This is a genomic window from Pseudoalteromonas sp. XMcav11-Q, from assembly GCF_040104525.1.
In the GTDB taxonomy this organism is placed as follows: Bacteria; Pseudomonadota; Gammaproteobacteria; order Enterobacterales; family Alteromonadaceae; genus Pseudoalteromonas.
On the sequence record NZ_JBECOX010000005.1, the window covers coordinates 288,358 to 346,028 of the forward strand.

The 57,671-nt window shown below is 45.5% G+C and carries 32 protein-coding genes (2 of these 32 only partly in view); 26 read left to right on the forward strand and 6 right to left on the reverse strand.

Features of this window, described 5'->3' with window-relative positions:
- On the reverse strand, positions 1–1,843 hold the 5' portion of the coding sequence (locus tag ABMY45_RS10710; protein WP_349288865.1) for a DUF5916 domain-containing protein. 416 nt of this gene lie to the left of the window's left edge; only the first 1,843 of its 2,259 coding nucleotides appear in the window; the start codon lies at positions 1,841–1,843; its stop codon lies off the left edge, out of view.
- A 168-nt stretch (positions 1,844–2,011) separates the two neighbouring features.
- Here ABMY45_RS10710 and ABMY45_RS10715 point away from each other — a divergent pair, with 168 nt between their 5' ends.
- A complete protein-coding gene (locus ABMY45_RS10715) occupies positions 2,012–4,000 on the forward strand; it encodes a winged helix-turn-helix domain-containing protein (RefSeq protein WP_349288866.1) in 1,989 nt (662 codons plus the stop codon).
- Between the two features lie 9 nt (positions 4,001–4,009).
- Here ABMY45_RS10715 and ABMY45_RS10720 read toward each other — a convergent pair whose 3' ends face one another.
- Positions 4,010–5,083, reverse strand: coding sequence for a DUF6136 family protein (locus ABMY45_RS10720; RefSeq protein WP_349288867.1), 1,074 nt, complete (start codon positions 5,081–5,083; stop codon positions 4,010–4,012).
- A 1-nt stretch (position 5,084) separates the two neighbouring features.
- Complete coding sequence (locus tag ABMY45_RS10725) at positions 5,085–5,678, reverse strand: ATP-binding cassette domain-containing protein (RefSeq protein WP_349288868.1); 594 nt, start codon at positions 5,676–5,678, stop codon at positions 5,085–5,087.
- A 280-nt stretch (positions 5,679–5,958) separates the two neighbouring features.
- Here ABMY45_RS10725 and ABMY45_RS10730 point away from each other — a divergent pair, with 280 nt between their 5' ends.
- From ABMY45_RS10730 to ABMY45_RS10810, 17 genes are all read left to right on the forward strand, one after another.
- Positions 5,959–6,618, forward strand: coding sequence for a hypothetical protein (locus ABMY45_RS10730; protein WP_349288869.1), 660 nt, complete (start codon positions 5,959–5,961; stop codon positions 6,616–6,618).
- A 650-nt stretch (positions 6,619–7,268) separates the two neighbouring features.
- Positions 7,269–8,888: an aromatic amino acid ammonia-lyase gene (locus ABMY45_RS10735; RefSeq protein WP_010606259.1), complete on the forward strand. Its 1,620-nt coding sequence runs from the start codon at positions 7,269–7,271 to the stop codon at positions 8,886–8,888.
- A 137-nt stretch (positions 8,889–9,025) separates the two neighbouring features.
- Complete coding sequence (locus ABMY45_RS10740) at positions 9,026–9,319, forward strand: phosphopantetheine-binding protein (RefSeq protein ID WP_010369398.1); 294 nt, start codon at positions 9,026–9,028, stop codon at positions 9,317–9,319.
- 34 nt (positions 9,320–9,353) lie between these two features.
- Positions 9,354–10,850, forward strand: coding sequence for an AMP-binding protein (locus ABMY45_RS10745; protein ID WP_349288870.1), 1,497 nt, complete (start codon positions 9,354–9,356; stop codon positions 10,848–10,850).
- The gene (locus ABMY45_RS10750; RefSeq protein ID WP_349288871.1) at positions 10,843–13,026 is read left to right on the forward strand and encodes a beta-ketoacyl-[acyl-carrier-protein] synthase family protein; all 2,184 of its coding nucleotides are present in this window, start codon (positions 10,843–10,845) and stop codon (positions 13,024–13,026) included. Before ABMY45_RS10745 ends, ABMY45_RS10750 begins: the two co-directional genes overlap by 8 nt.
- A gap of 1 nt (position 13,027) precedes the next feature.
- On the forward strand, positions 13,028–13,795 hold the full coding sequence (locus tag ABMY45_RS10755) for an ABC transporter ATP-binding protein (protein ID WP_010369407.1): 768 nt from the start codon (positions 13,028–13,030) through the stop codon (positions 13,793–13,795).
- Complete coding sequence (locus ABMY45_RS10760) at positions 13,788–14,903, forward strand: ABC transporter permease (RefSeq protein WP_010369409.1); 1,116 nt, start codon at positions 13,788–13,790, stop codon at positions 14,901–14,903. Before ABMY45_RS10755 ends, ABMY45_RS10760 begins: the two co-directional genes overlap by 8 nt.
- Positions 14,900–15,298, forward strand: a complete 399-nt coding sequence (fabZ, locus tag ABMY45_RS10765; protein WP_010369411.1) for a 3-hydroxyacyl-ACP dehydratase FabZ — start codon at positions 14,900–14,902, stop codon at positions 15,296–15,298. The genes ABMY45_RS10760 and fabZ overlap by 4 nt, the downstream gene beginning before the upstream one ends.
- Positions 15,299–15,309: 11 nt before the next feature.
- Positions 15,310–16,041 carry an SDR family oxidoreductase gene (locus ABMY45_RS10770; protein ID WP_010606256.1) on the forward strand — a complete coding sequence of 244 codons (732 nt, stop codon included), beginning with the start codon at positions 15,310–15,312 and terminating at the stop codon, positions 16,039–16,041.
- Complete coding sequence (locus ABMY45_RS10775) at positions 16,038–16,745, forward strand: hypothetical protein (protein ID WP_349288872.1); 708 nt, start codon at positions 16,038–16,040, stop codon at positions 16,743–16,745. Before ABMY45_RS10770 ends, ABMY45_RS10775 begins: the two co-directional genes overlap by 4 nt.
- Positions 16,742–17,497 carry an alpha/beta fold hydrolase gene (locus ABMY45_RS10780; protein ID WP_102056427.1) on the forward strand — a complete coding sequence of 252 codons (756 nt, stop codon included), beginning with the start codon at positions 16,742–16,744 and terminating at the stop codon, positions 17,495–17,497. Before ABMY45_RS10775 ends, ABMY45_RS10780 begins: the two co-directional genes overlap by 4 nt.
- 23 nt (positions 17,498–17,520) lie before the next feature.
- On the forward strand, positions 17,521–22,074 hold the full coding sequence (locus ABMY45_RS10785; RefSeq protein ID WP_349288873.1) for an amino acid adenylation domain-containing protein: 4,554 nt from the start codon (positions 17,521–17,523) through the stop codon (positions 22,072–22,074).
- Positions 22,075–22,077: 3 nt separating this feature from the next.
- Positions 22,078–29,937: an amino acid adenylation domain-containing protein gene (locus ABMY45_RS10790; protein WP_349288874.1), complete on the forward strand. Its 7,860-nt coding sequence runs from the start codon at positions 22,078–22,080 to the stop codon at positions 29,935–29,937.
- 2 nt (positions 29,938–29,939) lie between these two features.
- Entirely contained in the window at positions 29,940–39,752 is a 9,813-nt protein-coding gene (locus ABMY45_RS10795; RefSeq protein ID WP_349288875.1) for an amino acid adenylation domain-containing protein, read from the forward strand.
- A 128-nt stretch (positions 39,753–39,880) separates the two neighbouring features.
- The gene (locus ABMY45_RS10800; RefSeq protein WP_349288876.1) at positions 39,881–41,119 is read left to right on the forward strand and encodes an NAD(P)/FAD-dependent oxidoreductase; all 1,239 of its coding nucleotides are present in this window, start codon (positions 39,881–39,883) and stop codon (positions 41,117–41,119) included.
- 191 nt (positions 41,120–41,310) lie between these two features.
- A complete protein-coding gene (locus ABMY45_RS10805) occupies positions 41,311–42,363 on the forward strand; it encodes a hypothetical protein (RefSeq protein WP_102056422.1) in 1,053 nt (350 codons plus the stop codon).
- Between the two features lie 75 nt (positions 42,364–42,438).
- A complete protein-coding gene (locus tag ABMY45_RS10810) occupies positions 42,439–43,509 on the forward strand; it encodes a hypothetical protein (protein ID WP_349288877.1) in 1,071 nt (356 codons plus the stop codon).
- 75 nt (positions 43,510–43,584) lie between these two features.
- Here ABMY45_RS10810 and ABMY45_RS10815 read toward each other — a convergent pair whose 3' ends face one another.
- Both ABMY45_RS10815 and ABMY45_RS10820 read right to left on the reverse strand, forming a co-directional pair.
- Entirely contained in the window at positions 43,585–44,820 is a 1,236-nt protein-coding gene (locus ABMY45_RS10815; RefSeq protein ID WP_211868343.1) for an MFS transporter, read from the reverse strand.
- Positions 44,821–44,989: 169 nt separating this feature from the next.
- Positions 44,990–45,505 carry an acyloxyacyl hydrolase gene (locus tag ABMY45_RS10820; protein WP_045961557.1) on the reverse strand — a complete coding sequence of 172 codons (516 nt, stop codon included), beginning with the start codon at positions 45,503–45,505 and terminating at the stop codon, positions 44,990–44,992.
- A 180-nt stretch (positions 45,506–45,685) separates the two neighbouring features.
- Here ABMY45_RS10820 and ABMY45_RS10825 point away from each other — a divergent pair, with 180 nt between their 5' ends.
- From ABMY45_RS10825 to ABMY45_RS10860, 8 genes are all read left to right on the forward strand, one after another.
- Positions 45,686–46,432, forward strand: a complete 747-nt coding sequence (locus tag ABMY45_RS10825; RefSeq protein ID WP_010604072.1) for a transporter substrate-binding domain-containing protein — start codon at positions 45,686–45,688, stop codon at positions 46,430–46,432.
- 78 nt (positions 46,433–46,510) lie between these two features.
- Entirely contained in the window at positions 46,511–48,868 is a 2,358-nt protein-coding gene (ygjK, locus tag ABMY45_RS10830) for an alpha-glucosidase (protein ID WP_349288878.1), read from the forward strand.
- A gap of 78 nt (positions 48,869–48,946) precedes the next feature.
- Positions 48,947–50,149 carry an iron-containing alcohol dehydrogenase gene (locus ABMY45_RS10835; protein WP_349288879.1) on the forward strand — a complete coding sequence of 401 codons (1,203 nt, stop codon included), beginning with the start codon at positions 48,947–48,949 and terminating at the stop codon, positions 50,147–50,149.
- Positions 50,150–50,358: 209 nt separating this feature from the next.
- Positions 50,359–50,829 carry a sigma-70 family RNA polymerase sigma factor gene (locus ABMY45_RS10840; RefSeq protein WP_010604075.1) on the forward strand — a complete coding sequence of 157 codons (471 nt, stop codon included), beginning with the start codon at positions 50,359–50,361 and terminating at the stop codon, positions 50,827–50,829.
- 10 nt (positions 50,830–50,839) lie between these two features.
- Positions 50,840–51,805 (forward strand): FecR domain-containing protein, encoded by a 966-nt coding sequence (locus tag ABMY45_RS10845; RefSeq protein WP_174168499.1) that lies wholly within the window; start codon positions 50,840–50,842, stop codon positions 51,803–51,805.
- A gap of 84 nt (positions 51,806–51,889) precedes the next feature.
- Positions 51,890–54,619: a TonB-dependent receptor plug domain-containing protein gene (locus ABMY45_RS10850; protein ID WP_349288880.1), complete on the forward strand. Its 2,730-nt coding sequence runs from the start codon at positions 51,890–51,892 to the stop codon at positions 54,617–54,619.
- Between the two features lie 67 nt (positions 54,620–54,686).
- Positions 54,687–55,277: a biliverdin-producing heme oxygenase gene (locus tag ABMY45_RS10855; RefSeq protein ID WP_010604078.1), complete on the forward strand. Its 591-nt coding sequence runs from the start codon at positions 54,687–54,689 to the stop codon at positions 55,275–55,277.
- A complete protein-coding gene (locus tag ABMY45_RS10860; protein ID WP_010604079.1) occupies positions 55,274–55,663 on the forward strand; it encodes a YbaN family protein in 390 nt (129 codons plus the stop codon). The genes ABMY45_RS10855 and ABMY45_RS10860 overlap by 4 nt, the downstream gene beginning before the upstream one ends.
- Before the next feature lie 15 nt (positions 55,664–55,678).
- On the opposite strand, the gene ABMY45_RS10865 is transcribed toward ABMY45_RS10860, so the two are convergent.
- Positions 55,679–57,671 carry the 3' portion of a methyl-accepting chemotaxis protein gene (locus tag ABMY45_RS10865; RefSeq protein WP_010604080.1) on the reverse strand. It continues 32 nt past the right edge of the window, so only the last 1,993 of its 2,025 coding nucleotides appear in the window; the start codon falls outside the window, past its right edge; the stop codon is at positions 55,679–55,681.

Consider the following 57,671-nt stretch of genomic DNA (forward strand, 5'->3'; position numbering starts at 1 on the left):
CACCGCTTCTAAAGAAATTACTCAACTTAAGGTTCCAGTTGTAGTGTGGCATCCACGTCAAATCCACGGCGTATTGCTGTGCAGAGCCTGATATTCCTTCTTGGTCAAGCTCTATACTCGCAGCCCAAGAAAAATCCCCCACATAAGGGCTTTGATAAAAGACCCGAGACTCCACACGGCTTGGCATCTCAAACACCTCAGTGCCTCGCCCTAAGTTGTCTTGTTTACCGCTAGTGTAATAATCTAGCCCGAGGTTGAGCTGACCACCATTTGCCAACAAAAACTGCGCTAAATATGCTTGTCTGGCCGCTAAACCTGTTCCAGCATTATTTTGCTCATGCCTCAGTGTGAGTGACTGCTTAAACCTGGTAAACCAGCTGTCTTTTGGGTGCATCGAGTATTCACCATAAAGCTCGCTCACCTGCCAGTCATTGCGTTTCATATAGCCGAGATCACGGTTATCAAATTCGTCATCCACAGCAAAGTAGCGCGCAGCGAACTTCGTCTGTAAAGAAAGTTGATACTCCGCGTCTAGCGATATACCTTGACCTGTAACACGTTGCTTTTGTGTTTCTACCTCTGTTTGCAATAGCGCGCCTTTGAAAGACCAAGTATCACTACGATACTGGCCATCAACGGCATAACTCATGGCATCGCGTTCAAGAAATGGTCGTTCTGTTTTGGTCGCAAGCACACCGGCCTGCCAATCTTGCGTGCGATAATTAGCTCTTGTTGCAAAAAACAGCTTACCAATATCGTCCGAAAAGTCCGACTCAGACACAGCAAAAGTACCAAATTGTACCGACTTTCCTTTATGCACAAATCGTAGTGCCGCATCTATGGGGGTGATTGCGCGTGTACCATCATCACTTGATGCCCCTATCCGACGAGTATGAATAAGCTTAGTGCTTTCAAGTGCAGCAACGTCAAAAAGGCTGATATCTTGGGTGAAAAATGGACGTTTATCGGTGCGAAGCGTTTCCACGGCTGAATAATTCACGTCAACATCATCGATATCCACCTGACCAAAGTCAGGATTCACGGCAAGACTCACCTTCTGATGATGAGAAGGCTTGTAAAACAAATCAAAGCCAACATCGGACTGGTGCTGGCGCTCGGAAGGTGAAGTGCTTAGCGGTGCAAATTGAGCCTGATGCGCAAAGTAAGGCACAAATGCCAATTGAGAATGCGCGGGGATCTGTGCTGCGATCTTTGGCATGGTCAGGAAGAAATCACTATTTGCTGTTGTATCCTCATGGTTTGCATAGATAAAATTACTTTTAAGTTCATACAACTGTACCGAAACCCCAATCTTTGTAAGCCCCTGCTCATCTCCTGGCTGAAACGACACTGTATGCCAAGGGATCAATAATTCCGTGGTCCAATACGTATCGTCAATGTGATTGGCATAGTGCCAGTCCCCATCCCAATCGTAATCCACGTTTAAGCTTGGGGTTACAACACCATCTTGCGAGCCGCCACCTAATGTCACCGAAAATTGATATGCACTACTACCGTCGCCTGAAAAGTCCACAACTACCCGATTGAAGTCAGCTTGCATAAAGCGGTCATGGATATTGAATTGTCGCTTGCGCTCGGCTTTATTCTGGAAGTTTTTAATACCAATATAAACACCGTCGGCGGTTGCAAAAGCTTTTGCGGTAATTTTGTCATTGGCAGATGCCAAAGTTACAGGCACAACCTGAACAAATTGTTCAAACTGTGTAGCTGAACCCCACTGCGCTTCATTCAACTTACCATCAACCACGATAGGTTCCGCAAGTGCAGCTCCTGCCATCATGGGATAACTTAAACCGAGCCAAAATTTATTGCTTTTATTCATACATACTTTCCTCAGAGTTATGCCTGCTATTGCAACAAACTTTGCCGTAAAAAGTTCTTAACTTTTTCTGAAGAAAGCTGACTTAACCTTTATAAACATTGACTTAATCTTAAGAAACGCTAACGTTATGGGAACAATTGGTTTTAATTATTGAAATTGGTACTCAGCGTGCAGGCACAGGAAGTAGAGATGGTTTGTTTTGGACATTGGCAGTTTGATCTCCAGCAAGATTGCCTAACACATAGGCAAAGCCAAGAAACCGTAAAACTTGAGCCACAAATGGCAAGGTTACTCGCGCTTTTTATTGAGCATCATAACGAAGTGCTAGAGAAATATTGGCTTACCGAACAGCTGTGGCAACATGCGGTTGTCGAACCTAATAGTCTTTATCAGCTTCTGACTAAACTGCGAAAAGTGCTCGGGGACGACCCTAAAAACCCAATTTACATCAAAACCATCCCAAAGCGGGGCTATCGCTTTATCGCGCCACTAGAAAAGCATGAAATAGCACCTCGTCATACGGCAAAACCAGTCAACGTAATCGCCAAGTCCCGTATTTTATCACTCAGTGCCGTCGCAATGGCGGTTCTATGCTTTGGCGCGATCGCCTTTTTTAATCAAACACCGACTGAAAAAACACCATCACGCTACGAAACCTCTAGCCTTAGTCATGAGCTTGGCCTTGAATTTGACGTTGATGCCCACCAAAGCCAAGATCTCATCGCCTATGTGAAAGATTTTACCCACCTTATTATTGCCAACAAACAAGGCTTTCAATTAAATGAACACAGCTTTGATTCGCGGATCAGTTTTCCAAGTTGGAGCCCCGACTCAGATAAGCTGGCATTCTGGCAATATCAAGGTAGTGGCTGTCAACTTCATGTTATGACTGCCGCAGGGCAATTTTTCCACAGTTCTCAAATTCTTCCGTGCCAAGTTGGTACTAAACCCGTTTGGAAAAATGACAAAGAGCTCATCCTAACGTTCGGCCAATATAATGCCAAAGCAGCACACCTTTACCGGCTTGAGTCCCATCAAATGGTTAAGCTGCCACTTGCTTTGGCAGCCAACGAGCGGTTAAAAATGGCCCTTCGAGCATGGCAAGATAAAACCTATTATTTAGTTCAAGATAAACAAGGGTTCGCAAGACTACAAACGCTCGATGGCACGGTACATCTAAAGTGGTCAGCTCCAGTCACTTCAGTTGCGTTTGATGTTTATCATCAAGCTGTGATTGCGAGCCAATATGGCAGCCTATCGCGACACTTTAGAGACGGTGACAGTCAAGCCATCAAAGAAACGGAAATTGGCTTATACACAAGCTTCTCAAGCGATAATCGCGGCGATATATTCGCGGCATTGGAGAGTTTTCAAGTTAATATCAAAGACCGAGATGATCTCCCCTTATTTTCAAGCTCAAGCATCGACTATCTACCACTGACCAACAGCTTGGGGGAAACGGCGTTTATGTCGAGGCGCAGCGGCGTATGCGAGGTGTATCTATATCACGATGATAAAATCAATCAGCTTTCCTTTCATCAGGGGCATGAATACGTTGGTTTTTTAGTATGGAGTCCAGAGCTGAGCTATTTGGCCTCAAACCGTGATAACGATTTAGTGATATACGACCGAAAACGCCCACTCACCCAGTTCAATTCACAGCTGAGTCTGCCCGTCAAAAGCATGGGCTGGATAGATGAGCAAACACTATGGGCTTATGACGGCAAAACATTAAACCAATACAGCTTGTCTGGGGCGCTTATCAGCAGTCATGATAGTACAGCTGACTTTGTCTTTTATCACCCCGAAAGACAAACCTGGTTTGTGCTACAACAAAACCTACTGCTTGAGTACGAGACGCTCTTCGAAAGCGACTCAGAGGCGTTAAATAAATATGCGTTAAGTCAAAAACAAACCAATCAATTTAGTAACTTAAGAATTCGCGGCAACGACATCTATTGGCAATCCGCTTGGTCAAAAGAGGACTACATTTGGCAACTCACCTTGATGCCAGAGCAAAACCCTACGCTTAAAAAAGTCGGCCACTTGATTTGGCACTACGATATCGACGCGCTTGGGGATCTACTCATAGCAAAGATGGAAAGTGTAGAAGGCGATATCAAGAAACTGACTCGCCTACCTGAAGCTGCTAACTAACGATTATCATTACAAAAGCACATACACGGTATAGCTCAGCACTAAGGTGCTGAGCCAAGTCATAGCTAAATGCTGTGGACTTTTTAATGCACTTAACACTAAAAGTGGTAGAAAGACATAAGGTAATAGGCTCACCGCACTCAGTCCTAATAGCATATAGACAGGCACTGAAAAACAGACGGCAGCCGTCAGCACAATAATCCAGATACTCTGCTTTGCCGATTGCAGCTTATCTATACTCAACCAATATGCAGTGCGGTCGTAGACTTCAGGTTTGAGATCAATGGCAAGGCTCGACCACCATAATAGATTTAACGTCACCAGACCTGGAACGTAATTTGCCATCAGATCGGGGCGCTCTGCGCTTAAGATCGCGCCAAACCATAGCACCAACACACTCATCACAATGCGCCAAAGCAACACAAAATAGTGGTTGTAAGCAAAGCTCAGCCAAAATGTCGTCAACCCTTTAACCATTACCGATAACGTCACTTTACGCGGTAGCAAAGCAGCACAGCCAAACACTATTAGGTTTACAGCAATCAAATACCAAGTAATTTCGACAACAGCAAAACTGATAATAGCTGTTATCAATAATCCAATACTGGTCCCCAAAGGACGATAAATAAAACAAAGAGCAACGAAGAATTGCGTCACCGCAAAAAACAGTAAATGCCATGCTTGTGTGATTTTCTCAATTCCAATCGAGTAGCAAAGAATTAGCGTCATCAATAATAAGGGGTGAACAACCAGTACGGACAATCCATCCGCCACTTTTTGATGGATGGTACGATGCAGGATCGTGTGGTGGTAACTTCGGTGCGCTTTGTCCAAAACCGCATCTCGAAACACAAATAGAATAAAGCTTTGCGCCGCAAGTAATCCCCACGCAATTTGTACCTGTGCAACGGGATTATCACTTTCTACAATTTTACCTATACCCATAAATAGTATTGCGATAAAACCTAGCAGATAAACTTGAAACAATGCAGCTATCATCAAGCCAAATTGCTGAAGTTGCTGGCCTATCGCTTGCAGCGATAAGGAAAGTGATGCTTTTCTGTAACGATAGTAATAAAGCATATTAACTACCCTGTTTTGGTGCTAAGGGAATAGAGTGAAATCCAACTTGTAAAAAAGGTTCAGGCTCATGACTTGTCATCAGCACCATGCCAGCGTAGTTTTGCGCGAGCTCAACGATATATTCGCAGCCTGCCGCGTCCAAAGCTGCAGTAGGCTCATCGAGCAATAAATAAGGGGTATTACGCATCAAGGCATTAATAAGCTGAAGCTTCTTTTTGTTACCAGAGGAGAGATCCGCGTAGCGCGTCATTAAAAAGCCTTCAAACTGAAAGTCGTTTACAAGCTGCGAAGGAAAATCACATTGCCATGCGGTTGATGTGAGAGTTAATAACTCTTTTGCACGCAAAAAAGCAGGAAATGGAATGTTGTCTGACGCAAGTGCAACAAGTGTTTGGCGTTTATCGATTTTCTTGTCTTGTAATAGAATGTCGCCATTGAACGCATCATCAAGCCCAGCAATCATGCACAGTAAGGTGGTTTTCCCTACGCCATTCGGCGCCGCTAAACAAATTCTATTATGCTCAAACTCTTGTGAGTAATTGTCAAACAGTACCTCTTTGGAGAAGCTTTTACTTAGAGATTTTATCGTTATCATCTTGCTCTACACTATAAATCCAAATAGGGATTTATATTTATGTTTAAAAATGTAGTTGTCATAAAACTTAACTTATTACAAAAGCCAATATTTATCACCTAGTTAGAAAGTAAAATGACATATATTACGTACCTTATTTTGTAACAAAGCCTTACACTCTACATTTTTTAACATCTTATAAACATCATTAAGTAACCTTTCATTTTTCCATCCTATACTCTTGCTCCGAAATCGCTTGAATAACGACCTATGTTCAAAATATTGATAAAGGAGATCAACTATGAACTTTCGTATCCTAACTGCAGCCACCCTATCCCTATTAGCGGTAGCATGTTCGTCTGAAGATATCGAGACCGCCAACTTCGGTTCTGACATCTATAAAAACCAATATAACTTGGTTAATGCCACCGATTATGAAATTGCATTTCACCTTGCTAACACTGAGCTAGACGGTGATGAACGAAATGTCGCTGACGATAAATATCGCGTCAAAGTACTAGCTTCCGGTTCAGAACCCGTACGCATAACACACGAACATAACACCAACCGTGAAATCAGTTTTTATGCTGAGTCAGTCAACAAGCTTGGCATGATAGAACAAGAAAAAATTAAGGTAAGTAATGACCGAGATTATCACTTTGTTGTAATGCAGGATGGCAACGATACCTTAGATATAAAGGTGGTTAGAAAGTCTAAAGATGATCACGATAATAAATTTACCGTACGAGTATTAGCTTCCAAAACAATGACATTAAATATTAACGGTTCAGACGTTGAATTTGATAAAGGAGAAGTCAGTAGCTGGTATCAAGTGGATGACTGTAATCAAGATATTATGATGGGTGATGAGGTTATAAGTCTTTGCAATGCATCACTAGACCGCTCTTACTTACTCGTCGTCGGTGAAACTGGATTAATGAGCACCGTTTTAGAATACTAACTAATTAGTGTTTTTGAGGCTGCCGATATTCCGGCAACCTCAACGGTTAGCCGTCTAGATTTATATTTATAACGCATTTTTTATTCACAAAAAATTCAACTTTCTGCCGAAATAAGTCAATTCTATTCATTTTCAGATCCGACCATACAAAATAGTGACATTTGTCATAAGTCAGTTTTATTAAACTTTCCACGTGCAATAAAAATAGAGTTTTAGCTTTAAAAATCAATTAATTCTTTATATCTCATAGAGATAAAAAATAGCTATTAACAACTCCATATTGCAATCATTTTATAACATTTCAATTATGTTAACGTTAGATTTATTTAACATTAAAATGTCAAATTTTTCGTGTTGACACCCTGAAAACTCGGGCTTAACCTAGCCGCCGTTCTTAAAACACAACAATCAAAAAATCACATTTAATATTTTTTATTTACAAATAAAATAATCTTGTAACAAAGATAGCGACAATAGTATCGCGACAAAGCCGACCAAGTTAGCGGATTGGCACACACGGGACGTTGGTTAAGTAGTACTCGCCTCTAACAAGTATGATTGGGTTTTCTAAACAATTTCCCGCCATACAAAAATATAAGCATTGTGAAAATCACAATCGGATTCATTATTTTAGTCAGAGTAGGAAAGTCATGAACCAGTACAACACAGAAAAGGAAGCAATTCAGGTCGAGAAAAAGCTCGGTAGTATTGTTTTCATCTCGCAAGATCAATCACTTTCTCTGGAGTCAGTGCAAGATTACGCAGCTCAGCCCTTATCCAAAGTAAAATTGGACGAATTGGCACTAAAAGCTAGAATCGAGCAAAACCGTCAATACCTGGACAATAAATTAGCAAATCAAGAAGATATATACGGCGTGACGACTGGTTTTGGTAACTCAGCAAGTAACCGTATTTCGACTTCTCTCTCTGAAGAATTACAACAAAACCTCATTGCTTATCATGGCTGTGGAGTTGGTGATTACCTTTCAGAGTCTGATTGTGCCGCGACTTTATTGATCCGCATGAACTGTAATGCCAAAGGCTTTTCAGGCGTTAGTTGGGAATTGCTGGCGCAAATGGAAACCTTTCTAAACAACCGCATCATCCCAGCTATCCCTTCTATGGGTTCAGTGGGTGCGAGTGGCGACTTAACACCACTTTCTTATGTCGGTGCCGCACTTGGTGGTAAGCGTAAGGTGTACTATCAAGGACAACTACGTGAAACCGCTGAAGTGTTAGAAGAGCTAAACATTGCGCCATACAAGCTAAAGCCGAAAGAAGGTTTAGCTATCATGAATGGTACTTCGGTTATGTCTGCCATCGCCACGAATGCGCTAAAAGACATCCGCCGCGGCATTGATTTAAGCTGTAAACTGATCGCGCTTTATGTCGAACTTATCGAAGGTCGTGCATCGCCATTCCATAAACGCGTACACGAACTTAAACCACACCGCGGACAGCAGATCTGCGCAGAGAAAATTCTAGAACGCTTAACTAACGTCGATCAGCGTTTAGGTCGCAGAAACCGCACCGATGACAACATTGAGTTTGGCAAGCAAGAAACGTTCAGGTTACAAGATAGCTATTCAATTCGCTGCTCTCCGCAGGTGTTAGGTCCATTAATTGATGCTGAGATGTGGGCATCACAGATCCTAACGACTGAAATCAACTCTGTGAACGATAACCCACTATTTGATGATGAGAACGACCTTATCCTCAACGCGGGTCACTTCTACGGTGGTCACGTTGCAGCGGTGTGCGATACCCTCAAGCCACTCGTTGCAAACATGGGCGCCTTACTAGAGCGTGAATTAGGCATTTTGGTTGACGACCGTCTTAACGGTGGAATTTCTAACAACTTGGTTGCGCGTGAAGATCTTGGCGACAAAGCTTGGGTACACCACGGTTTCAAAGCAATGCAAATTACCTCTTCTTCTCTTGTTGCAGAAGCACTGAAAAATGCAGGCCCTATGTCAGTATTTTCACGCACAACAGAAGCACTAAACCAAGACATCGTCAGCATGGGCACCATCGCCGCACGTGACCTTCGTCGTATTACAGATCTTATCAAGCCAGTTATTGCTATTCAGGCAATGGCGATCCGCCAGGCATTTTATGTTGATGGGAAAGATGCAAAAGCAGAGAAACTCAACGCACTTTCTCGCGAGTTTTTCGACGAAATTAGCAGCAACTTCCAACCAGTCATTGAAGATAGGCCGATGGATGTCGAAATCAACAATATGGTTAACGCCCTATTTAATGAGCAGTAACCCTCTCTAAGTCATTTTTGAGATGACGATAACGCTATAGCTGGCAGCTTCACTGCAGCCAGCTAGGGCTTGTTGTTGCTCAAAAACCGCTAATGAGACGTAAACTACACACCAGAGAAACTAAAAAGGATATAAAAATGAGTAGCTTAGAATCAATAACACAATTTATTAAACAAGACATCATTGTAGACAATTTAGAAGTGGTAGATAGCATTGATGAAATCGAAGATGATGCTCAACTTATCGGTGACGGTCTAGATCTAGACAGCATCGAGGTGCTCGATCTTGTGGTATCTATCGAGAAAAAATACAACCTTAAGTTCAAAGATTACCCAGAACAAACCATTCAAGAAAAAATGAAAAACGTCAGTACCTTAGCTAGCTTTGTTCACGAACAAGTTGAAGCACAAACAACAGCTGAAGCTTGTTGATCTGACCGTAACCATTTTCGCTTGGAAGGACACCATGCAAACATACAGTGCCATTCGTTCAACACTCATGCAACTGATTGAAGCTGAGTTAGAAGTAGATAAAGAACAACTAGACGTACTAAGTGACGACGCCAATTTAATTGAGGCGCCACTGTTTCTCGACTCGGTCGACCTTATGCAGTTATCTGCTGCATGTAAAAAAGCGTTCCAATTAAAAGACTTGGGCGAATTGAGCACTGTAACTTTGGCGACACTAACACGTCAAATAGCGTTAAACTTAACGCAACAAAAACAAGCAGCACCCTTGGAGACTTGGGCAGATCAAGTCACCTCTCTCAAAGAGACCGATTTACTAGCACTGATACAGCGTAGTCTAGAGTGTGAGATCATCGGTCAGGCTCGCCTTATCAAAGACAGCACGCCCTGCGATATCATTGTGAGCACTATGGTGTTATTAGCGCACAATATCACTCCGGTATTAAGTGCGAATGCGGCCTCGAACGCCAATGCGTTTAGCTGGCGAGAACTCCCGCTTGCCAATCAAGAGGTAGAAGTTCCGTTTCGTTCCATAACGGCATTTTTACAACAGCATAGCGATAAGACAATTGGCTTTGAAACGTCAGGCAGCACAGGCAAGCCACAAACTTGGCATAAATCCATCGCCTCACTCCATGCAGAAGCCCTCACCTTTGCTGACACTTTCTCGTTTGACGCAGTAGATTATTTCTGTGCCTGCGTTGATATCCGCCACATGTTCGGTTTTATTTGGGCATTTATGCTCCCTCTGCAACTTGGCAAACCGGTGTGTTACGAACTTGGTTCTACACCGGACTTACAACCAGTAAGAGATAAACAGGTAGGTGTGATCTTAACGCCAACTATGTTTGACTTTGTGGCCGATCAGTTAAGTCAAAACCACTGTTACTTAATAAGCTCAGGTGCACCATTCAAAGGTGAGAAAGAGCAAAAGCTTGCCGACCTTATTTCTTCCCTATCACTTTCAATACAAGCTTTTGAGGTACTAGGCAGCACTGAAACCGGCGGTATCGGCTATCGTCCATTAGGCAACAACGAAACACACTTTACTAAGTTCACTGCGGTCGACATTTATCAAAATGCCGAGCGTAAAACCATGTTGAGATCGCCGTTTTTAGTGGCTAATTGTGAAGAGTTTGAGCTCAAAGATAAGCTGATTTTCAGCAATGAAAACCAATTCACACACGGTGGGCGCGCAGACCAAATATTTAAGTATGCAGGTAAACGCTACTCGCTACAAAGTATAGAAAAAATCCTCCAAGAACGCTTTGCGGGACTTCGCCATCGCGTGTTTTTTATCGAGGACAATAACAATAATAAAGGGGGCGAGCTGGTCGCCTTTGTCGAAGGACTATCTTGCATCCCTACACTTCAGGACATCAGAAGTTGGTTTAAAGATTTACCCACGCCGCAGGTTCATTTTTTGGCGCAATTTCCAGAAAACGAGCTCGGCAAAATCACCCTCTCGGCACTACAGGAATGCGTACATGAATAATAAACAACAAACTTTCATTACTGGTTATGGTGTGCTCTGCGCAGCGGGCGAGAATCGCCAAGCGCTGCTAACTAGCATCAAGGAAAACCGCACTGGTATTGACCGCATTAATCGTTTCGACACACAGGGACTAACACACAATGTTGGGGCGCTCGCTATCAACTACGAGAACCACAGCGCAGAACATTTTGATATGGATCTGGCGAGCCAATACGCTATCCATGCCGTTACAGAAGCACTTGAGCATGCAAATTTAGCCTTAACTCAGATGGACAACACCCGTGTGGCATTTATTCTCGGTAATGCAAACTGCGGTATGTTTTCATTGATGGAGAGCCTTAAAGGTCAGCACCAACTGGGGTTTAAGTTTTATCCACCACATCAAATTGCAACCGATGTCAGCCGCCACTTCGGTATTCAGGGCCCTGTAATGACTTTCACCTCGGCCTGTACCGCAAGTAGCAGTGCCATTGCTTTTGCTAAACAACTTATCGAAAACGACCAAGCAGATGTCGTCATTGCTGGCGGTGCGGATGCCCTGAGCGAGCTGGTTTACGGCGGCTTTCAGTCGGTACAGTCCTTGAGTCCTGAACCTTGTGCTCCGTACAGCGAAAAAATGGGATTAAGTTTAGGTGAAGGCGCAGGCTTTTTAGTCTTTGAATCGCAAACACATGCCAATCAGCGTAACGCAACGCTGCGATATCAGTTGCTCGCGACAGGGTCGAGCTTAGATGCTCACCACGCTACAGCGCCTAACCCCGAGGGCGATGGTGTACGCCGCGCTTTTACGCAGACATTGTCCTATGCGCCCGTTGCAGCAAGTGCTATTGAATATATCAACAGCCACGGGACTGGTACGCCAGCAAATGATGGCGCAGAACTAAAAGGGATCCAATCAGCCATTGGTGAACAGGCCATGCGCGACGTCTCGGTTTCAAGTAGTAAATCTTACTTTGGTCATACCCTTGGTGCCGCTGGTGCCGTAGAACTTATTTCAACTTTGGTCAGCCAGGATGAAGGACTTCTACCAGCAACACTGGGTGTCGACTCAATAAGGTCGTGTTGCCAAGCGTATCAATTAGTCACCAATCAGGCGAAATCTCAGGTTGTTGATGTTTTTGCGGTGACTAACTCAGCGTTTGGTGGTCACAACACCAGCATGCTACTCAGTAAACACCAGAAAACGTCGATTAACACGGCGACAAAACCGGTGTATCTACTTGCCGCCACCAGCCTGTCTGATACTGAAGTGTACAATGCTAGACAAAATAGTACCGACCACTTTGCTGAATTTAACTTAAAACAGCAGTTCCCAGCACTTTTCCAGCGCCGTACACCGTGTGTTGCACAATTTGCCTTGGGTGCCTGTCAATTTACCTTACAAGACAGCGATCTCGATCTAGCGCAATTACCACTGCCAGAATTCGCAGCCTACTATGCTAATCCCATTGGCTCGCTGGAAACCTTAGATAAAAACCTCGCATCATTTCAAGATGGCATTGCAGAGCTAAAAAGTACGCACTTCCCCAATACCGTCGTCAATGCCACATTAGGGCAACTGGCGCTCGGCTTTGGCTTTAAAAACTCGGCCACTTGTGTGAGTGATTTAGGCAATGACTTTTTACATGCGCTTTGGAGCGCAGCACTTGATATGCGTGAAGGTCGAAGTCGATATGCGATGGTATGTAGCTCGCAAGACGATACTGCACTCTCGCAGCAAGTCTGGGCTGCACATCAATTCCAAGCAGATATCGGTCATTTTTCCAGCGCAGCACTCTTGGCAACCAGCGAGGTGTTACCGGCAGGCTACCGACCTCTCGCAGAAATTATTGATTTCATTCAAATCAATGATGCGCAGCAGCATCAAGCACTAGACAGATTATTGGCAAGCCATGCTAGGAAGCTGAGCCAAGTGGGCAATGTCGTGTTAAGTACTTATCACGATGAAGCGTTTGCCACCATTGCAGCAAGCTTGGACAGCCATTTACCACAGGCCCAACTTATAAAATATCAGCCACAAACCACGCCTCTACACAGTACAGAATTAGCAGTGCGTGCGCTAATGCATGCACTCAACACCCCAGCTGGTGATACCGAGTTAGATCAAACCCTACTCCTAAGCGTTAATCTCGCGGGAAGTATGACGGGATGTATTTTACGAACAGTAAGGAAATAAGATGACGACCGTGATCGAAGTGAAGAACTTAAGGAAGGTCTACAAAAGAACACGAAAAGTTGCCGTCGATGACGTCTCTTTTAGCGTTAGCGAAGGCGAATGTTTTGGACTCCTTGGGCCCAATGGCGCCGGAAAAACCACGACGTTGGAAATACTTCAGGGCTTGCGTAGTGCAACGTCAGGTGAAGTGACGTTATTCGGTCTTAATTGGAAGCAACACGAAACCAAACTTCGCAGCCTTATGGGTGGCGTGATGCAACACAATAACCTCTACGAAAAACTCAAAGTAAAAGAGTGCGTCGAGCTATTTGCCAGCTTTTACCCAAGCTACACGCCAATTGATACGCTGCTTGAGCGCTTCAATTTAAGCGAGAAAAAGGACGCTTGGCTAAGCGAACTCAGCGGTGGACAAAAGCAACGCGTATTTTTGGCGATGGCAGTGGTTGGCCAGCCCAAGTTGGTGTTTTTAGATGAGCCAACTACGGGACTTGACCCCACGAGTCGCCAGGAGTTTTGGCACATCATTAAAGATCTCAAAGAAGCTGGTACCTGTGTGATGTTAACGACGCACTACATGGATGAGGCAGAGTTCTTATGCGACAACTTAGCCATCATTAATTCAGGTCAAATCATAGAGTCAGGCGCGCCAAGCGACATTATTAATCGCACCTTTGAGACTCCGGTGATTAAAGAACCCAGAAAAGCCACACTCAACGACGTATTTTTGAAACTCACAGGTTCCACGATGGAGAGGGAAAGTTATGCCTGAGTTAAGTCAAACTAAGTTATATCCATTTTGGCAATTAATGATGGTCAATATTCGACCTTTTTTCCGTGATAAAGCGGTATTGCTATGGACATTCGGTTTACCTATTTTTATCGCCCTATTGTTGATCCAAGCCTTCTCCGGTGGACCAAAAATGTCTCCTATGAATGTGGTGGTGATGCATGGCGAGCAAATTGAACAGAAATGGCTTAAAGCGATGGAGGAAGATCCACTCGTTACCGTTACCCGCCTCTCACAAACCGATTCAATTGTGCTGGAAGACAGCTTTGCTTCTGCTCAGCTGGCGGAAGTGATCAGCTCACCAGGCTCAGTGCTACGTAAGCTGCAAAATGAGGTGAGCCCTGAAGTTTATCTTGCCCCCAATGCAATGTTTTCTACTCATAACTCCGATGAGTCGTTAATGGCACGTAACTATCTATTGCGTCTTAAAGCGCAAGCTAACGGCGAAGAGATGCGAAGCAATGTCATTAGCGTCAAAGGTTATCGTTACACTGACTGGTTGATCCCGGGGATCATCGTGTTACAAGTCCTTGGTTTAGCACTGGTGTCGATTGCCAACAGTTTAGTGTCGGACAGACAAAACGGCTTTTTTAAACGTCTACGCCTTTCTCCTTTCAAACGCCGTGATTACATCATTGGGATCGTGCTCGCACGCTTATTCTTGCTGGTGTTCCAAATGCTGATTCTGTTCGTCGCATTTCACTTTTTATTTGGTTACACGCTGCAAGGAAACGTGCTGGATATCATTGCAGTAATGGCACTCGGTTCATTTTGTATCTGTATGCTCGGCGTGTTAGTCGGCGCCCGTAGCCAACGGGTTGAAGTCTCATCAGGGATAGCTAACTTACTTTACTTTCCGTTGATGTTTTTATCGGGCATCTATTTCGACACCGCTAACTTCCCCACTCTACTGCGAGAAATAGTTTCGTTACTGCCAACCACTGCGTTTTTGGATGCACTGCGCTTAGTCGCAAACCAAGGCGTTGAACTGGCTGCGGTAAGTCGTCAACTGATTATTTTAGGCGTCACCAGCGTGGTGTTTTTCCTCATCGTTTACTTCTGCTTTGACTGGGGAGATGAAAAATCATGATCACCGATAACTTGCCGCACAAGGCACCATTTAAGTTTGCAGACAAGATAATCGAACATTCACCGGGAGAGATGATTGTTGGACTAAAGTTTGTCTCGCATAACGAACCAGGCCTCCAAGGACATTTTCCGGATGAGCCTATTTTCCCGGGTGTGTTAATCATTGAGACCATGGCGCAGATCAGCGGCTTGTGCTGCAACAACACGCACAAAGGAGGCATGCTGTCTTCCATAGAAAAAGCCAAATTTAGTCGCCCTGTTCGCCCCGGCGAAATCATTAAAGTAACGGCAAAACTAGAAACTGAATTTGGTGCGATGGCGCGCTTTAAAGCACAAGCACACGTTGAAGATGAGTTGGTTGCAAAAGCTGAACTCACGATTGTTTACACGGATTAAGGAACTTGGTTGTGTTTACTGGAAAGACAGTAGTAGTGACTGGCGTATCCAAAGGGATAGGCAAAGGCATCGCACTCGCCTTTTTGCAAGGTGGTGCTCGAGTATACGGTATTTGTCGCACACAAACCCCCATCGCGGAGTTACACAAACCTGAGTATCAAGCTCGTTTCACTCAACAAAGCGGCAATATTACCGACAGCGAGTTCGTCAACTCCGCTATTCGCCAAGCGATAAGCGACACGGGTCGGGTTGATGTGTTAGTGAATAACGCTGGGATCACGAATGATAGCTTGTTCTCTCAGATGTCGTACGACGCTTTTCATAACGTGTTAGATATCAACTTCAAGGGTACATTGCTGTGTTGCCAAGCGGTGTTACCAGTCATGACTAAGCAAGGTGCAGGCAAGATCATCAACATGGTGTCGCAAAGTGGAATAAGCGGACGTGAAGGCCAAGCCAACTACGCGACCTCAAAAGGCGCAATTATTGGCCTCACTCGGACTATTGCACGGCAATATGGTCACTGTGGTGTTTACTGTAACGCACTCGCTCCGACGTTTATTGCAACTGATATGATTGATGATATCCCCGCAAGCATTATCAACCCAGTGCTTAAGCATACCGCACTAGGTCGTGTTGGGAGCGTCAAAGAGATTGCTGATGCCACGCTATATCTCGCTTCTAGCGCCTCTAACTACCAAACTGGAAATGTGCTTCGTTTGGATGGAGGGCTTGCGGTATGAATGCTCAAGCATTTATTTTACTTTATCCAACAAGTGAGTTTGATAGCCACTTCGTTACCCATTTGCTGTCGCAAAAACATCCGTTACTCCTTATCAATGCAAGTGCTGAGGTGCTCGAGCATAATCCAGAAGCGAGCCATATCCACCTCAACGCTCCCCTCTCGGAGTTAAATACCAATACATTACTAGATTGGTTTGAACTCTATAATAATCAGCAAGAAGTGATGGTACTGCATTGTGCCAATCGCCTTGATGAAAGCAATCTACTCGAAGACATTGCCGTTGGCGAGCAAGTGATTGCGCGTCTAGAAAGCGTATTTTCGGTCCTCAGAGTCATTGCGGACAACCTCAGAGTAAGTGGTGGAAACCTCGTCTTTTTAACTCAATCAGACACCTTAAATTACGAATTAGAAGCCACCGCCAGTGTCTGTAACCACGCTCATAATGCGTTGATGATGACGCTCGCGCGCGAGTATCAAGGTAGCAAGCTGGCAGTTAACAGTTTTGTGTTACCGCTACTGGCTACCGATAGCAAAGCCGCAAGAATCCAAAAGCGCAACCTAAAAGGAGGCGTATTGGGTGCACGACCTGCGGTATACAGCTATCAAGACTTGGTGGAATACCTAGTCAACTTTATGAAAACCAACACCATGCTCACCGGTCAATCCATCGCATTCACACCAACGCTGGAGCTCAAGCTATGATGCCGGTTGACTTATACTGTTTCCATCACGCAGGTGGCTCTTCTTTGTTTTTTAGGGAATGGGCCAAACATTTACCTGCGCATTGGCAACTCCACGGCATCGACTTACCGGGCCGTGGTACTAAAGCAGGCATGCAATCTTTACGGGACTGGGATGAGGCACTTAGTCACCTAAGTAGTAGCACGCAACTTCAGCCGCGTAGTGAGCGGTTGTGCGTGTTTTTTGGTCACAGTCTTGGCGGGATGGTGGCTTATAAGCTTGCCGATCATCTTGCTAAACACGCACTGACAACACCGGATTTACTCTGTCTATCTGGATGCCGCGCGCCAAGTATTCCCTCGGCTACCCAGTACTCAAAATTGACTGACTCGGACTTGCTCACGACTTTATATCATCTCGACATGCTGCCTAAACATCGTTTAACGAAGGACGTAGAAGCGGTTGTGGCCGCCATGTTTAAAGACGACTTTATGTTAGCCGAGCAACCCGTCAGTACTGACATTACGTTAACGATGCCGGTCGAACTGATCCTCGCCACACAAGATCACTTGGTTAAGCCTGAGTCACACCAAGCTTGGTCTGAGTACTGCGAGAACTATTTTCAATACCATCATGTCGATGGCGGTCATATGTATTTACAGCAACGCCCAACGCTGGCGTGTGAGGTGATTGTCGCCGCAGTAGCGCGACACCTAGCACGCTTGCAGCAAACAAAATACCAAAAAGCAAACTGGCAAAAGCCGTTGTGTTAAGGCGAAAAAACAAGGATCACGCAATGAACTCACAGTCCAATTCCGCCAATTTCAAGTCACTGACAACGAGGCAACTTCACGTATGGCAAGCCCAACAGCTTGATTTGGCAAATCCAGTATATAACATCGCTTGCGCGGTACAATTTACCGGCGGGCTCACAGCCGAGGCACTAGAGCAAGCCTTGGTGTTGCTATTTGCAAGGCACCCAGTTTTATCGAGTCGTATTGATGAGGCTCAAGGCGAACCACAACTCGAATTATTAGCCTGTGCCCCTAAGTTATTAGCCGTGCCTGATGAGATTGCCGCTTTTAGTGACTCTGTCACCGCCAAAACCTTAATTGAGCAAGCCATCGATATCACTAAAGAGACCTTTCAATTCTACGCTTGTAGCTCAGAAACTCGGTTGCTATTGACCATCAAAGGACATCATATCAACTGTGACCAGTGGGCATTGCAAGTACTAATGAGCGATTTACTCGCATGTGTAGAAGCGGTGCTTGATAACTCTGAACTTGATCTCGCCCCCCTTGATTATCAAGTGATGTTTGAAGAAAAGCCTGAGCGTGCAGCAACTTCACAACAGAGCGAACTCTATCCTATCGATTTTTACCAGAGTAATACTGAGGCACTAGCGCACCATTATGACGGCATCGCGTTTCGTGAAGAAAACCCAGAGGCACTCAAACAAGTAAAACAGGTGGCCTCTCAAGCTGGTGTTACGAGTTTTAGCGTCGTGCTTGCCAGCGTCTTTTTGACTTTATTTCATACCACAGGGCAAACCGATTTGACCATAGGGATCCCGATGGCTCGCCGCACCCGTAAAACACGCGCGATCTTAGGTCATTACTCAGACGTTGAAACGGTTTCTATTTGCGATATTGAGCAGTACACAGGTGCATCGCTTATCAGTGAAGTCAGTAACCAGCTCACCCAATTACTGCTTTCAGGAAATAATAATAAAGACGCTGCAAAGCATATTAATGTCACCTGTAACTACTTAGCCAAGCTAAAAAGCAATGGTATTCGTCCAGGGATCACCCCGTTGATGATTGGTCGCCAAGGGTATGAACTTGCTTTGGGCACAGCGGGAGATACCATTATCAAAGGGGTATCCATTGAGCCTGGTGTTTCACAATTTGATATCGAATTTACGCATTTTGAAACCGAAGGTGGCCTTTGTCGTAAAGTAGTCGCCGCTAAGTCTGTCTTTTCTCGCGTGGCAATGACACGGATCACCGATATTCAGGCGCGCTTTATTGAATTACTTACCCACTCTAGCGATCTTAATATCGCCGAGCTGCCTGTACTGGATGAAGAAGAGCAAAAGCTGATCTTGGCGCGCAGCAATCAAGATAATGAAACGTTCTTTTCCGACACCACTTTAAATCACTGGTTTGAACAAGCGGTAAGTAAGCACCCAGATCAAATCGCGCTACAAACCCAAACACAATCTATCGATTATAAAACCCTTAACGCCAGAGCCAACGCCCTTGCCTTGCATTTACGGGAGCAATATCAGTCTCAGTATCAACAACCCCTCACTGCCGATACGTTAATTGCGCTGTACATGCAGCCTTCTATCGAGATGCTGATTGCAATTCTTGCTGTCACTAAAGCGGGTGCGGCTTATGTGCCGCTGTCTCCCGACCATGCCAGCGAGCGAACAACCTTTATTCTAAGTGATACCAACCCAAGCCTGTTGATTGTCGACGAGCAAGAGTATGCCGCCGCAAAAGACAAATGCCGTTTAGCGGAGGTGGCTTGCCCATTAGTTACACCACTCAATGCCCAGCAACAAAGCGACACAGCCCCTGTCATCAGCCAATCACCGCAGGACTTGGTATACATCATTTATACCTCAGGTACGACTGGCCAACCAAAAGGCGTGATGCAAACTCATGAAAACGTCGCTCGATTGTTCACGGCGACGGAGCAAGATTATGGCTTTGACCATCACGATACTTGGGTGCTTTACCATGCCTATACTTTTGACTTTAGTGTATGGGAAATGTGGGGCGCCCTACTTTATGGCGGTAAACTCTGTATTCCTGACAACAGCCTGATCCGCGATTTTGAGGCCTTTGCAGACTACTGTTCAGACAATCAAGTGACTGTGCTTAATCAGACTCCTGCCGCATTCTATGAATTTAGTGCAGCGGCACTAAGCGCAAAATTGAATTTTGACAAACTGAGGTATGTGATTTTCGGTGGTGACAAACTCAACCCCGAAATGCTCAACCCTTGGTGGAACTGCTACGGCGATGAACAGCCGCTATTGGTCAACATGTATGGGATCACTGAAACCACGGTGCATGTCACCTATAAAGCACTCACGCAACAATCAAGTTCTAAAGCCTCTCATATCGGTAGACCCATATTAGATATGAAAGCGTACGTACTAAATTCCAAATTGCAGTTGGTCGAACCCGGTGCCTGCGGTGAGTTATATATTGGCGGTGCAGGTCTTGCTCGTGGTTATTTAAACCGCGAAGCGCTCAGTCAAGAACGCTTTATTAGCAGCCCGTACGCAAGCGAACAAGATATTCAACAAGGACGAGCCAGACTGTATAAAACCGGTGACTTGGCAAGACGCCTGCCGGATGGTGAGTTGGAGTATATCGGTCGTAACGATAATCAGGTGAAGATCCGTGGCTACCGTATTGAACTGGGTGAAATCGAAAGCGTGATCAACCAATTGCCAGAAGTTGCCCAAGCGGTGGTTATCGACCGTACCCTACAAAGGGTTCCCTACCTAGCCGCTTATATCAAGTTTAAGCCACAACATTACGGCCAAACTGCCCAAGTGAAAGCCCATGTGAGTCAAGCGCTACCCAGTTATATGCAGCCAAAAACGTGGACTGAGCTTGCGGAAATACCTTTGACTGGCAACGGTAAATTAGACCGTAAAGCGTTGCCAGAGCCTGAACTGGTAAGCCAAAGCGAATATGTGGCGCCGCAAGACGAAACGGAAGCGCAACTGTGTGAAGCATTTAAAACTTTGCTTGGTGTTGAGCAAGTGAGCACCAAAGATGATTTCTTTGCTATCGGTGGTGATTCTATTCTCACGATTCAACTCGTTGCTTTGCTCAGAAAGCAAGGCATTGAACTGCAAGTAAAAGATATCTTTGATTGTCCAACTGCAGCGGCGTTAAGTCAGCGTATTGCTAGCGTACAAGCGAATCAACGAGAGATAACACAGGAGCAAGGCCTGCTGAGCGGACGCTTTGATCTACTGCCAATTCAACAATGGTTTTTCAATAAAGCACTACCGGAGGAGAATCATTGGAATCAGGCATTTGCAATCAGGATCCCAAGCGGCCTTAGCCAAATTCAATTACAAGAGGCGCTACACAGTTTAAGTGATCAACATGATATGTTGCGCACAACCTTTATGGAATTTGAAGGCCATATTACGCAAGAATATAACGATGTGAGTACCATGGCGCCACTCAACGTCCTTAACGGCAAGTCACACGATGTACAAGCAGAACTCAACGCGCGACAAAGCCAGTTCGATATTTGTAATGGCCCACTTTGGCAAGTTACACATATCGAAGCGTTTTGCGAAGACTACGACCTGCTTCACTTTGCACTTCACCACTTAATCATCGATGCGGTTTCTTGGCGGATCATCGCGCAAGATCTGCAAACCCTTTTAGCACAAGGAGAGTTGCTGAGTAAACGTACCAGCTATCGACAGTGGGTAGAAATGATGCAAGCGTACCCGGCAGCACACCCGCAGGAAATGGCATTTTGGCAGCGTTTAGCAACCAACTTGCCAAGCTATCCGCCAAGCATGGCTGCAACACCGTCAACCGCTTGGTTAGAGCTAGACGCGCACACCACGGCCCGCTTAATACGTGACGCGAATGCAGGCTTCAATACGCAAGGTGAAGAGTTACTACTGGCTGCTTTGTGCCAAGCATTGAGTAAAACCTTTAAGCAAACTCAGCATGCTATCACGTTGGAAAGTCATGGTCGTGAAATGTGGCGTGATGATGCTGATATCAACCAAACAATTGGCTGGTTCACTTGTTTGTACCCGCTACGCCTGACTCAACAAGCGACACTAAGCGACACCATTATTGATGCCAAAGAAGCGCTACGCCAGATCCCGAATAAAGGTCTTGGTTTTGGTAGTGCACAACTGCAAGACACCAGCTTAACGTTGCCAAGTATCAGCTTTAACTACTTGGGCCAAATGGGTGGGCAAAGCGATGCGCTTTGGCAAATAGACAACCAACTGCAAACCGAGACAAGTTCTGCACAAAACGGCTCGGATCTGATCCTCGATATCAATGCGCTGGTTCAGGGCGAGCAACTTAGGATCAAAGTGGATTCATTACTAGATGGCAATCTTACCGATGCCTTCGCTACTCACTTAACACAAGCGCTGCATGATGTATTGGATACAGCGCTCGAGGCGAAAAAGCGCGGCGGTGTAAGCACCCCTAGCGACTTTGGCGCGGGCTCGCTTTCTCAGGAGCAACTAGCTGCACTGCAATCCCAGTTAAGTGAAACACAACTAGAACAAACCACGACTCAGTCTGAAAAAACACAAGAATTAGAGATTTAAACCATGTTGAATTTATGCCAATCACTTGCAAAGGATAACATTGCGCTTTGGGCCAATGGAGACAAACTTAAAATTGTCCATGGTGAGCAAGGACTCAGCCAACAATGGGTTGATTACCTCAAAGCAAATAAAGCCGCATTATTAGATTACCTTGTATCGCAGCAAGTTTTTTCCGAACAAGACTTTGAACAGTTACTAGCGACTGAGCATAAAAAGGCATCTGAGATCCGTGCCATCTTTGATGCTAACAGTATGCAAAAAGGTTTTGTTTATCATCACCTTGCCCAACCAAATGACGATGCTTACCGCGTTCAGTTAGTCATCGATTACCATCAAGCACTCGATGTCGATGCTTACCAACAGGCTTGGATCTTGGCATCAATGCGTTACCCTGCGCTACGTACCGCGTTCAACTGGGAAAATGAAATCATCCAAGTGATCAAAGGAGGGGCCGGATTTACCCCAAATCACTTCAGTTTTCACGACTTCAGCACGTTAGACCACATTGAACAACAGACACGTATCGATAAGCTCATTCACGACGACCGTAATACGCCTTTCGATTTGACTCAGCCGGGATTAATGCGTTTTGCTATTGTTAAACGCGCCGATGCACATTACACCCTAATTAAAGCAGAACACCACAGCATCAGCGATGGTTGGAGCTTTCCGGTGATGCTGCAAACCGTGCATCAAAACTACGCCAAACTAACCAAAGGCGAGCCGGTCATTGTTGAAGAAGAAACGGCTTACCTACAAACACAAGCACGCTATCAGCAAAATCAAAAATCTAGCGATAGCTATTGGCAAACCCAAAAAGCACAATTTGGTGAGCCCAATGATATCAACCGCTTATTGAGTAAAAATATTGACCAATCTGGCTCGTCACAGATCCAAAAAGCAGCGGCGAGCGAATTAAAGCTCTCTTCAGAGCGCCATCAACAGCTCAAAGCATTTGCTAAACAACACGGACTAACGCTGAACGTCTTAATGCAATTTGCTTGGCATAAAGTACTGCAATATTACTGCGACGCTGAGCAAACCATAGTAGGCACAACGGTCTCGGGTCGTGAACTACCCATTGACGGGATCCATGCCAGTGTTGGTTTATATATCAATACTCTACCTCTTTCCCTTGATTGGCAAGAAACGGCCAGTATTCGCACCCAGCTTACAGCGCTGAAAGAAAAAATTGCAGAACTTAACGGCAACAGCAGTGTTTCACTGTCGCAACTACAAGAGCCGAATACTCGCCTGTTCAACAGTCTATTTGTATTTGAAAACTATCCGACGCCAGCGGGACAAGACGTACTCGAATGGTCGTTCGATAAGATGATTGAAAAAGTAGACTATCCGCTCACCATCAGCATTGTTGAACAACAAGATATCTTGCTACTTAAGTTGAGCTTCTGCGAAACCATGCTGGCACCAAGCAAAGCACAGCGATTGCTCACCCAAATGACATTGGTGTTAGATGCCATTATTGCTGATGAGAACCAGCCGCATAGCCAAATTTCTTTGTTAAGTAATGATGAGCGAGCACCAATGGTTGAGGTAGATGAGCATGCGGATTATTTGCACTCTACTATCCATGAATTGGTTGCTCAGCAAGTACAAAAAACGCCAACTCGAATAGCGCTGGTTGAAGGCGAAATGCAGCTGACCTATCAAGAATTAGAACAAAGCGCGAATAATCTTGCCGCCTACATTAAAGATCATGTGGACGTTGGCAGCCATCGCTTTGTTGGGCTTTTCTGTGAACGCTCTATTGCAATGGTAATCGCAAAACTGGCTATCCTAAAAGCGGGTTGTGCTTATGTACCGCTTAACCCTGATTATCCAGATCAGCGCATAGAGTATATGCTCAACGACACGCAACTTGGTTTGATTTTAACACAAAGCGAGCTGCGCCCGCGTATCGAAACACTCGTTGTAAGTTGTGATGCAGAGCCGCAAATTACCTGCTTAGATAGCTTGTCTTTGTCTGATGCAGCGCCCGTACTATCAGGCGCACATGCGCAAACCGAAGCCTATGTGATCTATACATCCGGTACGACAGGTGAGCCAAAAGGCGTGGTCGTTCCACACCGTGGCGTTGTTTCTTTGGTACAAGATACTGATTTAATAAACACGTCAGAAAACGACGTGTTTATTCACCTATCTAATCCAAATTTTGACGCCGCAACGTTTGAAATTTGGACACCACTGATAAACGGCTGCAAATTGGTTGTAGCAAGTGCGCAACAAGGCGCGGATCCTGACAGCCTATCAAGGTTAATTAAACAACACGGTGTTAGTGTACTTTGGCTAACGCGCACACTGTTTGATTCGCTGTATTTACAACAATCTGATATTTATGACGATGTCCGCTGCGTACTAACAGGCGGTGAGGCAGTCACTCCAAGCATAGTTAAACGCATTCTCGCCAGAGATACGCGACCAGAGTTGGTGATAAACGCATATGGCCCAACTGAAAGCACGACATTTACCACTTTCTATCCATGTGCCAATATTGATGGCCCGGTGCCCATCGGCCAAGCCATTAATCATCGCCAAGTATTATTGCTTGATAAACATCTTAATCCAGTGCCATACGGCGCGACAGGCGAGATATTTATAGCGGGTGCCGGACTTGCCTGTGGCTACCTTAATAAACCAGAAATGAGTGCTGCGCGCTTTATCGATAACCCGTTTGCAAGCGCAAAGGCCAAACAACTCGGGCTAGATAAACTGTATAAAACGGGAGACTTAGGACGTTGGTCCGAGTCTGGCATACTAGAGTTTTTAGGTCGTAACGATCACCAAGTGAAGATCCGCGGGTTCAGGATTGAGCTTGCTGAAATAGAAGCTCAACTCAACGAATTGGCGCAAGTGAAAGTCGCCGCTGTGGTGGTATTCGAACAAGCGGGCAACAAGCAACTTGCCGCATACGTGGTGCCAGAGCACGGCGAGTTAGACCCAAACGCAGTAAAACAGGAACTGGCTCAGGTTTTACCTAGCTATATGATCCCAAGCTACTTTGAAGTGATGTCGGCGTTACCGTTTAACAACAATGGTAAGCTGGATCACAAGCAATTGCCTATTCCAACCGTTGTGGATGAAGACAACTATCAAGCCCCGAGCAGCGAATTAGAAAAACAATTGTGTGGTATTTGGCAGTCAGTATTGGGCCTAGAACAAGTGGGCGTTAATGATGACTTTTTCAAAGTCGGTGGCGATTCTATTGTCAGTATTCAACTTGTGTCTGCGCTGCGTAAAGCTGGTTTTAACCTTCAGGTTAAAGACATCATTGACGCCCCAAGCGTGGCAGCGCAGGCCTATTTAATTCAACACGTTAGCACTGAAACCATTGAACTTATCACGGAGCAAGGTAGGTTAAGTGGTGAGTTTGCACTACTGCCTATCCAACAGTGGTTTTTCGATTTAGGGCTACCAAATCCACACCATTGGAACCAAGCATTTACCCTTAACTTACCTGAACACATTGAACACCCGGGGCTGACTCAAGCTATTCAAGCGCTGAGCGAGCATCATGACATGCTACGTTGTCACTTTGTTCAGACCAGCAACGGGGTAAAACAAGCGTACCAAGCGGCAATAGAGCTTGAAGTCCCATTACTTGATGCAACGGCTCTGAGTAAAGACGCGTTATTTAACGAATTGACCAAACTACAAAGCCAATTTGATTTATTCAATGGCCCCCTGTGGCAGGCAGCGTTGGTGAAAACGGCCGAGGGCAGTCAGGTATTCTTTGCCTTCCATCATGCCATTATTGATGTGGTATCGTGGCGGGTGTTAAGCCAAGACTTACAAACCCTATTAAATGGTGAAGCACTAACAGACAAGCTTACCAGCTATCGTCAGTGGGTGGATGCCATTGCCACCTACCCTTCGGCTCACCCTGAGCAAGCGTACTATTGGCAGCAGGTACAAAAAGGCTTTACTAGCCAACCCACTTACTCAGCACAATCACAATACAGCATCACGTTTGAGCAAGAAACGACCGCTAAATTGCTACGAGATGCCAATCTTGGTTTGAATACTGACATTAACGACTTGCTTTTGGCGGCACTCAATATTGCCCTACACAGCACTTTTGACAGTACCGTTAATCATATTCAACTTGAAGGTCATGGTCGTGAAAATATAGATCCGCGCTTGGATGTGTCGCAAACTTTAGGCTGGTTTACCAGTATGTATCCTGTGCGCCTTGAACACCACGACGACGTTATTGCAACCATCGCAAACACCAAAGAAATGCTGTGCCACATTCCGGACAAAGGCGTGGGCTATGGCGCTTTTGTGCAAGCAGACAAAGTCAGCGCAATTCGCCCTCAGGTGAGCTTTAACTACCTAGGTCAATTGAATCAGCAACAACAGCAAAGCCGAGACTGGCAGCTGGATGATACTCAAGCAGGCTATGTGATGACTGCGGCAAACGCTCAGGCTGACAATGCACTGCTACTCAACATCAATGGCGCAGTTCGCGGTGACAAGCTTCACTTTGATGTGGTTTCGAGGTTGAACCAATCACAGTCGCTGGCATTTGTTGAGCACTTTGAAATGGCGCTTCATCAGGTCATTAATGCAAGCTGCGAACTAGCCGTACAAACACCGCAGCAAACCCCTAGCGATTTGGGGTTAAGCGACTTGTCTTATGGGCATTATCAAGCGCTGAGCAAGCACTATAATATCGAAGCACTTTACCCAGCAAATAGCTTGCAACAAGGCTTTATCTATCATGCTGTTAACTTCCCAACGGATGATGCCTACCGAGTGCAATTGGTCATGGATATTGAACAAGCGCTAGAGGTTGAACACTTTATTCATGCCTGGCGTTTAGCGTCGCTTCGCTTCCCTATTCTACGCACCGCTTTTGATTGGCAAGAATGTCTACTCCAAGTGGTGTGTCGCGACGCCAGTATTGATGACAGTCACTTCACCATAGTAGATCTATCATCCCTTGACGAGCACGGCCAACAGCAAGCCATCAGCAAAGCGCAAGCCGAAGATCGACAAGTTCCGTTTGACCTAAGTCAACCGGGGCTAATTCGCTTCACCTTATTTAAGCGCAGTGAAAACCTCTACACACTTATCAAAACCGAGCACCATGCCATTAATGATGGCTGGAGTGGACCGTTAATGCTGCAAGCTGTCGCGGGATATTATCGCCAGCTTTGTGCTGGGAAAACACCAGAGGTGCAAGCGCAGCAAACCTATTTAGAAGCGCAAGCTTATTACCTTAAAAATGCCAAGCAAACTCAGGCTTACTGGCAGCAGCAACAAGCCGAATTTAACACCGCAAACGATATTAACTTGTTGCTTGGTGGTCAGTATGACTTGTCGCAAAGTCGAATCGTTGAGCAAGTGCAATCGGTACAATTTAGCCTTCAAGGCGAGGCGTTTAGGTCGCTACAACATACTTGTCAACAAGCTGGAGTAACCCTCAACGTTGCATTGCAATTTGCTTGGCATAAGTTACTGCAAACCTATTCTGGTGATAGCCAAACGATTGTTGGTAGCACAGTTTCCGGTCGTGAAATTCCAGTCAATGGGATTGAACAAGCGGTCGGTTTGTTCATCAACACCTTACCTTTAGTGGTGAATTGGCATGCAGAAGCAAGCTGTAATAACATCCTCAAAGCCATTCAAAAAGGCGTAGCTGCACTCAATAGCCACAGCGACATGAGCTTGTCAAAACTGCAACGTGATGGTCAACGCTTGTTCCATACCCTATTTGTATTTGAAAACTACCCGACTCCAGAAAATACCGGCAGTTGGAAGTTCAGAGAATCAATAGAAAAAGGCGACTATCCGCTTTCTGTGGTGGCCCAAAGCGAACAAGACCGCTTAGACTTTGTGATGCATTACAACGGAGAATGGCTTAGTACCGCGCGGGCAGAGTGGATCCTTGACCAAGTACAAGCTATTTTGGTTCAGCTTGGGGAGCGACTGACACAAAGCCATCAAAGCATTAGCTTGGTCAATAACCAAATGCAGACAACGCTTAGCCAATGGCACAACAACGCCGAGTCGTTTGCCACCGACAAAGATCTGGCAAGCTTAGTAGAGCAGCATGCCACTAACACCCCTGAGCAGACGGCCATGTTAACCAGCAGCGGTGAAACGCTGTCTTATGCCGAAGTGAACGGTAAAGCCAATGCCCTTGCACAGCAAATCATCGCTCAGCACCCCAAAACCCAAGCTGGCCTATTGCCTGCCGATACCCCTATCGCCCTCTACTTTTCTCGCAGTAGCGAGATGCTTATTGCTATTTTGGCCGTGCTCAAAGCCGGTGGTGCCTATGTGCCTGTTTCACCAGATTATCCAGAAGCTCGGGTTGAATTTATTTTAACCGACACCAACACCGACTTAGTGCTAACCCAGGAAAGCCACTTGCCATCACTTAACCCTGTGCTTGAAAAAGCGGCGGCGCTCGGCGTGAAGGCGCTCGGCGTAAACACCCGTGCGCTGGCGGTGGAGCACGAGAACCCAGTGCGCCCAACCGCGTTGGCTAACTTGGCTTATATCATCTACACCTCAGGAACAACCGGGCAACCAAAAGGCGTGATGCTCACTCAGCACAATGTGCTTTACTATCTTCACGCCATAACCCGCCAGTTAGGTGACAAGTATCGTAATATCGACTTTTCTTCTAACTACTGTTTTGACCTGTCGGTGACGACCACCTTATGCCCGCTCCTTGCTGGACAAACGGTATGTGTCTATGAAGGCGATATTCTTGATGCCGCCGCTTTTAGAGCTCACCTAAATGCCGCGAACGTTGGCTTTGTGAAAACCACACCGAGTCTTGCCATGGCGCTATTGCCTGGCAGCGATGCACAAGTTGATGCCCTAATGCTCGGTGGTGAAGCGCTGACTGAGCAGGCCATTGATGCGTTAAGCGGCCATGTGAACGCTATTTTCGATGAATATGGCCCAACGGAAGCCACAGTCGGTGCGATGCTCGCGCAGGCCTATCCTCGCCTTCATCAAGGCATAGGTAAAGCCTACCCTAACGTTAATCTTCATGTGTTGTCTGAGTCGCTGCAGCCCATGCCCATTGGTGCGCCGGGTGAGTTATATATTTCAGGCCTTGGGGTTGCCCGGGGTTACTTAAACCGCCCTGAACTCAATGCTGAGCGCTTTATTGATAATCCATTTAGTCACGACCCCGCCCATAGCAAGCTGTACAAAACCGGTGACCTTGCCCGCTTCCTAGACAACGGCGACTTGGTGTATCTCGGTCGTAACGATGAGCAGGTGAAAATTCGTGGTTATCGTGTCGAACTAGGCGAGATTGCCGCTGCTATTGTCGACCAGCAAGGCGTACAAAACGCTGTAGTGATTGATGTGCCTGCACCGCAAGGTAAAGCATTAGCCGCTTATCTTGTCACAGAGCCTGACCTTGAAATTACCGAATTAAAGCTCGCCCTAAGTGCTGCTTTACCTGAGTATATGGTACCCAGTCACTTTACCCTAATCGAGCATATTCCACTCACGGGTAACGGTAAACTTGACCGTAAGGCACTCCCCGCGCCGGAGCTTCAAGCCGACAACCTCTATGTGGCACCGCGTAATGCCTTAGAGACCCAGCTTTGTGAGATTTGGCAGCAGGTACTTGGCCTTGAACAAGTGGGCATTGAAGATAATTTCTTCAGTATCGGGGGGGACTCTATCTCGGCTATCCGGTTGATGAATGCATGTAATAAAGCACTGGATTTAAACATCCCAATTTCAGCCTTGTTTGAACATACCCATATTGCCGCAATCGTCGACAACTTAGAGACGCTGAGCGTGGATATCGAAATTAAAGCAGACTCCGGATCACAACAAGAACAAACTAATAGCATGAGGATTTAACCATGTTGTCATTGCTCGCTGAACTGAAAGATCACAATCTCTCAATCTGGTTGCAAGACGGCGGACTAGAGCTGTCATTTGGCGCGCAAGCGCCAGATGCTGCGCTTGTTGCAAAGTTAAAGTCAAACAAAACGCAGCTAATGGATTACCTTGAAGCAAAAGCAATTTTTTCAAAGGATGCGTTTAATACACTGCCAGAATTAAACCGCTATCCGCTTTCGTTTGCGCAAGAGCGTTTATTATTTATCGAACGCTTAGAAAATGGCACCAACGCTTATCATATTCCGTTTTTGGTTAAACTCTCTGAGCACACCGAGCTTGCACACTTAGAACAAGCGTTGAATATCGTGTTAGATAGGCACGAAGTCCTTCGCAGTGTCTATCGTCAAGACGAGCAAGGCCACGACTATCAAGAAGTGTTGAGCGCTTGTATTGAGATTACGCCTAGCCCTGTGGCTGACTTAGCTGCGCTTAATACGGCTGTTAAACAAGCGATCAGTACACCATTTGACTTAGCCAATGAGCCTATGTTCAAGGTTTGCTGTTGGACATTAGGCGCTGAACGTTACGTGCTATTTATGTGGCACCATATTGCTTTTGATGGCTGGTCCACCGAAATCTTTATGCGTGAACTACACCAAGCCTATTTTATGCTAGCTTCAGGCATAACGCCTGAGCTACCAGCGCTTGAGTTACAGTACCAAGATTACGCAAAATGGCAGCGCGAGTACCTCAGCGGCGATACCTTAACTAAGCTTTTAGACCACTGGACTGATGCACTTGCAGGCGCTGAGCAGCTTGAATTACATTCGCCACTACCAAGGCCAAATGAATATCAATATCACGGTGCCGACCACCGTATTCATTTGGGTCAGGAACGAAGCGAAGCCCTAAAGGCCATAGCCAAAACGCAACAAACCAGTCTTTATGTAGTACTGCTCAGCAGCTGGGCATTGACATTACAAGCAACCAGCGGTCAGTCAGATTTAGTCATAGGTACGCCATCTGACAACCGTCACCTAAGCCAGACACAAAATCTTATTGGCTTTTTGGTCAATAGCTTAGCCCTGCCAGTTCATATTGATAACGCACTCGACTTTAATACCTTAATCCAACAAGTGCACCAAACCCTAAAAGCGGCAAAGGCGCACCAAGATCTGCCATTTGATAAATTGGTCGACGCCCTAAAATTACAACGGGATCCGTCTCGCCACCCGCTATTTCAAATGATGTTTGCGCTTGAGCAATTAAAAAATAACAGCGACGACAGCAGCCAACAGCTGTTTACGCCTGTGGATGAGTCACAAGTAAAAGCGCTCCATAAAGTGGCAAAGTTCGACATTAGTTTGCTGCTACAAAATGGGGACGAAGAAGTATTTGGTGATATTAACTACGCCACTGCGCTATTTCCTAGTGACTGGATCGCAACTCTTGCTGAGCGCTTTATCAATATTATCGATCAAGTGATCGCCAAGACCGCACAGCCACTTGCAAAAGTAGCCCTACAAAATAGAACTGAGACTGACACACTCCGTGCTTGGCACAACAACGCCGAGTCGTTTACCACCGACAAAGATTTGGCCAGCTTAGTAGAGCAGCACGCCGCTAACACCCCTGAGCAGACGGCCATGTTAACCAGCAGTGGTGAAGCACTGTCTTATGCCGAAGTGAACGGTAAAGCCAATGCCCTTGCACAGCAAATCCTTGCTCAGCACCCCAAAGCCCAAGCTGGCCTATTGCCTGCCGATACCCCTATCACCCTCTACTTTTCTCGCAGTAGCGAGATGCTTATTGCTATTTTGGCCGTGCTCAAAGCCGGTGGTGCCTATGTGCCTGTTTCACCAGATTACCCAGAAGCTCGGGTTGAGTTTATTTTAACTGACACCAACACCGACTTAGTGCTAACCCAGGAAAGCCACTTGCCGTCACTTAACCCTGTGCTTGGAAAAGCGGCGGCGCTCGGTGTGAAGGCGCTCGGCGTAAACACCCATGCGCTGGCGGTGGAGCACGAGAACTTAGTGCGTCCAACCGCGTTGGCTAACTTGGCTTATATCATCTACACCTCAGGGACAACCGGACAACCAAAAGGCGTAATGCTCACGCAGCACAATGTGCTTTACTATCTTCACGCCTTAACCCGCCAGTTAGGTGACAAGTATCGTAATATCGACTTTTCTTCTAACTACTGTTTTGACCTGTCGGTGACCACCACCTTATGCCCGCTCCTTGCTGGACAAACGGTATGTGTCTATGAAGGCGATATTCTTGATGCCGCCGCTTTTAGAGCTCACCTAAATGCCGCGAACGTTGGCTTTGTGAAAACCACACCGAGTCTTGCCATGGCGCTATTGCCTGGCAGCGACGCACAAGTCGATGCCCTAATGCTCGGTGGTGAGGCGTTGACCGACCAGGCCATTGCCGCATTAAGCGACCATGTGAACGCTATTTTCGATGAATATGGCCCAACGGAAGCCACAGTCGGTGCGATGCTAGCGCAGGCCTACCCTCGCCTTCATCAAGGCATAGGTAAAGCCTACCCTAACGTTAATCTTCATGTGTTGTCTGAGTCGCTGCAGCCCATGCCCATTGGTGCGCCGGGTGAGTTATATATTTCAGGTCTTGGGGTTGCCCGGGGTTACTTAAACCGCCCTGAACTCAATGCTGAGCGCTTTATTGATAATCCATTTAGTCACGACCCCGCCCATAGCAAGCTGTACAAAACCGGTGACCTTGCCCGCTTCCTAGACAACGGCGACTTGGTGTATCTCGGTCGTAACGATGAGCAGGTGAAAATTCGTGGTTATCGTGTCGAACTAGGCGAGATTGCCGCTGCTATTGTCGACCAACAAGGCGTACAAAACGCTGTGGTGATTGACGTGCCTGCACCGCAAGGCAAAGCGCTGGCCGCTTATCTTGTCGCAGAGCCTGACCTTGAAATTACCGAGTTAAAGCTCGCCCTAAGTGCTGCTTTACCTGAATACATGGTGCCCAGTCACTTTACCCTAATCGAGCATATTCCACTCACGGGTAACGGTAAGCTTGACCGCAAGGCTCTGCCTACGCCAGAGCTTCAAGCCGACAACCTTTATGTGGCACCGCGTAATGCCTTAGAGACCCAGCTTTGTGAGATTTGGCAACAGGTACTTGGCCTAGAACAAGTGGGGATTGAGGATAATTTCTTCCAAATCGGCGGCGATTCAATTGTCAGTATTCAGCTGGTTTCACGCTTAAGAGAAGCAGGATTAACGGTACAAGTTAAAGAAATATTTACCGCCCCAACTCCCGCGCGGCTGGCAAAGCTTATCAGTGCGAATGGCGACAAGAAGGTTACGATAAAAACCGAACAAGGCCAGCTTGAAGGCGAGTTCGATCTACTGCCTATCCAGCAGTGGTTCTTCGCAAATCAGTTTGCTAACCCCGCACACTTTGCCCAAACTTTTGCCACTGTAATGCCAAGCGCAATCAGTGATGAGAGATTAGTTGAGCTATTGTCCGAGCTTGCTGAGCAACATGATGTGCTACGCCTTGTTTTCAATCAAAAGACGGCGCACATTACCCAGCAGTACCAACAAAATAATACCATGGCACCTCTAGTTAAACTTGATGCAGACACACTTAGTGACGACGAGCTTGCCAAGCAATTAACCCGCTTGCAGTCACAGTTTGCGTTAAATTCAGGCCCTCTATGGCAGCCAATTCGTGTCAAACGCCAAAGCCAAGATGTATTGGTACTGGCCTTCCACCACCTGATCATTGACTTTGTCTCTTGGCGGATCCTAATTGAGGACTTAAATAGCCTTTATCAAGGCAAAAAATTGGCGCAAAAAACCTCAAGCTACCGTCAATGGGTTGAGACCTTAAACCAATACGCACATGTTCAAGCCGAACAAATCGATTACTGGCAAGAAGTACTTGATACTTGTCAAACACACTTAACAGCGAATAGTACACCGAGAAACCAAGTAATTAAACTTGACTCTGCATTTACACAAACGCTGCTGTTTGACGCTAATCAAGGCTACCACACAGAGCCTCGAGACCTTGTCGTCGCCGCACTGTCCCTAACTCTCGCTCATATCACTGGTAGTAATGATCAGGTTATTGCGCTTGAAGGACATGGTCGTGAACACATCGCCGAAGATATAGATCATTCACGCACCGTAGGCTGGTTTACGTCATTATATCCACTAGCACTCCATGCGGGTTCTAGTCTCGAAAGCGCTATTGTAAATGCCAAAGAGCAGCTGCGTAAATTGCCAGACAATGGCGTTGGTTTTGGTCAGTTCTACTTTTCCAAACAAGTGACGGGGACTTTACCAACCGTTGCATTCAACTATTTAGGCCAAATCGGTGGCACTAAAACGCAGCAACCTCATGGCGACTTTTACTTGACCGAAGCCATTACAGGTCAACCTGTCGCGAGCGAAAATAATGGGCATTACGTTCTTGATATCAACGCGGCTATTATTCATGGTCAGCTTGTCTTAAATTGCACCACAGCATTGTCTGAAACCGAATTTGCCCTATTCCAAAGTCAGTTCACTGCCAGCCTACAAGCGGTGCTGGACACGGCATTACATACCAAAGCGCTTGGCGCCAAACAAACGCCGAGCGACTATAACCTGACAGGCGTCAGCTTCGCCCACTTAGATGCACTGCGCACACGTTACGACCTAGCCGCGGTTTATCCCGCAACAAACTTGCAGCAAGGTTTTATTTTCCACCAGCTTAATAGTCCAGAAGATACCGCCTATCGGGTGCAGTCACAGATGCAGTATTTCGATAAAATTGACACTGCGCTTTACTGTCGCGCGTGGCAACTAACCTCACTGCAATATCCAGCGCTGCGCTGTGCTTTCGATGTTGAAGAAACCATGCTGCAACTTATCGTGGATCACACCTGTGTTGATGAAGATAACTTTAGCGTGATTGATATCAGTCAATACTCAAAAGCAGAACAACAAGCACACATAGAAAAGCTTGCAAACCAAGTGCTAAATCAGCCCTTTAATTTTGCAAGACCGGGGTTATTTACACTGCATTTGGTAAAACGCGGTGAAGCGCATTATCACCTAATAAAAACAGAGCATCACAGCATTTGTGATGGCTGGAGTGGCCCGTTAGTTATGCAGACCGTTCACCAGAACTATACGCAATTACTACAAGGTCGAGAACCTGTTTTACAGGTGGATAACGCCTATTTAGATGCCCATGCTTACCTAAGAGATAATCAGGCCGCCACCAAAGCATTTTGGCAATATCATGTCGCTGATTTATCACAAGCAAACGATCTTAACACCCTGTTTAGTCACTCAACAGATTTAGAAACGCTCCGTCATAATCATGACCCGCAGGCGCTGCATTTTGTCCTACCAAACGAGATGTTAAGTAAGTTGCAGCAAGCATGTCAGCAACATTCTGTCACGCTCAATGCTGCGGTACAATTTGCCTGGCATAAGCTTATCCAAATCTATACTCGCGACGAATTTACTTTAGTAGGTACAACTATCGCAGGTCGTGACTTACCAATTGACGGCATAGAGCAAAGTGTTGGAGCTTACATCAATACGCTACCGCTTTATCTTGATTGGCCTACAGATGCTACCATCGCGCAACAACTCGAGAAGATCCAAACTGCCATTTTGGACTTAAATAGCCATGCGAATGTGTCACTTGCGTCACTGCAACAAGGCGGTAATCGGCTATTCCAAAGCCTAGTTGTTTTCGAAAACTACCCAAGCCTTGAAAATGAACAAGCAGAGGCACAACAAGCTCGTTGGCAGTTTGACGCCGCACCAGAGCAAGTTGAATACCCACTTGCATTGATAGCAAAGGAGCAAGGAGAGCTGCAACTTGAGCTGATGTACGACGCCAGTTTGCTTTCGCCAGCACGTGCCGTACAACTGCAATCTCAACTGCTACTTATCCTTAAGCAAGTCGCTGACAATACTCACTTACCGCATCAACACATTGAAATTGCCAATACAGTGGAAAAGGCCCGTATTCTCAACGAGTGGAATGAAACCGAGCGCCAGTCATGTGGCTTCGAGAACTTCAACGACTTATTTAGTGAAAAAGTCGCCGTATTCCCGGATGCAACCGCTGTGATCTGGCAAGATGAAGCACTAAGCTATCAAGCACTCAACCGCCAGGCTTGCCTGCTTGCCCAGCAATTATTGGTGATTAAGGCTGAGATTTACGGCAACGAGTATCAAGGTGATTTCCCAGTCTTATTGCTGCATGAAAAACAGTTGGATTCTATCGTTGCGATCCTCGCTATTCTTAAAGCAGGCGGTGGTTATGTTCCTGTATCACCGGAATTTCCTGACTCAAGGATTGAATATATTGCCAAGGACTGTGGTGCGAAAATCGTGGTCACCCAATCGGGATTAATGGATAGAGTTGCGAGTACAACACTTGCCTCACTGACACATGTACTCAGCGATGCACCAATGGAGGAAACAAGCTTAGACCAAGCGGTATCGGTGAGCCCGTCTGATTTGGCTTATATTATCTATACCTCTGGTACCACAGGTAACCCTAAAGGCGTAGAAATCAACCATGAGGCACTATTAAACTATGCCACTGACGACCACTTTATCGATCCCACACAACTGAGCAAAGTCCTTAGCTTATCGAGTATTAGCTTCGACGCGTTTATTTTTGACTGCTTTGTCACACTCAGTAATAGCGCAGCACTACACCTGATAGATAAACAGACTCAACTTGATCCAGAACGACTGATTGAATACTGCCAAGCACAGCAGATTGATACGTGTTTTGTAACCACTGCGCTATTTAATCGTTTAGCTAACGAAGACTTCTTCTTACACGCCGGACTTAAACAGATTAATTTTGGTGGAGAGGCAGTCGACTTAGCTATGGTTGAGCGAGTAAAGCATCAAGCGCCAGAGCTGATGCTTTACCACGCCTATGGCCCAACAGAGACCACCGTTTATGCTACTTGCTGCTTACTCAACACTGTAAATCACGGAGCACCTATTGGCCGTGCCATTGCCAATAAATCTGCCTACGTGTTGTCGCCTGCCGGCAAAATACTTCCACCGGGCGTGGCAGGAGAGCTTTATATTGGCGGCGCGGGTATGGCAAGACGCTATTTACACCGGTCAGATTTAACCGAACAAGCATTCTTAGTTAATCCGTTCGCATCAGATAGGTATCTCGCAAACGGTTGGAACAAAATGTATAAAACGGGAGATTTGGTTAAATGGCGTGAAGATGGCTTATTAGAGTATGTTGGTCGTAATGATTTTCAGGTGAAAATTCGTGGTTACCGCATCGAACTTGGCGAGATTGAAACTGCAATTAAGCAACAACCGCAAATTCATACTGCGTTTGTAAACGTGAATGAACAAGATGGGATCAAACGTATCGTGGCCTACTTGGTCATGGCAAATACTGAGTCACTGGATGAGGCAAAGCTTAAGCAAACACTCTCTCACATGCTGCCGAGTTATATGCTGCCAAGTGCCTACGTCACATTAGACGCCCTACCCGTTACGGTTAATGGCAAGATTGATGCCCGAGCACTACCGCAGCCCGATTTTAGCCAAACTGAGACCCTCCATGCTCCAAACACAGAACTGGAGCGGCATATCGCTAAAATCTGGTGTGCTGTTTTGGGGATTAAGCAGGTTGGCTTGGAAGATAACTTCTTCCATATTGGTGGTGACTCAATTATGAGCATTCAGCTTATGTCGGCTCTCAAACGTGCTGGCTATTCGCTGTCGACCAAAGACATATTTACGTATCCAACCCTAGAAGCGCTTTGTGCATTTTTGGCAAATAATGAACAGGTAGAAATCGAGGCTGAACAAGGTGAGCTCAGCGGAGAAATCAAGTTATTACCTATCCAGCAATGGTTCCTCAACTCCCACTACCGTCATAAAGCGCATTTTAATCAGTCGGTCATGCTCGCACTTCCGCACAATACCGCGCTGGATACTTTGGAGCGTGCACTTGCGCAGCTGCATCAACAACATGACATGTTGCGTGCTCAGTTTAGCAAAACCGAGACTTGGCAATCCCAATATCAAAGTATTGAAGCGTGCCCAGCACCAAAGCTTATCCATCTGGACACCTTGGGGCTTGATGAGCAGCAAACTGGACTGGCGTTGAGCAAAATACACGCCCGTTTTGAACTCGGTTCAGGTGCTTTGTGGCAACCGGTTTTACTCAGCGATGATACGCCGCTAACTAGACTCGTACTTATCGTTCACCACCTTGTGATTGATGGTGTTTCGTGGCGTATTTTGGTCGAAGACTTAAGCCGCTTGCTACAAGGCGATACCTTAAGCGACAAAACCAGCAGTTATCGCCAATGGTCAGACGTTGTGGCCCAGCATCCTTTTGAACAACAAATACCGTATTGGCAAAACGTGCTAAGCACACAACAGAACATACCTTACGGTAAATCACAACAGCGTCTTACGCATCAATTTGATACTCAGCTTACTGAGCAATTGCTACGCCTTGCTCCTGCTGGGTTTAACACAGAAATCAATGATCTCTTAATGAGTGCGTTTACTCGAGCTTGGTGCAATACCTTTGCTACAAACTATTGCCACCTCACGTTAGAAGGCCACGGCCGAGAACATCTGAGTGACCATATTGATACCTCAAGAACACTAGGCTGGTTTACTAGCATGTTTCCGGTTGCCCTGAAAAATGACACGGATTTATCGACGCTGATTATTCAAAGCAAAGAAACGCTTCGTGCCATTCCAGATAAAGGGCTAGGCTTCAGCGAATTGGTCAGACGTGGGGAATTTTCCTTCAGCCAATTACCTAAAGTTAGCTTTAATTACTTGGGACAACTTGATAGCAACAATGATGCACAAGATCAGGGCATACGAATGCTAAATGCACACTCAGGCGATGCCAGCAGCAAGGATAATCAGGATGAAATGGCACTCATCGTTAATGCCGAAGTGCGTCAAATGAAACTGCAAGTGAGCATTGCAAGTCAGTTAGATGAGACGCAAACCACCGCATTCATAGAGCAGTTCGATGCTGCCCTTCGAGCCGTCGTTTCACATTCGATTACAGCAACAAGCCCCCAAGGCATAAAAACCCTAAGCGATATTGAGATCGGCGTATTGGTGAATGAAGCCGATGCACCTATTGAATGGTTTTTCTTCCCTCCGGGTGGCGGTGGTGCTGAGAGTTACTTGCAATCCATTGCTCCCAAGATTTCCGCGCCTTGTTATTGCTTCAATAACATCTACGCCGCACAGGAAAAACCAAAGGGCTCGCTCGCCTATGACTATTATCAGTTCCAAACATTGGCGTTGCAGTATGCTATTCATCTTAAAAAGCTAAAGCCTAGTGGTCCTTATCGGATTTTTGGTTGGAGTTTTGGCGCAACGCTGGCACTTGAGGTTGCCAAACTGCTGCAAAATGAGGGGGACACAGTCGAACACTTGGTGTTCGTCGACCCTTGTTTTGACTATGCCACGATGCATGATGAAGTTTTTGCTCTACACCCAGAGTTCAGTCATCTTGAGCCCGATAGAATTAATTACAACTACCAAAATGATCCGGCATTTTCTAGCACCGCAAAGGTGACGCTATTTAGTGCTGGTTGTGCGGTTGAAGTGGCTCAGTCAGATAGCCTAGAGTTGCAACTTTCCAGTCATATAATCAACCGATACCTTGATAAGAATCAAAATCTTATCGAAGAAGCAATGCAACCCAGTCAGGTTCAAGTGTTCACCATGAAAGGGTCGCACAACAGTTGGGTAAAAACACCGGAAGACTTAATAAAAATGTCAGAAATTATGAACACTCTTTAACATTTTATTCGTTAATATAATGTTAAATTAGCTTTTCTAGAGTGAGGCATTAAAGGGAGCTCCCCTCTTCACTCTAGGATTAATTAATTGCCACATTTTCTCACAATATATGATTAAGGAATTACAAAATGGCTAAGGAAAATGTAGATGTACTTATTATCGGCGCTGGACCTGCTGGGACAATGACCGCTGCAAAGCTAATTCAAGCAGGGTTAACCGTGAAGATCGTTGAACGTAGCCACTTTCCGCGCTATGTCATCGGTGAAAGTCTTCTACCACAAAGTATGCAGCATTTGGAAGATGCTGGATTTATGGATGCGTTAGTCGCACGCAATTACCAAAAGAAAATCGGTGCTAATTTTAAACAAGATGACTTCCAAGAGTTTTTCGATTTCTCTAAAAATTACACCGACGGCTGGACATGGACATGGCAAGTTCCAAGAGATGACTTTGACAATGTACTGGCTGAAGAAGTGCAAAAAATGGGTGCCCCCATCGAATTTGGCACTTCCGTAGTCGATGCCAACATGGATCTAGAAGAACCTATCATTAAGGTAGTCAATGAGGCTGGCGACGAGCAGGAGATCCAAGCCAAATTTGTTGTTGACTCAAGCGGCTATGGCCGAGTACTAGCAAATCTACTTGACTTAAATGAACCTTCGTCAGCACCGACTCGGGCAACTTTGTTCGCGCAATTTAAACCTGCTGATGGCATAGAGACTGGGGCTGAAAACAATAAAGTAACGATTCTGGTTCACGAAGAGGATGTATGGGTTTGGCTAATACCTTTCTCTGACGGTCGTGTTTCAGTCGGTTTTGTTGGTAACCCTGAGTATTTGGAAAGTGCAGAGGGCGATGCTAAAACACGCTTTTTAACCTACCTTGCTCGCGATCAACATGCGTCAGCAATGTTGGAAGGAATGGCACTGTGTATGGAGCCAAAGGAAATTAAAGGCTACTCAAAAGGTATTAAACAACTGTTCGGCAAAAACTTTGTGCTAACCGGTAACGCCAGTGAATTTATTGACCCTGTATTTTCAGCCGGTGTTATGTTTGCGATTGAATCAGGCGCGCGCGCCGCTGATCTCATAGTCGCTCAGTTAAATGGCGAGGAAGCAGATTGGCAGCAAGATTATGAGGCGCATATGCTTAAAGGTATTGCTGTCATGCGCACCTACATTGAAGGCTGGTACGACGGACGTTTGCGCCGCCTATTTTTCTCAAACAACAAGCCTGAAAAAATTAAGAGCCAAATCACTTCTGTGCTTGCGGGCTATGTATGGGATGAGACTAACCCATTTGTAAACCGCAGCGAGAAAACCCTGAACCTGCTATCTGATCTCCATAATAACCCTGAAATGGCGTGATTTTAGCTTTTGAGACCGGCGTGGGAATAGTTTCTCACGCCACATAATATACTAACAAAGATGCGTTTCAGTAGTAGTGAAAGTAGTTGTGTGATGCCTATAGTTTCCCTTATTTGCGATTAAACAAAGTGGGGAGTTTTGTTGTAGGCCGACCATAGATGTGGCACTTGGCGCTTTAAAGGACTTAGACAATGAAAACTAACTTTGTATACACTGCTGCACTTTCAGCGTTATTAACAGGCACTGCACTTGCAACTCCCGCACAGGCCTCAGAATATAAAACAATTCTAATTCATGGCTTTCAAGCGGACCAACTTAACCGCCCTAACAGCACCAATGTCGAACTTGAAGGTGAAGAATACTGGTCATCTTTTTGGATAAACCACGCTGATGAGCGTATTGATTGGCCTTCTTATGAGCGTTTGCAAGGCAAAATCGCAACAGATTATATTTGGCCAAAGCTAAAAGCATTTGCAGAAAATGGCACTTGTAATCCTGGCTGTGTCTTTGTTACCCACTCAACGGGTGATTTAGTCGCGCGCTATATCTTAGATAACCAAGCAACTTGGCTTGAAAATGCGGGCCTTCAACCACTTAATATCGTTGCTACTTTTGACCTTGCTGGCGCGGGTGGCGGAAGCGAACTCGCAGACACAGCTATCAACGCTGCGACTTCTGGTGGTGTAGTAGGTGAACTAACTCGCCAAGCAGTTGAGGCATGGCTGGGCAGCATGCCTGAAGAGTTTGGCATCATGTGGGATTTAAAAGTAAATAATGCGCGACAAGTTGCTCAGTATCCGAGTGACAATGCGCCTCGCCTACGCTTTGTTGCTGATGCAAGCGACTATTACGGCCTAACTTCAGGCTTCTTACCAGGTAACGACGATGGTGTTGTATCAACGCACTCTTCTTGTGGTGCATCAGCAAAAGGTGACTTTGGTAGTTGTAGTACAAGCGTTGCTATCAACGGTCAGTTAGCCTCCCAAGATGATGCAGTAACTAGCTTTATGCCATATCACTATCCACTACTAATGAGCGCGGAATATAGCCACGGTAACCTGCCAGATGCTGGATACCAAGGCAAAGTAACAGCGGCTCGTACTCAGTTTAACGCGGGTTATAAAACGATTAGCTACAACACCTATGAAGAAACAACGGGTAGCTGGTTTTGGAAAAAAACTTACCGTTATGTTAGCGAGTCTAACTCACAAAGTTTTTCACAGTTAATACTAAACTCACTGTAACTTAACAGTTATTTTGCTAATTTCTATACCCAAGGAACTGCTCCATGCAGTTCCTTATATTAACCGAGTATTGCTATGAAAAAGTTTTTGTTGATTAGCGCCATTCTTATTGTGATCTGTATCACTGCAGGATATTTTGCCTTGCAGCGCGAAGCTCTGCCCTCAACTGAGTTAGCAGCAACACCACAAGTCACCACACCTATTTTGACACCACCAACAACACCACCAGTCACACCTAAAACTGCGATAACACAAAAACAATCACTCATCGAATCGCTACCACTGGCACAAGCTGCGCAATCAGCTGCGGCACACTATGAATATACTATTTCTCTAGCGCCTTATTCACAGCCCCTTGGCAAAGGTGATTTTGATAGGCTCAATCCAAATCATTTCTATGCCATCGAAATGCCAATAGAAGAAAACAACGAACAAGTGTCTTTGTCGCTGAATCAATATCGCTTTGTACACCCCGCTACTATCGAGATAAGTTTATCTGGTAGTCAATTTTCTAATGCAACCGCAACGATACTTGACCCTACATCGCAGCAAACCTTATCTACCACCCGCCTCAAAGAGTCTAATGGTATTTGGCTTGGCGCAGTCGATGGCGAGACGACATGGCCTCAAGAGCTGAATGTTGTTGTGCGTGCTAAACCAAGCTCGGCTAAGGCTGTCGCATTAACGGCAAGTATCCGCTATTACCAACCCAGCGCCACACTGCTCGCCATTGCTGAACCTTACCCCGAGCAAGCTGACTTGATAATTCCATTGCAACTTGAAGTAAAGCAAAGTGGTACTTATCGTATCCGTGCAAACCTATTTACTCCCGATGGCACACCAATCAGTCATTTGGTTGAAAAGCAAAAGTTAAGCGAAGGGAAACAGGTATTCAACTTAAAAGCACATCAGTCGGTGCTTGCTCCTTTTTCAGCTAAATCCGGCCCATCCCAATTCACGTTAAAGACATTTGTGATTGAGAGAATGTCGCCAATGCCGGGAGAGCTTGCGCAGTTTGGTGATAGCAAAATAACCGAATACCACATCACTGATTTCTACTTTGACGCACTGGAGAAGCGCCCATATAAGCCCTCGGCTGCCGAGCGTCAACGTCTGGGTTACTTGCAAAAAATGGCAGGTAAGTAAAGTAACTAACCTTTGCTTCGGATAATTAGCATAAAAACAAACGGTGACCCTTTTTAGGTCACCGAGTTAGCTAAGCTATATCGCTTCAGCCGTCGTCTTAGGCTTCAGCTCAGCAATGCGATAAAACCCAAGTGCGGTGATAGATACTAAGGTCATGATGATAAACAGCATCATACCGGAGTAAAAATCTAAAATAAGTCCGCCTAAAATGGGCGCTAATGCATACCCTAATGAACACAAGCCAGCAGCACCAAAATAGCTAGCTTTCAGGTTATCTGGTGCCAACCTGTCAATATAGACATTGATGTTAGTAAACATAATTGCTTCGCTCAGACTCAACACCATCATGGCTGCAATCCATCCCCAAATATTGTGTACATCATTCAAGGCCATCATGACTTGTGAAATGATCAATATCACGCCACCCGCATAGAGCCTATTTTCAATACGCCAATTACGCATCAGATGTAGTAATGGAAACTGACAAACGATGATCACACTAGAATTTGCGATGATTAAGCTAGAAATTAGCCAAGCCAGATCGGGGACCTCTGCACGCGTCAAATACTGCACTAAGCTAGAGTCACATTGCGCATAAACCAAATACACTAAAGTTGTAGCGATGAGCACAATTAAAAAGACTTTATCTTTTCGTAAGATCCCCAGCCATTTTGCAAACTTCGGCACTGACTGAGCGGCAGACTGCAAAGCGAAAGTCTGCGCTTCACTCAGTTTAGGTCTAAAGTAAAGCAGCGCGAGCAACAAACCAATATACGAAATGCCAGTATAGATAAAGCTAAACTGCTCACCATTAAGCCCCGCCCATAGCCCGTACAATGGTCCTAAAGCCGCTCCCACATTCACGAGAAAATAGAGTAAATGCAGTGCAAGCTCTCTGTCTTTTGCGTCGGCAAGTTCTTCAGTAAGCAACGCTTTACTAGGCGCATCCCAAAGCGTCCTAGGTAGACAAGCTAAAAACACTGAGGTTGCAAACAACCACAACGACTCAGCCACAGCCAACAGTGAAAAAGAAATCACACCAACAAACACTGCCGTGTAGAGCATTTTGGTGCGACCAAAGCGATCAGCGAGATTACCCGTATAAAACCCCAAAAATACGGCAAAAGTCGCTGACACCGTCAGCAATAAACCGACCTCTGTTGCACTCAATCCATAATTTTCGTAAAGAATAACAGCCAAAAAAGGCCATACCATGTAGTAACTAGCGCGAACGAAAAAGTTACCAACAAGCATTACCCAAACTAAAGGTGTAAAGCGCTTTAACCGCTCAATTGCAGAGCTATTCTCCATTGATGTTCCTTGATTATTATTGATTTACGCAGAACCCTAATTCCTAAACCTTAGTTTAGGTCAAGCGTTTAACTGCATTCTATTATCTTGGATACTGGAATTTTATGAAGAAAAAATTTCATCCTTGAAATCACAAAGGGAGATAAAACTAACTCAATGAAATTAAGCGTTAAAACCGCTTAACGTAGAACACATTTAAAAAATCAAGACCGGGGTTGTGGTCGCTCAAACCAGCATTAGAATAATGCAGATATCGGATCCCAACTTTAGTACTGGGGTTCAAATTAACACTAAGTCCAATGCGGTCTTCAAACTGATAGTGAACACCAATGTCTTTACCCGCAAATCGAGTATCACTGACGTAGGTCATGCCAATTCCAAACTCAAAATTTACCGGCTTTCCAGCAAACTCGGTCAGTGGAACACTAAGCACTGGTGACAATGCAATGGCAAACGTCGTGTCTGAGCGTTTTGGTTTGCCGTATTCCCAATAGTTGGTGCTCAGCTCAAAATAAACATAGGCACCTTCTCCAAAACCATAATCCGCTAAACTATAATGCAAGGGACGATACCCAAGCCGCAGTCCTTTTACATCCCCCTCTCCCATCACATAATCAACTGCAACTTCACTAGCATGTGAGTAAGTAGACACAAACAACATAAGCAAGAATAAAACTAAGCGCATAACGACTCCTCTACAACGAGGGCAATTTTACGCCGTTATTTAATTCTTAAAAGACACCAAAAGACCATATAATAATTGCCATTTAAGCACCAATATGGAATTTTAATGGGTACATTAATTTAACCAAAACCAATAACAAATTATGAGTTATACTATTAAAAACGATCTTGAGAATGTGGTATGCAGTATATAATTGGGAGCGTTATAGGGATATTTAGTGTATTCAGTGCCTTAGCCGCAGCACCAACAAAAGTAGATATCTATACCGAGCATTTTCCTCCGTACCAGATAGAGCAAAAGAACGGCACCATTACTGGGCTTGCCACTGATATCGTACGCCTCATTATGTGGGAAGCAGAGCTAAGCTATCAAATTTATATGTTGCCTTGGACTCGCGCAAAAGCTTTCTCCAAAAAATCCCCTTATTCATTGCTCTACTCGATCGCCAGAACGGAGCAACGTGAAGAAAACCATATCTGGATTGCGCCACTTTGTGAGCTAAAGGTCGCCTTTTATAAGCGTGCTGATATTGCCGATCAGCAGGTGTGGGAAATATGGAAAATCAAACAACATGTTGTCGCTGTTGCGGCTGATCAACTCTCCGAAAACTATTTAAAAGCACAAGGCTTTGTCGCCGATAAGAATATGCTATCAGTAACCAGTTTTAGTCGTGCAGGTGAGCTGCTTGAAAGAGGCAGAATAGACTTTATTTTTGGTGCCGAAAATTTTGTAGATAGAATGGCTGCTAGAATGGGTTTAGTGGAGCAATGGGACAAAGTGCTAGAAGTCCCTGAGTTAAGTAAAACCCTCTATTTAACCGCCAACCCGAGCGCTCCTCCAGAGTATATAAATCGGCTGCGCGCCGCCGCTGAACGAGTGCAGATGCAACGCAAAAAGGTTGATGTCGGCTGCCCCATTGACGAGTAATTCATCGTTTGCTACTGAACTTTGTACGTCGCTGTGATAGCATTTTCAAAATTGTATACTTTATTCAAAAAACAACAAATGAAAGTACTCACAGGAATGGTATTACTCGTGCTCTTTGTAGCATGCGAAACACACGCAAGCCCAAAAATCATCAACGCGGTTTCACGCTTTGGTCACCCTCAGGTAATGAAGCCCGCAGACAAGTTTGGCCATAGTCCCTATTCACCACTGTTTGATAACGGCGCATGGCATGGTCACTTACTTCCTGATAACGCTGCGGAATATGGTGGTTTCACGGGTAACGCGATTATCACCGAAGAGTATTTAACCTATTTATTTGAACGTATTGAGCGCCTACAGGTTTTTCACGGTGATATCAAATTGCAATTTGATGCAGCGCAGTACAGCCTGCCCGGAGAGCTGGTGCAAACGCTTAGACATGAGCTCGCGACGGTGACAATCCGCTTACGCTTTGTTAGCGAGCGTGTTTCTCTTATTCAAACCACTATTCATACAAAGCAACAACTTACTTTAAAATTGGACGGCAAATTACTCCACCAACTTAATCAACAACAAGCACTGGACCAACAATACCCTAAGCTCGCTCCAACCATGGTTGCCAGCGAAAGTGGGATCAGTACCACTTTTGGTCGTGTTCGCGATCCGTGGGCGCTTCTGACCTCTGGTAGCAACGAGTACTCAATCACCCGCACAATCCCTTTCAAAAATGTGGTGGCAAACAACCGTTATTATAGCGAGACGCAAACCTCTGGTGATCTGCAGTTTTATACCGCAATAAGTTACGTCCACAATCAACAAGAGCGCATACAAACAGCAAAGGCCGTTGCCAAAATTCTCTCATCCCCTGTTACGTATTGGCAACGCTCTAAAGCTCGCTGGATGGGCTATTTAGCACGCTATCAAACCTTACCACGAGATAAACAAACATTGGCGATAAAAGCCGTTGAAACCCTCATTGGTAACTGGCGTTCTCCCGCAGGGGCAATCGTCTTTGATACCGTATCGCCTTCGGTCACTGCTCGCTGGTTTTCCGGCAATTTAACTTGGCCTTGGGACAGCTGGAAACAAGCGTCAGCGCTGAGACTATTTGCACCAGATTTAGCCAAGGCCAACATTGATGCCGTATTTTCCTATCAAATAGCAGCTAACGATCCTGTGAGACCCCAAGATAAAGGCTTATTACCCGATTTAATTGGTTATAACCTGCCACCAGAGCGTGGTGGCGATGGCGGTAATTGGAGCGAACGGAATTCAAAACCCTCGCTGGCCGCTTGGGCGGTGTTGAATACCTACCATGCCAGCAAAGACAAAGCTTGGCTTGCACAAATTTACCCTAAACTTGTCGCCTATCGTGATTGGTGGCTGCGCAACCGTGATCACAACCAAAATGGTATTCCTGAATTTGGTGCAACCATAGATAAACACCATAATAATCAAGCGGGTGAGTTGTTATTTTATCTACATGAAGGAAAGCAAAAGCATGCCCGCTTTGGGCTAAAAGCCTATCGTGATGCGCAAGCACAAGGTAAACAGATAAGTATTCCCGCACAGACCGCAGCGTCATGGGAGTCTGGAAGAGACGATGCTGCTAACTTTGGTTTTATCTCACCACAGCAGCTTGAGATCTATGTGAAACAAGGTGGCGATGCTAAAGACTGGCAAGTCGAGTTTGCTAGCAATAAGGACGCCCAAGGCCACTTGCTAGGCTACTCTTTGATGCAAGAGTCGGTTGATGGGGCCAGTTATTTTTATTCTGATACCAAAAACTTGAGTGCCATCGCCAATATCTTGGCTAAGCCACAGGAAGCCAAAGCCTTTTCAGCACAAGCAAAGCAGATCGCCGATTATATTAACCGCTGCATGTTCGACGATAACAGCGGATACTACTACGATATTCGTATTGCCCCATCACCGCTTGAAAATGGCTGTGCAGGGAAACCTATCATTGAACGTGGTCGTGGCCCGGAAGGTTGGGCTCCGCTCTTTAATCAGGTCGCAACAGCGTATCATGCTAAACGCGTCTCTGAAGTAATGCTCAGCCCCAGTGAATTCAACACCTATATTCCTCTAGGCTCTGCATCCCAGACCAACCCTGCATTTGGCGCAAACATCTATTGGCGTGGTCGTGTCTGGCTTGACCAATTGTATTTTGGCTTGATGGGACTAAGTTATTATGGTTATGGAACTGAAGCGAACACTTTGCTTGATCGATTTATGCAAAATGCGGATGGTCTGCTGCAAAACGCGCCTATTCGCGAAAACTACAATCCACTCACCGGTGAGCAACAAGGTGCACCGAACTTTTCATGGAGCGCGGCCCATATTTTGCTGATGATAGAAGCACTTGAGATGGACAAGCCCAAAGCACCAATTAAAGAAGAAAAGCCAGTTTCACAGCAAATCACTACAAACTAGCCGAAAATTTGCTAGCAATTCAGTGATGATCCGTCTACATTTTTTAAATGATACAAAAACAAAATTAGACGGATCGCAATGAGTTGGTTTTACCGTATTTACCATTTTGCCCTAAAGTGCATTGTTATTTTTATCGGGATCCCGAATCCCAAATTACATCAGGGAAAAACGGGGCTGTTAGACGCTATTAAGGCGCTGGGGTTAAAAAGTGGAGATAACGTCTTAGTCGTGACCGACCAAGTGCTGCTCAAGCTCAACTTGCATCAGGTTGTGGAAAACACACTACGTGAGTCAGAGTTAGTCACGCATTATTACGCAGATGTTTTACCCAACCCAACCATAACAAACGTTGAAGATGGTCTAAAGGTCTACCAACAGCATCAGTGTAAAGCAATTATCGCGCTTGGCGGTGGCTCGGTACTCGACACGGGCAAGCTGATCGGTGCTCGGGCTGTCAAGCCGAACAAACCGGTGACTAAACTCAAAGGGTTGTTTAAAGTCTTAAAACGCCTACCGCCGAATATCGCGATCCCAACAACCGCAGGAACCGGCTCGGAGACCACCGTTGCCGCCGTTGTAAACGATCCTAGCAATCACGCCAAATATGCCGCGACTGATTTTTGTTTAGTGCCGCACCATGCCGTATTATTACCGGAATTAACCACAAGTATGCCTGCACATATCACCGCGACTACGGCAATTGATGCACTAACCCACGCCATTGAGGCACTACTGAGCATTAACTGTCTTAAGTTTAGCCGCGGCCGTGCTCTTGAGGCCTGTAGAGCCATCTTTGAATATTTACCCAAAGCACAACAAGACCCACAAAATCTAGAAGCAAGGGCGCAACTACTACTCGCTTCCCATTACGCAGGACAAGCTTTTACCAGAACTTCTGTCGGCTACGTACATGCAATTTCACACCAATTGAGCGCTCAATATGGTACGCCACACGGGCTTGCCAATGCGGTGTTACTCATGCCCGTGCTAACCTGGTATGGCGAGCGCATTAACCAGCAACTCGCGCTCATCGCCAGATACTGTGGATTAACCTCGTTAGACTATCCCGTCGAACGCCAAGCGGACGACCTGTTGGAGCACATCAAGCGCTTATTGCTTGATTTACAGATTCAAACCACGCTCGCCGAAGTACTTCCTGATGATGCCGCGCTACTCGCAGAGCTGGCGCTAAAAGAAGCACATCCAGATTATCCGGTGCCCCATTTTATGGATCCCAGCGCCTGCCAACGCATTATAAAAGGTATCGCTCCTACGCCTTAATAAGCACTTTGTTTAGTGTTTTGACTCAAAGAAATTTAAAATAAATACAAACTTTTCAAAATCTTACAAAAAAAACATCAAGTAAAAGCACTAAAAACATAAAGCCTATTAACGAACAGTTAAAAGCCAAAAAACGCAAACAAAAACAATTCTCAATAACGATTTTTAATGCTAGTATGCGCGACTTTTGAAAAGCAAACTGGTGTATTTTGGAACGTTATTACTCAGAAGTATTAAGTTATATCGCTCGTTCAGTGGGGTGCAAAGATAAGGCTCAAAATATAGTCCAAGAGGCGTATACCCGAATACTAAGTTATAAAAGCAGCAATCCAAAGCAGGATAACACGCAAGAGCGCGCGCTGTTTTTTAAAGCCGCAAAAAACATTGTGATTGATCAGTATCGCAAAAATCAAACCGTTGCTGAGCCCGACGACTTCGAATTAGTCGCGCCAAGTTATTATGAGCCTGAGGCTAAGCTTGCAAGTCAACAACAACTGGCATTACTTAATCGAAGTATCGACTCCTTACCCCTAAAAACTAAGCAAGCATTTGTGCTCTATAAATTTAAAAACTTAAGCCAGCCACAAATAGCAGAGCAAATGGGGATATCTGTCAGCATGGTCGAAAAACACTTGGCAACTGCCATGCTCGCTTGCCGTAACGCATTACAAAAACAATAAGAGAATCGCAATGGACCGTCATAATGTATCAATACAGCAGCAAGTAAACCACTGGCTGGAACTCGAAAGGCAAGGGCTCAGTAAAACGCAGCAGCAAGCGCTCAATCGTTGGCTTGGTGAGAACCGTGCGCACCAAACAGCCTATCAAGAAAGTAAACAGATTGAGCGACTGTTATCGCAATTTTCAGATCAAGACATTGCACAATTAGAGAATCCACTTACACACTCGAAGCTTAAATCAAAGACAACTCAGCGGTACTTCGCCATTGCTGCATGCTTTGCACTTTTTGCGTTGAGTTTCTTTGGCTATCAAACGTGGTTCTTTCAAGTAAACAAAGACACCTTTCACGCCAGCTATCAGTCAGCACGAGGCGAATTACGCAATATCTCACTGCCCGACCAATCTCGACTGACCTTAGATGCCAAAACTTCCCTCGCTATTGATTTTGATGGCAATCGGCGTAGTAATAAACTACTCAGTGGACGCGTATTGTTTGACGTTGCCAGTGACAAAAGCCGTCCATTTGTTATCAGCGCCGGTAACACAAAAATTACCGTATTAGGTACCCGCTTTTCTGTTGATAAAAAACCCAATAGCGTTCGCATTGTGGTGGATCATGGCCGTGTAAACGTGCAAAGCCAAAATCAGCAAATAACGCTGACAAAAGGTCAAATGGCGGTCGTGGACAGTGACGGCATTGTCAAGGCTGAGTTTGATCCAAACCTCAATCTCGTTGATGCGTTTAAGCAAGGACGACTCGTGTTCGACAATACACCACTTAACGAAGCACTTGAGGAATTTAAACGACATCATGCGATAAGTTACACCTTAAGCGCTCAATCAACTGAGCAATTGGTTATTTCGGGTACTTTTGTAGCATCAGAGCTCGAAAGCTTTTTAAACTTACTTCCACATGTTCTCCCTGTAGAAGTTAAAGAGTATAACAATCATATAGTTATAGTTAATTCTCGATGATGAGATAAAAATATTCAAATTTTTATTGAGGAGTTCTCATTCTCATTCGTTTTCATCTTAGGTAATTTATTTGGACGCATAACAATGAGAACTCGCTCTGTTTTAAACACAAGACTCACTCCCTTAGCATTTGCACTCGGGCTTAGCCTGAGCCTGCCTGCAACCGCGCAGAGTCATGTTGCTTTATATCAATTTAATCTTACGCAGCAACCTATTAGCCATACCTTAACGCAGGTAGCTGAAGCTGCGAGTATGAATCTAATTGCCGATGCGAAACTATTAAATGGCCTGCAAGCCCCAGCACTTAAAGGAGAGGTAAGTTTAACCGAGGCACTAGAACGCACACTAAAAGGTAGCCAGCTAACAGCGAGCATTATCGACAACAACATCGTTATTAAAGCGGCGATTAACGGGTCAGCGCCTGTAAAAAGCAAAACCAATAATACTCAGGAAAAGGCAAAGCACAGCCAAACACCAAATCCGCAAGATAATATTGAAGTTATCACGGTCAAAGGCGATAAACTCAATCTTAATCGTGAACAGATTGCTCGAACCAAGGGTTTATCTAACTCGGATATTTTCTCAACGTTTTCTGGTATAGAGGCAAACAATATTCGAAACGAAGCTGGCGCACTTGATATTGGTATTCGCGGCGTGCAAGGCGAAGGTCGAGTGCCGATTTTCATCGACGGTAGTTTGCAATCAACGCACACAAACCGCGGCTATATGGGCTCGTCTGACAGAACCTATATCGATTCAAACTTGATAAGCTCGGTTAATGTCGAAAAAGGCGCATCGGCCAAAGCATCACCTTTCGGCTCAGGTGCAATCGGCGGAACAGTCAATATCCGAACATTGGGCACACAAGATATTCTCCAAGACGGTAAGCATTTTGGCGCTTTAGTTAAGGTAAATACGCATAACAACAATAAAACACCTGAAGTACCAGAGAGCTTTGGCCTGCAAAGTTATTATGAAATCAGCAACCACAATGACACACTCGACTTTGCAGGCGGCGGGTTTACGCTAGCAACCGCTTATCAACAGGATAACTTACAAGCAGTACTCGCTTATAGTAAGAAAAAGGTTGGTAACTACTTTGCTGGTAAAAATAGCTTTGACGACTTTGTTGAAACCGTGGAGTATGTACGTTGGGTGCCTTCAACTGATCATGAGGGGCAATATGACGAAGTAACAGTAGTCGACCAGATCCCACCTCCAGTTAACCAAAATGGCGAAGTCGTCAATACAAGCTTTGAAAGCGACTCATATCTTGCCAAACTAACTTATGCGTTTACGGACGAACAATCATTAGAGGTGAATACACGCTACCATAAGCAAGAAGCGGGAGAAATGCTGGCCACCTACTGGTACAAACAACGAGCCGGTGACACCAAGTTTTGGAAGGTGATCGATGAAAATGGCCAAGAACAATGGATGTCCGAAGAAATTCCAGAAGGCGTAGAAACCATGCCGCAGTGGGCTCCAGGCTCTGCTCTGGTAAACAGTGCCAGTGCGTTATACCGTTTTTTACCGAGTAATAACTCATTAGTCGACCTCAGTGTTAACGTTTGGCGTACCAGCGCAAGGTTACAGCAATATAATGCACTTGGCAGTAACCTGGGAGCAAATGCGGGGCAATATTTTCACCGTTATAATAATAAGCGTCATGGGATAAGTGCATTCAATACCTCTGCATTATCGTTGGCAAGTACACCGATTACTTTGACTTATGGTCTATCTTGGCAGGTTGAGAAATTAAGCCCTCATAAAGACTGGAAAGACAATTTTAATCGAGACTGGTACCCTGCTGACTTCAATTTAAAAGCCACTTCACGACATGGCAAACAAACAAAACGTGCATTATTCGCCAATGCCAATATCGATCTTGCGCCTGTAGAGTTTGCACTGAACGTAAACCTTCATGACTCGGTCAACGAGGACTATCAAACAGGCGAAAAACTTACATTTGATGCCAAAGCGGATGTGACTGTACAAGCAAATTATCAACTGCTTGATAATACAGTTATTAAAGCCAAATATAGCAACGCATATCGAATGCCAAACCTGTACGAAACAACAGTTTCTAATGAGGTGTTTTCCTACTCTAGTGACTACCCGATCACCCCTGAAAAAACGAAATCGTATGATATTGGCTTTGAGAGTGACTTTAGCAACTTACTCAGCCACGGGGATAAGCTAATTATCTCGGCGGAGTACTTCTACACGAATATTGAAAGTATGTTGGCAACAGGCTTCTTGCCTAAACCCGACGCACCTTCATGGGATCAAAAGTTCACCTTTACCAACTATGATAAGTTTGAACTGCCTGGCACGGAATTTGGTCTTCATTACCAAAGTGACTTATTTTACAGCAGGTTATCTTACACAAAGTACACCGACGTCAAAATGTGCTCACGCTTAATGGCCGAGGCTGCAGGTGTCGATACTTGTAATACGACCGGCTTTGCGGGGAGTTTAACACCACTTCGTGTGCCTCCTGAAAAAAGCTATATCGCAACGCTTGGTATGACACTCTTTAACGACACAATTGGTACGGGTTTTACTTACAAAAAACACGCTGAGAAACATCACCCGGGCGGCTTTTTGGCAGGGACTGGAGTAACTGCGCTTGAGTATATTCCAGCAGGCTATCAGCTCGACTTTTATCTTGATTATATCTTTAGCGACAGCATCAAAGGCAACCTAGCGATCACCAACTTGACCGATCAGTATAAAGTTTCAAGCGGCTCAATCGTCGCGATGCCAGAACCTGGCCAAACCATTTCGATTGGCTTAGAAATCAAACTTTAATCAACACTTAGGCGCTGTACTTTTGCTTAAAGACAGCGCTATATTTTTACATCACCTTGGAGCATCAATGACTACCGTTACCTCTGCACTTTCTCGAGCGCAAAACTTAAAACATGCAACTGCAGATACCCACGACAATGTAGACAAATCCATTATGGCGCAAGACCCATTCGCCAATACACAAAGCTATCTCGATTTCTTGCGATTACAGTTTTATTTTTTAAAAGATGTGAGCGCTCTTTATGAACACCCAGAATTATTAGCGCTTATTCCTGATTTGGCCGCGCGCCGCCGCTTAGGTTTGCTTGAGCAAGACTTTATCGACCTTGAAACCACCATCCCTACTCCCTACTTAATGCCAGAAGTAACCAATAATACCGACGTCGCCAGAGCGCTCGGCTGGCTATATGTGGTTGAGGGCTCAAAGGTCGGTGCAGCCATGCTGGGTAAACAAGTTGGGGCCAAGCTCAATTTTGATGCGCAGCACGGCGCTCGATATTTAGCAGGCCCAGGAGCCGGTCGCGGCAGCGCTTGGCGAGAGCTTGTGCAAATCATAGACGCAATTGAATTGAGCGAACAGCAAGAACAGGCGCTAATTGAAGGTGCTCGTCAGGCATTCACCCGTTTCCAAGCATTCCAGGCACACGTTTATTCATGATGTTTAAAGCCGCCTTAGCCAACTATAAAAAAATAGCCCTACTGCTATGCGGATATCTATTTGTAGCCCTCGGTGTTATTGGTATTGTTTTGCCCGTCATGCCAACCACTGTGTTTTTTATTCTGGCTTTGGCGTGCTTTTCAAAAGCCTCTCCTAGGCTTGCCTTGTGGCTGCTAAATCACCCAAGGTTTGGCGCTTCATTAACGCAATGGAAGCAATACAGGGTTATTCCGCTCAAGGCCAAAGTCATGGCAACAGTGGGCATGACAGCGAGCTATGCTTTACTTATTTTGCTCTCACCAGCAGCCTGGTTGGCCTGTGTAGTTGGCAGTATAAAGATCGCAGTAATGTCTTATATTTATTCCAGACCATCAAAGCGTGTGTAATACCAGTTTACTTTCTTATAATTTAAAACGCTCAACCAGTGTTGCTAGACGATGCGAGAAGCTACTGAGCGACTCGCTGCCTTTAGCCAAGCTTTGCATCGCCTGAGCATTCTCATTTGCGGTACTTTGTGCATCTAGCATCACCTGCTCAATTTGCTGACAATCCGTCGCTTGGTGATCAGCGGCTTGGCTGACTTCTTCACTCAACTGCGTAACCTGTAAAATAGCGTTGGCAATTTCATCCATGGCACTGGCAAGCGCCTCACTTTGTTTAACACATGAGGCAACATCACGTTGGCCGGAGTTAATGGCCTCAGAGGCGCTATGTGTATCCTGTCTCAGAGCTGCGATCATTTGGTTAATTTCATTAGTCGACTCTTGCGTCCTTGACGCAAGCGTTCTAACCTCATCGGCGACCACCGCAAACCCTCTTCCCTGCTCACCAGCTCGAGCCGCCTCAATTGCTGCGTTTAACGCCAACAGATTGGTTTGCTCAGCAATAGAAACAATGGTATCCAAGATACTGCCGATATTCTCGCTATGTGTGGTCAATTTGGTCATACTCTCTACCGCTTCACTCATGCGCGTGCTGAGCGATAGAATATGTTCTTTATTGTCTTGTGTGTATTTACTGACCTCGGTTTTATGCTGGTTAGCGGTATGGATGCTCGCGAGGCTATCTGACGAGCGTTCGGAAACCGCCAAAGCACTAGCTGAAATACTTTGTGCTAAGCGATTGGCATTATCCATGCGGCGCATTTGCTCAGTCGCATTATTGGCTATTTGTTTACTTTCGCTTAATGATGATTCCGATAGTCCTTCTAACTCATGAACCTGATTATTGATTGACTCTAGCAAAGCACGGAGATTGTCTTTCACCTGATTAATATTATCAATTAACTGACCAAATTCATCATCACTGCGCTTACTCATTTGCTTCGAAAAGTCTCCAGCAGCAAGGTATTTGAGCATTTTATTCACCGCAGCCAACGGCCCAAGCATTGCCCGGCTAGTTGAAACCGAGATAAACGCACCTAAAGCAATAAAGACAATCACCAATAAAATGGCGGTATTTTGCGCTCGCTCGATAAGGGTTTCAGCATTATTTTGAGAACGATTAAACGCCGCATTAGCGCTTTGCTGCATTTTCTCAAGCTCGGTTAAAATGGCAAACGCATGCTGCTCTGATTGCTTATATAACATTGCAGCTTGCTGTTGCTGACGCAGTTTCTCTTGTACCGCGACATAAAGATGACCGGGCTCACCCAGCTTTTCCCTGAGCTTAGTCATGCCCTCACTAAACTGATTTAACAAATCATCTGCATCCATGCCATAGGCTTGGCGCTTCAAAAACGTTAGGTTATTTTCAATATTATCTAACAAAAACAGCATGTCTTGCTGGTGCTGATCTACTTGCTCTAGCGTTAAACCGCTGATCCGCTGACTGTTGTTTTCCAGTGTAAACAACATGTCATCAATACGAACGCCAGTCCCGACCATTTCTTCCAACTGCCGTGTTTTGTCTGTCTCGATTAACTCAAGATCCAGCATGGCATTGCTGGCCTGTTCTTTATCCTGTTTAAGTGCTTGATATTGTGATTGGATCCGTTGCTGCGCTTGTACAACATCAGCCTTAGCCTGCAACATTTGTTCTGCGGCACGACTGAGCTGCTCACCCAGCGCCAGAGTTTGCTTTAATGGTGTGACAAATTCAGGCATGGCTTGCGTCAATGACGTTAAGTGCCGCTGGCGCTCAACATACAGTTGCTGCTGTGTGGTAAATTGCTGTCGAGCCCGATTGATATCTTGCTCGCTTTCGAGGGTATAAGCTTGAGAAACCAACTTGCTGAGCTTAAGCTGCTCAAGTTGCAAGGCGTCAGCACTGCGCTGAATAGGCAAAGTAATTTGCCCCATATTTTGATTAGCGGACTTTATTTGCGCCAATGCTAAATAGGCAAGCACGCACGCAAGTAACAGCAGCACGCCTAATGCACTAAAGCCTAAAGTA

Excerpts from the sequence above, each read along its gene's own strand:
- ABMY45_RS10860 (WP_010604079.1), top strand. The coding sequence starts at position 55,274 with ATGATGTTTAAAGCCGCCTTAGCCAACTATAAAAAAATAGCCCTACTG.
- ABMY45_RS10745 (WP_349288870.1), top strand. The coding sequence starts at position 9,354 with ATGCAAACATACAGTGCCATTCGTTCAACACTCATGCAACTGATTGAA.
- ABMY45_RS10825 (WP_010604072.1), top strand. The coding sequence starts at position 45,686 with ATGCAGTATATAATTGGGAGCGTTATAGGGATATTTAGTGTATTCAGT.
- ABMY45_RS10805 (WP_102056422.1), top strand. The coding sequence starts at position 41,311 with ATGAAAACTAACTTTGTATACACTGCTGCACTTTCAGCGTTATTAACA.
- ABMY45_RS10720 (WP_349288867.1), bottom strand. The coding sequence starts at position 5,083 with ATGCTTTATTACTATCGTTACAGAAAAGCATCACTTTCCTTATCGCTG.
- ABMY45_RS10800 (WP_349288876.1), top strand. The coding sequence starts at position 39,881 with ATGGCTAAGGAAAATGTAGATGTACTTATTATCGGCGCTGGACCTGCT.
- ABMY45_RS10850 (WP_349288880.1), top strand. The coding sequence starts at position 51,890 with ATGAGAACTCGCTCTGTTTTAAACACAAGACTCACTCCCTTAGCATTT.
- ABMY45_RS10780 (WP_102056427.1), top strand. The coding sequence starts at position 16,742 with ATGATGCCGGTTGACTTATACTGTTTCCATCACGCAGGTGGCTCTTCT.
- ABMY45_RS10755 (WP_010369407.1), top strand. The coding sequence starts at position 13,028 with ATGACGACCGTGATCGAAGTGAAGAACTTAAGGAAGGTCTACAAAAGA.
- ABMY45_RS10735 (WP_010606259.1), top strand. The coding sequence starts at position 7,269 with ATGAACCAGTACAACACAGAAAAGGAAGCAATTCAGGTCGAGAAAAAG.
- ABMY45_RS10725 (WP_349288868.1), bottom strand. The coding sequence starts at position 5,678 with ATGATAACGATAAAATCTCTAAGTAAAAGCTTCTCCAAAGAGGTACTG.
- ABMY45_RS10845 (WP_174168499.1), top strand. The coding sequence starts at position 50,840 with ATGGACCGTCATAATGTATCAATACAGCAGCAAGTAAACCACTGGCTG.
- fabZ (WP_010369411.1), top strand. The coding sequence starts at position 14,900 with ATGATCACCGATAACTTGCCGCACAAGGCACCATTTAAGTTTGCAGAC.
- ABMY45_RS10810 (WP_349288877.1), top strand. The coding sequence starts at position 42,439 with ATGAAAAAGTTTTTGTTGATTAGCGCCATTCTTATTGTGATCTGTATC.
- ABMY45_RS10740 (WP_010369398.1), top strand. The coding sequence starts at position 9,026 with ATGAGTAGCTTAGAATCAATAACACAATTTATTAAACAAGACATCATT.
- ABMY45_RS10835 (WP_349288879.1), top strand. The coding sequence starts at position 48,947 with ATGAGTTGGTTTTACCGTATTTACCATTTTGCCCTAAAGTGCATTGTT.
- ygjK (WP_349288878.1), top strand. The coding sequence starts at position 46,511 with ATGAAAGTACTCACAGGAATGGTATTACTCGTGCTCTTTGTAGCATGC.
- ABMY45_RS10855 (WP_010604078.1), top strand. The coding sequence starts at position 54,687 with ATGACTACCGTTACCTCTGCACTTTCTCGAGCGCAAAACTTAAAACAT.
- ABMY45_RS10815 (WP_211868343.1), bottom strand. The coding sequence starts at position 44,820 with ATGGAGAATAGCTCTGCAATTGAGCGGTTAAAGCGCTTTACACCTTTA.
- ABMY45_RS10760 (WP_010369409.1), top strand. The coding sequence starts at position 13,788 with ATGCCTGAGTTAAGTCAAACTAAGTTATATCCATTTTGGCAATTAATG.
- ABMY45_RS10775 (WP_349288872.1), top strand. The coding sequence starts at position 16,038 with ATGAATGCTCAAGCATTTATTTTACTTTATCCAACAAGTGAGTTTGAT.
- ABMY45_RS10750 (WP_349288871.1), top strand. The coding sequence starts at position 10,843 with ATGAATAATAAACAACAAACTTTCATTACTGGTTATGGTGTGCTCTGC.
- ABMY45_RS10790 (WP_349288874.1), top strand. The coding sequence starts at position 22,078 with ATGTTGAATTTATGCCAATCACTTGCAAAGGATAACATTGCGCTTTGG.
- ABMY45_RS10795 (WP_349288875.1), top strand. The coding sequence starts at position 29,940 with ATGTTGTCATTGCTCGCTGAACTGAAAGATCACAATCTCTCAATCTGG.
- ABMY45_RS10785 (WP_349288873.1), top strand. The coding sequence starts at position 17,521 with ATGAACTCACAGTCCAATTCCGCCAATTTCAAGTCACTGACAACGAGG.
- ABMY45_RS10730 (WP_349288869.1), top strand. The coding sequence starts at position 5,959 with ATGAACTTTCGTATCCTAACTGCAGCCACCCTATCCCTATTAGCGGTA.
- ABMY45_RS10820 (WP_045961557.1), bottom strand. The coding sequence starts at position 45,505 with ATGCGCTTAGTTTTATTCTTGCTTATGTTGTTTGTGTCTACTTACTCA.